This is a genomic window from Nonomuraea sp. NPDC049637, assembly GCF_040675235.1.
Classification (GTDB): domain Bacteria; phylum Actinomycetota; class Actinomycetes; order Streptosporangiales; family Streptosporangiaceae; genus Nonomuraea.
In genome coordinates, this window is record NZ_JBFAOM010000045.1 from 1 (window position 1) to 56713 (window position 56713).

Here is a 56713-nt window from a genome sequence, read left to right on the forward strand (position 1 = left end):
CGCCCTCCTCGGCCAGCGCGTCGTAGGCGGCGAACCAATCGTCGATGTTCTTCAGTTCCTCGGCGCTCGGCTGGTACATGCTGCTCCTCCTCAAGGCGTACAACGTACCGTACAGCATACGGGAAGCGTCGCGCGCCACAGGACGCCGGACTGGGCGACGGCGGGTTCGGGCAGGGCGGGCGCGCTCACGAGCAGCTGCTGGACGTCGATGTGGCGAGCTAGGAACTGCGGCTGCCGGTCGGTCTGCCGCAGGCCGAGCAGGACCGGCGGCTGGAGCGCGACCACGCGAGGCGCGCAACGCCGTCCGGCTGCGGGCGCATGAGAACGTCGTCGCGGTCCACGACGTCGTCCCCGGCGGCCTGCCCTGGATCGTGATGGCGCTGGCCGGCGGCCGGTTCCTGAAGGAGCGCCTCGATACGCGGGGGGCGGCGGCTCACCCGAGTACATGGCCGCCGAACGGCTGCGCGGAACCCTCGGGCTCCCGGCCAGTGACCTGTTCTCCCTCGGCGTGACCCTCTATGAGGCTGTCGAGGGCCTCTCGCCGTTCCGCCGCGGCGCCCACCCGGCGACGCTGACCGCCGTCCTGCCGGCGGAGCCACCTTGCCGCGCGGTAGGGGCGCCCGGTTCCTGACGCCGATCACCGGTACGACCGTCGCGGTCGCCGGGAGCGCTGCCGGGTTCCTCTCCGGGATCGGCGTCGTGGTGCTCGCCTTCGACGGCGTGACCGTCCTGCGCTGCCAGGGCCGACGTCGAGCGGGACGACCGGACTCGGTGATCCCGTTGATCGTGATCACTTCCGTCGCGCGGTTCACGGCGGCCGTCGTAGGGGGCAGCCGGCCCCCGCCCGGCGGTCAGCGGGGGCGGCTGAGGGCGGCCTCGGCCAGATCCGTCCACTGCCCGGCCGAGGAGTGCGGGACGACCACCCAGTCCTTGACCACCCTGCCCTCGCCCGAGGGATCGAACAGGCGCGCCCCGGCCAGCTCCAGCGCGGCCGCGTGCTCAGGGGTGTCCCTGACCAGCCGGAACACCATCGCGCCGTCACGCTGCAGGCTGGCGAACACCTTGCCCGCCTGATCCTTGAGCGCCGGGCGGCCCATCATCCTGGAGATCCGCACCCCCAGGTCGGCCAGCTCGGCGCCGACCTGCAGGAAATCCTCTTCCGCGCTCATCGTCACTCGGCCCCAGACGTCGTGGCGGCGCGGGCCGAGCGGCTCGGGGCCGCCGGGGCACGCGATCGTCTCGGCTCCCGCCCTCCGGCAGAAACGGCGATCAGGCTAGCAGGATCATGCCGAACCGGGAGAACGCACGTCCCCGGGCCGCGTCCGGCGCTCTTCCCCTGACGCAGGGTCAATGCCGAAGCATGGTGGCATGACCGCTACGACCAGTACGAACCGCCCGCCGTCCGGTGACCTGACGGCCCACCACGACGGCCTCGCCATCCCGCTGTCCCGCGGCGGACGGGGCCGCCCGCTGGTGCTGTGCCCCGGGCTGAACGCGACCCAGGCCGACCTCGGCGAGCTGATCGAGCTGCTGCGGCGCGACCACGACGTGGTGACCTTCGACCTGCGCGGCCACGGCCGCACCCCGGCCGCCGACCGGTACTCGTTCGAGGCGTTCCTAGGCGACCTGGACGCCGTGATGGACCGGGTGGGCCGCCTCGGTCTCGGCGAGGCCCCCGTGCTCGTCGGCTACTCGCTGGGGGCCGACCTGGCCGTGCACCACGCCGCCCGTCATCCCGGCAGCGTCGCCGGGCTCGTCCTGATCGACGGGGGGAACCCGGTGCCCGAGCCGTTCCTCACCGAGGACGTCCTGCCGCAGTTCCGCGCGATGTGGGAGGAGCTGGCCGCGCAGCAGCGGAGCCGGCGCGGCACCCCGCGCCAGGTGCTGCTCACCGCCCGGCAGATCCTCGACCTGAACGTCGAGATCGACGTGGTCCGCTCCGGGATCCTGTCCCGATACCCGCTGATCGACCGGCCGATCAGCATGATCATGTCGACCTCGATGGCGGGATCGGGCGGCGGGCCCGCCGAGCGGTTCAACCGGAACTGGCGGGCCGGGATCGACCGGCTCGTCCGGCGACAGCCGCGCATCGCCACGACGTGGCTCGACGCCGACCACGGGCTGGTCTTCACGCACGCCGCCGAGATCGCCCGGATCATCCGGAAGGCGGCTTCTTGACGACCTCTGGAAGGGTGGCCCCATGCTGACCATCGGCGAACTGGCCTCGTACGCGGGGGTGACCGTGCGGGCGGTGCGGCACTACCACGCCAAGGGCCTGCTGCCCGAGCCCGAGCGCGACCGCCACGGCTACCGCAGGTACGACGCCGCCGCAGCGGTCGAGCTGATCAGGATCCGGACCCTCGCCGAGGCCGGGGTGCCGCTCGCGCGGGTGCGGGAGCTGCTGCGGGCCGGCGCGGAGGAGTTCGCCGCCGCGCTCGCCGACGTCGACCGGCGGCTGCGCGAGGAGATCCGGCGGCGGCAGCGCCACCGGGAGCGGATCGCCCGGCTGGCCGCCGGGGACGGCCTGGCGCTGCCGCCGGAGGTGGTCGGCTACCTCGACCGGCTGCGGGCACTCGGCGTGGACGAGCGGATCGTCCAGGCCGAACGCGACGGCTGGATCCTGCTGGCCGCCCACTCGCCCGGACGCGTGCCGGAGTGGATGGCCCGCAAGCGGGCGCAGCTCGACGACCCGGACTTCGTCGGCTTCTTCCGCATCCTGGGCCAGGCCCTCACGCGGTCCGCCGACGACCCCCGGCTGGCGGAGCTGGCCGGTGAGCTGGCCGCCTGCCTGACCCGGCTGACCGGTGAGCGGGCCGCGGGCTACGTCGACGACCTCGATGTGGAGCCGCAGTTCGTCCGGTTGATGGACGCCCTGGCCTTCGACGCCGTCCCGCCCGCCCGCCGGCTGATCGAGCTGCTGCGCCGGCGGGGCTGGAGCGGCTGGAGCAAGCTGGAGCGCGTGGACCCGCCGTCCTGGGCCGGGTCAGCCGTCGAGGAACCGCTCCAGCTCCGCGGTGACGAACCCGGGGTTCTCCTCGACGAGCCAGTGCCCGGCGCGCGGGACGTCCACCGCGCGCACGATCCTGGTCAGGCGCGGTGACACCGTGGCCCGGATCGCGTCGAGCTGCCCCTGGGCGGTCATGAGCAGCGCCGGGACGCGGACCGGCGCCGCCGCCGTCGTGTCGCGCACGTCCTGGTCCAGGGCGCGGTAGAGCTCGAAGCCGCCCGACAGGGCCTGCGGACGGCGGTAGGTCCGGGCGTACTCGGTGATCTCGGCGTCGGTGAACGGGGACCGCTCCGAGGTGCCGCCGAACGCCGGCCCGCCGTAGGAGACCTGGGGGTAGAACAGCGCCAGGTACTCGCGGACGTCGTCGCCCACCACCGCCTCGGGCACCCGGCGCTGGGAGTGGAAGGCGATGTGCCAGCTCAGCGACCGGTACGTGGCCGCGTCGACCGCCGGGCCGGGCAGCGGCAGGTCCAGGTAGCCCAGGCGGGCGGTGTCGGCGGGGAACCGGTTCGCGTACTGGAACGCCACCGCGGCGCCGAAGTCGTGCCCGACGACGGCGGCGTCCCGGACGCCGAGCCGTCCGGCGATCAGCTTGTGCACGTACCCCGCCAGCGTGGCCTTGTCGTAGCCGGTGGGCGAGCCTTCGCTGTCGCCCAGCCCCGGCAGGTCCACGGCGTAGACGGTGTGGTGCCGGGCCAGGTCCGGCATGATCGGCCACCAGCCGTACCAGGTCTGGGGCCAGCCGTGGATCAGCACCACCGGCGTGCCGGTCCCGCCCTTCACGTAGTGCATGCGCACGCCGTCCACGTCGGCGAACTCGTGCCGGAACGTCCTGCCGAAGCGCGGGTCGTCCCGGGTGGCGGTGGTGTGGGAGGCGGGCGGGGGAGCGGCGGCCGGCGTCGAACAGGCCGTGGCGCCGAGCGCGAGCAGGAGGGCGAGCGCGAGGGTCGCCGCCGTGCGCGCGGATCGGGCGAGGCGGCCCGGCGACGGCCGTGGAGCGGTGGTCATGCGGTCCTGTCCTGAGAAGAGGGGTGGGGGCGACGGCCGGTGCCGCCGTCGAGCAGTGCGGGTTCGATCCGATCACCAGCCCGCCGTTCTGGCACGAAAAGTTGCGGTTATGGCAAGATGGCGCGCGTGGACGACGACATGGACGAGGTGCTGAGCGCGGTCGGGCCGCGTCTTCGAGCCCTGCGTCGTCACCGCGGCATCACCCTCGCCGAGCTCGCCACCACGACCGGCGTCTCGGAGAGCACGCTGTCGCGGCTGGAGAGCGGGCAGCGCCGGGCCACGCTGGAGCTGCTGCTGCCGCTGTCCCGCGTCTACGACGTCCCGCTCGACGACCTGGTCGGCGCCCCGCGCACCGGCGACCCCCGGATCCACCTCAAGCCGATCAACCGGTTCGGGATGACGTTCGTGCCGCTGTCCCGGCGGCCGGGCGGGGTCCACGCGTTCAAGATGATCATTCCCGCGCGGCCGGAACCGCTCGAACCGGCCCCGCAGACCCACGACGGCTTCGAATGGCTCTACGTCCTCACAGGGCGCCTGCGGCTCATCCTCGGCGACCGCGACCTGACCCTGCCGGTCGGCGAGGCGGCCGAGTTCGACACGTCCATGCCCCACTGGCTGGGCAGCGCCGACGGCGGCACGGTCGAGCTGCTCATCCTGTTCGACCCCCAGGGCATGCGCACCCACATCCACGCCGACCCCCACCGGCACTCTCACTGAGCATCCGACGGGCCGTTTTTGCGGCCTGACCTTCATTTGTGGAGGTCAAGAGGTGCTGAAGCCCGTTTTCGGGGGAGAAGGGGGTGGCTTCGAGTGCCTAGTGATGGGAGTGGTGACCGTGGAGGGGTCCGGGGGAGCGATCCGGGTCGGTGTGGAGGAGGAGTACCACATCGTCGACGCGACCACACGCCGGGTGACCGCGCGGGCGGGGGCGCTGCTGAGCGCGCTGCCAGAGGAGAGCTTCACGCACGAGCTGCAGCGGTCGATGGTCGAGGCCAACAGCGCGCCGTTCCTGGCCCTGGACGACCTGGCCCGCGACGTGTGCCGCCTGCGGCGCAAGCTGATCGCCGCCGCCGACGAGCTGGGCCTGGGGATCGCGGCGGTCGGCACGCCGCAGCTGGCCGACCTCGACGAGGTGAAGGTCTTCCCCGACCAGCGATACGAGAAGATGCTCAGCGACTTCCAGGTGCTGACCCGCGAGCAGCTCATCTGCGGCACGCACGTGCACGCGGAGGTGCCCGACCCCGACCTGGCGGTCGCGGTGGCGCACCGGCTGACGCCCTGGCTGGCGCCGCTGCTGGCACTCAGCGCCAGCTCGCCGTTCTGGGACGGCGCCGACACCGGCTACGCCAGCTATCGCACGCTGGTGTGGCAGCGGTGGCCGACCACGGGCCCGATCGGCAAGTTCGGCTCGGCGGCCGAGTACCAGGAGATGGTGCAGGGATTGATCAGGTCCGGGGTGATCAGCGACGCGGGGATGCTCTATTTCGACGTCCGGCCCTCGCAACATGTGCCGACGGTGGAGCTGCGCATCTGCGACGCCTGCCCCCGGGTGGAGGACGTCGTGCTGATCGCCGGGCTGTTCCGGGCGCTGGTGGCCAGGGAGGTGGCGGCGGCGCGCCGCGGCCCGGGGCCGGACGTGCAGGTGGAGGCCGCGCGCGCGGCGACCTGGCAGGCGGCCCGGTGGGGGCTGGAGGGCGACCTGGTCGATCCGGTGGAGGGCGTGCCGCGCCCGGCCAAGGAGGTGGTCGAGAACTTGGTGACGGGCCTGCGCCCGCAACTTGAGGCGGCCGGCGACTGGGAGCTGGTGACCAGGCTGACCCGGCAGGTTCTGCGGACGGGCACGTCGGCGGCCCGCCAGCGGGCGGCGTACGCCGAGCGCGGCAGCCTGGCGGACGTGGCCGACCTGGTGCTCAGCGAGACCCGCACGTGCGAGTGGGACCGGCCGACGGGGGACCACGACCTCCCTTCGTACCGGCCGGCGGCCTGATGGCCGGCGGCTGCGGGACGGAGGTGGTGGCATGTGCGGGCTGAGCGGCGAGTTGCGGTTCGACGGCGCGGAGGCCGACATCGGCGCGGTGGGCCGGATGACCGACGCGATGCACGACCGCGGGCCGGACGGCTCCGGCCTGTGGGCGCAGGGGGCCGTCGCGATGGGTCACCGGCGACTCAAGATCATCGACCTGTCGGAGAAGGCGGCCCAGCCGATGGTGGACGCCGGGCTCGGCCTGGCGGTGGTGTTCAACGGCTGCCTGTACAACTATCGCGAGCTGCGCGAGGAGCTGCGCGGCGCGGGCTACCGGTTCTACTCCACCTCCGACACCGAGGTGCTGCTCAAGGCGTACCACCGGTGGGGCGCCGACTGCGTCGGCCACTTCAAGGGCATGTTCGCCTTCGCGATCCACGAGCGGGACAGCGGCCGGCTCGTGCTCGGCCGCGACCGGCTCGGCATCAAGCCGATGTACCTCAGCCACGACGCCCGCCGCCTGCGCTTCGCCTCGACCCTGCCCGCGCTGGTCGCGGGCGGCGGCCTGGACACCGGCATCGACCGGGTGGCGCTGCACCACTACATGACCTTCCACTCGCTCGTGCCCGGCGAGCGCACGATCCTGGCGGGCGTGCGCAAGCTGCCGGCGGCCACCGTCCGGGTCGTCGAGCCGGACGGTACGCACACCGACCACCGCTACTGGGACCCGTCCTACACCCGCTCCGCCCTGCCCGAGCACGCGGGGCTGAGCGAGGAGGACTGGCGCCGGGCCACCCTGGACGCCCTGCGCACGGCGGTGCGCCGCCGGATGGTCGCCGACGTGCCGGTCGGCGTGCTGCTCTCCGGCGGCCTGGACTCCAGCCTCATCGTGGCGCTGCTGGCCGAGGAGGGGCAGAGCGGCCTGACCACGTTCAGCATCGGCTTCGAGCCGGCCGGCGGCGAGAAGGGGGACGAGTTCGCCTACTCCGACCTGGTCGCCGACCGGTTCGGCACCGACCACCACCGCATCAGGATCCCCGACGACCGCCTGCTGGACGGGCTGGAACGGGCCGTGGGCGCCATGAGCGAGCCGATGGCGAGCCACGACTGCGTCGCCTTCTACCTGCTGTCGCAGGAGGTCGCCCGGCACGTCAAGGTCGTGCAGTCGGGCCAGGGCGCCGACGAGGTGTTCGCCGGTTACAGCTGGTTCCCGCCGCTGGCGGGCGTGCCGCGCGAGCAGGCGGCCGAGGTCTACTGCAGGGAGTTCGCCGACCGCCCGCACCAGGAGCTGTCCGGCGTCCTGGCCCCCGGTCACCTGCTGGAGCGGGACGTCAGCGGCGACTTCGTCCGGCAGCACGTGGCGCGGCCGGGAGCCGACACCGCGCTCGACGCCGTGCTGCGCCTGGAGACCACGGCCATGCTGATCGACGACCCGGTCAAACGCGTCGACAACATGACCATGGCCCACGGACTGGAGGCCCGCACGCCGTTCCTCGACCACGACCTGGTCGAGCTGGCCGCCGCCTGCCCCGACGGGCTCAAACTGGCCCACGGCGGCAAGGGCGTGCTCAAGGACGCCGCCCGCCGGCTGCTGCCCGCGCAGATCATCGACCGGCCGAAGGGCTACTTCCCGGTGCCCGCCGTCCGGCACGTCGAAGGGGCCCTGCTCGACCTCGTCCGGGACGCCCTCACCAGCCATGCCGCCCGCGCGCGGGGCCTGTTCCGGCCGGAGTTCGTGCGGCGGCTGCTGGCCGACCCCGAGTCCGACCGGGCGACGACCGGCGTCAACACGCTCTGGCAGATCGGCCTGCTCGAACTGTGGCTCCAGGCCCACCAGATGTGATGCCGGACATCATCGGCGACCTGTCGCACCTGCCGTCGGCCGCCGCACTGCACGCCTGGAGCTGCCGCCGGCCCGCGCTGGCGCCCGACAACAGCGCCGTGGCCTTCGTCAGCGACCAGGACGGCGTGCCCCGGATGTGGGTCCAGCCGCTCGGCGCGGACCTCGACGCGTGGGCGGTCGACACCGGCCACCACCCGGTCGTGGACGTGAGCTGGGGGCCCACGGGGGAGCATCTGGCGGTCCTGGTGGCGCCGGGGGGCGGCGAGCACACGCAGGTGTGGACCGTGCGCCCGCACGGCGGCGAGCTGCGGCCGCTCGCCGTCCCGCCGCACGGGTCGGCCGCGCTCGTTCGCTGGACCGGCCGGGGCGAGTCGGTCCTGGTGGCCGAGACCTCCGCCGCCGGCCTGACGCGGGCCGAGCTGGCCGACGCCGTCACCGGCGCCCGTCAGGTCATCGCCGTGGGGGAGCTGCTGTGGCCGGCCGCGGTCAGCCGCGACCATGCGCGCATGCTGCTCCGGCGCGGGCCGCGCGGCCTGCGCCGGATGTACGCGGCCGACGCCGTCCCGGGCCATCCGCCGGGCGGCGAGCGCGACCTGCTGCCCGGCCTGCCCGGCTCGACCGACCAGGGGGTCCTGTCACCCGACGGCGAGGTCGCCTACCTGGTGTCGGACGCGGGCCGCGACCGGGCCGCGCTGCTGGCGGTGCGGCGCAACGCCTACCCTGTCGTGCTGGCCGAGCGGCCGGACGCCGAGCTGGACCGTTTCGCGCTCAGCGTCGACGGCCGCCGCGGCGTCCTGGTGTGGAACGAGCACGGCCGCTCGGCGCTGGACGTCGTGGAGCTGCCCGCCGCGCACGTCCGGCCGCTGCCGCGGCCGCCCGCCGACGTGGTCACCTCGGTCCGCGTCGCCTGGGACGGCCGCACGGCGGTGCTCGCCGCCGAGAGCCCCGAGGAGCCCTCGCACGTGCTGCTGTGCGACCTGACCTCCGGGACGTACCGGTACGCCGCCGGGGCCGGGCGGCTCCCGGTCGCGACCGGCGCCGAGCTGCTGCGCTTCCCGGCTCGCGACGGGCTGGAGCTGGCCGCCTGGCTCTACCGTCCCGCGCACGTCCACGGGCCCGCGCCGTTCGTGGTGTCGCTGCACGGCGGGCCGGAGGACCAGGAACGCCCCACCTTCAACCCGCTCTACCAGAACCTCCTGGCCGCCGGGATCGGGGTGCTGGCGCCCAACGTGCGCGGTTCGGGCGGGTACGGGCGGGCCTTCCGCCGGGCCGACGACCTGGCGCTGCGCTTCCGCGCGGTCGAGGACGTCGCCGACTGCGCCGCCGCGCTGGTGCGGACGGGCGCGGCGGACCCGTCCAGGCTGGCCTGCATGGGCTGGTCGTACGGCGGCTACCTGACCCTGGCCGCCCTCGTCACCCATCCCCGCCTCTTCCGCGCCGGCGTGAACATGAGCGGCATCGCCGACTTCGAGACCTTCTACGCCCGTACCGAACCGTGGATCGCCGCCGCGGCGGTCTCCGAGTACGGGCACCCGGAGGCGGACCGCGACCTGCTGCACGCCCTGTCCCCGCTGCGCGCCTTCGACCGGCTGGCCGCCCCGCTCCTGGTCGTGCACGGGGCGCAGGACACCAACGTGCCGGTGCACGAGGCCCGGCAGGCGTTCGGGGCGGCCCGCGCCCGCGGCGTGCCCTGCGACCTGCTGCTCTTCGAGGACGAGGGCCACGAGTTCCGCAACCGCGCCAACCGCATCAGCCTCGTCTCCAAGGTCCTGAACTGGCTCGACGAGCACCTGCGGCCCTCCCCGCATTGATCGGGCGGCCGGACGCGTCCATCATGGTGCCCCACCGGCACGGAAGGACCCGCTCGTGACCGACCTCGACTCCCGGCTGCGCGCCTGGCGGCACGACCTGCACCGGCGGCCCGAGCCCGCCTTCGCCGAGCACGCCACGAGCGCCTACCTGGCCGAGGCGCTGGAGGCGGCGGGCCTCGACGTCGTCACCGGCGTCGGCGGCACCGGCGTCGTCGCCTCCCTGACCAGGGGCGGCACCGGCCGGGCCGTCGGGCTGCGGGCCGACATGGACTGCCTGCCGATCGACGAGCCAGGCACGCACGCCCACGTCTCCCGCAACCCCGGCTTCATGCACGCCTGCGGCCACGACGGGCACATGGCGATGCTGCTCGGCGCCGCCGCCGTCCTGGCCGCCGAGGGCGGCTTCGACGGAACCGTCCGGTTCGTCTTCCAGCCCGCCGAGGAGCCGGGCCGCGGCGCGCGGGCCATGCTCGACGACGGCCTGCTCGCCCGCTTCCCCGTCCAGGCCATGTACGGACTGCACAACTGGCCCGGCGCCCCCGCCGGTCACTTCCTGACCCGCGCCGGGAGCATCATGGCCGGCGAGGACAACTTCGAGATCCGCATCCGGGGCCGCGGCGGGCACGCCGCCCGCCCGCACATGGTCGTCGACCCCATCGTGGTGGGCGCGGAGATCGTCCTGGCCCTGCAGACGGTCGTCGCCCGCAATGTCGACCCCGCGCAGCCCGCCGTGGTGTCCTGCACCGACATCAGCACCGACGGCGCGCGCAACGCCATCCCCGGCGAGGTCGTCATCAGAGGCGACACGCGCAGCTTCGACCCCGCCGTCGCCACGCTCCTGGAGGAGCGCGTCCGGCGGCTCTGCGAGGGCATCAGCGCCGCCCACGGCGCCACGTGCGCCGTCACCTACACCCACGAGTTCGCGCCCACCGTCAACGACCCCGCCTGCGTCGCCGCGGCGGTCGAGGCGGCCGTCGCGGTCGCCGGCGAGGACGGCGTCGACCCCGACTGCGCGCCCGTCATGCCGAGCGAGGACTTCGGCGTCCTGGCCGGGGCCGTACCGGCCTGCTTCGCCCTCCTCGGCAACGGCACCGAACCCGGCCGGGGCGGCGACCCGCTGCACAGCCGGGAGTACGACTTCAACGACGCCGTCCTGCGGACGGGGACGGACTTCTACGTGACGCTGGCGCGCCGCGTCCTGGCCGCCGGAGCTCCCGCGGCGGCGCCCGCCCGGTGAGGCCCGGCCCGCGGGCGGGCCGGGCGGCGGGACGTCACGCGGCCGCGGCCAGCTCCTCCAGCGCGCTCAGGGACGGCAGCTCGAACGGCTGCCGCACCGGGACCTGGCCGGCACGCGCGTCCTCGGCCTCGCCCGCCCAGTGCCGCAGCGCCTCCAGCGGGGTGACGCCGTTGGCCTTGGCCCAGCGCAGCCGCCGGGTCCAGGCCACGGCGGCGTCGAAGGCGGCGTCACCGGCCTGCTCGCGCGGCACGTACTGGGCCGCGTCGTCCGTGGCGGCGGCCCACAGATAGCCGATCACGGCGCCGTCCTTGAGCACCGGGACGTAGCGGACGGCGGACGCCGTCGTGCGGGGGTAGGCGTCCGGGGCGTAGACGGTCCGGAACTCGGGCTGGTCCTTCAGCGACACCTCTTCGTCCTTCCCGTCAGCCGTCGGCGCCCGGCGGCAGCACCCAGCCGTAGACGTGCCACCGGCCGTCCTTGTACTGCACGTCCTCGGCGAACCACGATACGCCGGTGCCCAGGAGCAGCTCGTTCTCGCGGTGGTGGCTGATCAGGTCCAGGTAGAAGGCGGGGGTGCCTTCGGGCACGCGCAGGTGCAGCCGTACGTCCCCGGAGAAGACGTTCTTGTCGCCGAGGTTCGTCGAGAAGAAGGCGGGGTCGCGTTGCACGGTTCCCGGCAGCTCGTGGACGGGCACGGTGAACAGATTCTTGGTCAGCCGCAGCGACCGGAACACATCGATCGTCTCGGGGACCGGCCGGCGTTCCATGACCCCCTGCAGCGCCTCGATCTGCTCGATGAGCTGTGCCTTGTTCTTGGCGACCTCCTTGGCCGTCAGGCCCTCGACGGCGGAGTCGCCGTTGCGCAGGAAATCGTTCATCCCGATGTAGCCGCTGCCGGAGTAGTACTCGCCCGCCGCGCGCTCCGTCTCGGACAGCCCGGCCGAGACGTCCGACCAGACGGCCTGACCGAACGTGGGCGAGACCAGACGGGAGCCGAAGGGCGCGTCCAAGGGGACGTGCGGCGCGGCCGCGGTGTAGTACAGCCCCGACTCGGTACGCCGGATCGTCTGCGCCAGCGACGGGTTCGACCCGTCGCCGACCAGCCCCGAGTACGCGGGCGGCGCGCTGCCCTTGCCGTGGGCCAGGGCGGAGGAGGGCAGGTCGCCGGAGTGCGCGCCGAAGTCCACCGGGGGCTTGATCCGGCCGGCCGTGTCCGGCGCGGTGTAGTGGTCCTTCGGCGGGGCGGCGGCCGGGCCGGCGTCCTGGTGGTAGAGGCCCAGGATGTCCGGCAGGGCCTTGGCCAGGGCGGGGTGCAGCTGGCCGTCGTTGGCCATCGAGGTGAGCTCTTTCAGCGTGAACCACTTGGCGCCGCTGGCCTCGAACGCGTCTAGCTTCGGCGCGAACATCGGCCCCTCGGCGGCCAGGTTGGTGTACGTCCAGCCGCCGTCCCCGACGTGCACGGCGTGCTCGCCCTTGAGCTGCAGCTGGTTCAGGTAGTTCTGGTTGACGCCCAGTTCCTCGCTGATCTCCCGGGCCGCGCCGTGCACGGGGCTCTCCAGGCTGTCGAGCGCGCCGCCGGGCAGCTGCCACTTGCCGGCGTTGGAGACGTACTGGCTCTGCTGCATGAGCAGGTAGCGCGGCTCGCCGTGCTGGTCGATGCCCCGGATCAGCACGCCCGCCGCGCCGTACTTGCCCCACTGGCCACCGCTCACGTAACCGTCGCCCGACTTGCCGGGGTTCTCCAGGATCCGGAACGGCCCCTGCGGCTTGGCGGTGCCGGGCAGGACGCCCTCGCCCGCGTGGGAGGCGGCCGGCCCGTCCCCGGCCCGCACGTCGTTGAGGAGGGCGTCGAAGTTGTGCCCGCTCCCGAACGACACGTCCTGCTTGGCGCCCGCGCCGGCCAGCGCGGTGGTGTCGGGGAAGTGCCCGTCCCCGTAGTACGACGACGAGGAGACGTCGTCCAGGGCCGAGGAGGCGTGCGAGGAGTTGTACGAAGAGGACGAGTGCGACGAGGAGTACGACGACGAATGCGAGGACGACGACGAGTAGGACAACGGCGGCGAATCGTAGGCGTAGGACTGGTGCAGGCCGCCGCTCGTCCAGTCGGAAGGAAGCGTGGCGGCCGAGCCGGAGTGCGGGCCGGACTTCGGGCCGGAGCCCCCCGTGGAGCTCGCCGGCGGGCCCGCGTCGGGCTTGACGTGCGCTCCCGGGCTCCAGCTGGCCCAGTGCGCGTCCGCGCCGCCCACCACGCCGGAGGTGAAGCTCTTGATCAGCCTGTCGGGGTCGAGCGGCTGCCCGCTCGCGAGCTGCGTGGTCAGGTCCGTGGCCATGCTGGCCAGGCCCGAACGGCCCATCAGCCCGACCATCGACCGGGCGGGCAGGATCCCGGTGAAGCCCGTCAGGAAGGCGCCCAGGAGGGCGCCCGTGCCGGCCGACGTCATGACCTGGTCCCAGTCGATGTGATCGCGCCGGGACTGCGTGGCCTGCACCCCGAGGTCCATGCCGCCCATCAGGCCGCCGAACAGCCCGATGTTGATCAGCAGCCGCCTGCCGAGCTGGGCGATGGCCAGCCGGGTCAGCTGGATCCGGGAGCCGGCCACGGCCACGGCGGCCGGTCCCCAGGGGCCTGCCGCCGCCGCCAGCAGCCAGATGAGCTGCAGGATCAGGAACCAGACCGAGACCTCGATCATCCGTTTGGTGTACTGCACCTGGACGCCGAGATCGTTGTAGTGGAGCGCGGCCGAGACCAGCTCCTTGATGAGCTCGGCCAGCAGCTGATCGGGCCCCTCTTGGACGTACTTGACGAACTCCCGCAGCGCGTCGCCGTCCCAGTCGTCGCCCAGCCGGCTGTAGACCGCCACGCCCCGCTCCTCCAGGACGTCCCGCGCGGCGGCCGCGCACGCGTCGGCGATCCGGAAACAGCCGTCCTCGTCACCTTCGGGCCAGTCCATGCCGACGGCGTAGCCGATGTAGGGCTTCGCCCAGTCAGGGACGAGAAAACCGTCGAATCCCAAGGAAGCTCACATCCCCGGCAACAACGGGCCGTCGCCCTGGGGAGGCATGCCCTCCGGTGACGCGTCCGCGGGGGGCGGGAGCCAGTCGTCGAGGGACGGATCCGGCAGGCCCTGGTCGCCGGGGGAGGGGTAGCCCGGGTCCTCGCCGCCGGGGTCGCCGTAGCCCTCGGCGTCCTCGTAGTTCCGCGCGTTGCCCCAGAGCCCGTCCTGCACGGCCTCCAGCCCGCTGATGTAGCCGTCGAAGGCGGCGAAGATGCGGTCCTCGATCTTGTACCGGTTCTTCTCCAGCTCCACGCCGTACTGGTCGTCGCCCAGCGGGTTGCCCTCGCGGTACAAGGCGGCGCTCAACACGTCGCGGATGTCCCACAGGGCGTTGACGCTGGAGCCGGCCTGCGCGGAACGCTGCCGAAGACCGCTGAAGACGGCCTGGTATCCCTGGCCGCGGGTGTCACTCATGCCTCTCGCCGTCCGCCGGCGGAAGCCGCACGGGCTGCGGAAGGAACGACTCGATGCCCGCCCCCTCGCCCAGCACCTCCTCCAGAGGCAGCCCCTTCGGCATGAACGGCGTCATCAGCTCCTTCGTCCGGTCGGCCACCTGCGCGGTGGCGGCGCCGATCTGCTCCATGATCGAGCGGGCCAGCTGCGAGGGCGCGAGCTTGCGGTACACCCGGGGGTCCAGCGTGATGTCCTGCACCTGACCGCGCGGCCCCACCGTGACGCTCACCAGGCCGTCGCGGCTCTCCGCGGTCGCCGCCAGCTCCGACAGCTTGCCGTACGCGGTCCGCAGCTCGCGGGCCTGCCGGTTGTACTCCTTGGCCAACGCTTCGACCGTCAGCCCGAACTCGTCGCTCAAACGGCGTACCTCTCGTACCAGGGGCGACTTCTGCCGCAGCTGTAACGTGGACGCCTACCGTACTAAATCTCTTTACGGACGGAAAACGAGCAGTTCAGGCCATCCGAAACCCGTCCGCCGGGCCGGCGAGCCGACCCGGCGGGACCCCGGAGTCACTGATCGCGAGGGGCCGTGTGCGCGAGGACGGCGGCGGCCAGATCCTCGTGCACCTGCGGCGGCAGCGTGTGCCCCAGGCCCTCCATCATCATCAACCGCGCCCCCGGCACCTGCTCGGCGATGAGCGCGCCATGACCCGGCTTGGCCGGCTCGTGCGTGCCCTCGATCACCAGCGTCGGCGCCTTGACCTGGTGCAGCACGCCCACCGGCTCGAAGTCGGGGTTGGCGCCCGCCGCCAGCCGATGGTTGACCGTCGCCGACAGGTCGCGCGCCCGGTCGTAGATGCGCTCCTGCAACCGGCGCGCCGCGTCCTCGTCGAACGGCAGCCCGGTCCCGTGCAGCAGGCGCTGCTCGGCGATCATGCCCTCGATCGCCGCCCGCCGGTCCTGCGGCGGCGGCGAGGCGATCAGGGCCTGGTAGAAGGCCACGAACTCCGGCGTCGGCGCCGGCAGGCTGCCTTCCGGCTGCGGCTGCCCCAGCAGCGCCCGCATGATGACCTGACCCTCGCAACCGCCCAGCGGCGAGGAGCCGATGACCGTCAGCGACCGCACCCGCTCCGGCCGCTCCACCGCGACGTACTGCGCCAGCAGCCCGCCCGCCGAGTGACCGACCAGATGCGCGCTGTCCATGCCGTGCGCGTCCATCACCCGGTAGACGTCGTCCTTGATGTCGTCCCACGTGTACGGGTGGGCCGCGAAGTCGACCGTGTCCGACATGCCGGTGTCACGATGGTCGTACCGGATCACCCGGCGGCCGCCCGCGGTCAGCAGCCCGACGAACTCGTCCGGCCACAGGACGCCCTGCGACATCGAACCCATGATCAGCAGGATCGGCTCGTCGGTGGCGGCGCCGAACTCTTCACTCCAGATGTTCACGTTTTGCATGCCTCACAGCTTGCCCGGCCCCGCTACGGGCGCCTTCTGTAGAACTACTAGCCGCGCCAGATCAGTACGGGAGCCGATGCCCAGCTTCGGATAGATCTTGTACAGGTGGTACTCGACCGTCCGCGGGCTCAGGAAGAGCTGGGCGGCGATCTGCTTGCTCGACAACCCGTCGGCGACCAGGCCCGCGATGCGCAACTCCTGCGGGGTCAGCGCGTCGAGCACGGCCGTGGCCGGCGCCTGCCCGCTCTCGCCCGCCGCCCGCAGCTCCTCCTGCGCGCGCCGCGCCCACGGCCGCGCGCCCGCCCGTTCGAACGTCTCCCACGCCATCCGCAGATGCGCCCGCGCCTCGCCCGGACGTTGCCCGCGGCGCAACCGCTCGCCCAGCAGCAGAGCCGTCCTGGCCGCCTCGAAGGGGTTGGTGTGCAGCCGCAGCGCCTCGTCGAAGGCGTCCTCGCGCGACTCGGCCAGGCCGCGGCAGCGCGCCAGCAACGCGCGTGACTCCGGCGTCGCCGCGTGCCGCGACCCCCGTTCGTACGCCTCCAGCGCCGTCCGCGCGCCGGCCTCGTCGCCCGCTCCGACGGCGGCCTCGACGCGGTCGGGGGTCGTCCGCCAGGCGACCGCCGGATGACCCGTGCCCGGCCCGGCCGCGGCGATGGCCGCGAACCGGTCGCGCGCCGCCGCGTGCCGGCCCAGGCACAGGTCGAGCATCGCCCGCGCGTACGCCGCCACCCCCGCGCGCAGCCCCACCCGATGGGGGACGGCGATGGCCAGCGCCGCGCGGGCCTGCCGCTCGCAGTCCTCCTCCTCGCCGCGCAGCGCCGCCACCACCGCCAGGTTGGCCAGGTGCGCGGCCACCGTGTTCTCGTAACCGGCCTCGCGGGCCAGCTCCAGGCCCTCCTCCGAGAGCGCCTGGCTGCGCGCCAGCCGTCCGGCCAGGCGTTCGGCGGTCGCCACGAACTCCAGCACGACCGGCAACTGCCCCGCCATCCCCGACACCCTGGCCACCTGCCCGGCCCGGTCGCTCAGCTCGGCGGCCAGGTCCGTCTCGCCGAGCTGGCTGGCCGCGGCCGCCGCCCACAGGTGGCCCGCCGGGTCCGCCAGCTCGCCGGCCCGCGCCAGCGCCCGGCGCAGCAGGCCGGGCCCGGCGGGGTCGCCGCCCATGGTCAGGCCGATGCCGGCCACCGTGTCGCGCAGGAAACCCTCCGGGTGCGCGGCGGCCCGGCGGCCGAGCTCGACGATCATCGCGGTGTCGCCGACGTACGCGGCCGCCTCGGAGGCGTCGGCCAGCATGTCCAGGCTGTCGCCCGCCGCCAGGATGCGCACGGCCTCCGCGGCGTTGCCCGAGTTCAGCTCGAACCGGCCCCGGAGCTGGGCGATCTCCATGGTCACGGCGACGTCGCCGCCGGCCCGTTCGCGCGCCTCGGCCAGCAGCGACTCCGCCTGGCCCGGACGGCCGCCGAGCCAGGCCGCGACGGCGGCGTCCTTCAGCCGGACGGCCCGCTCGCGCGGGTCGGGGGTCAGCTCGGCGGCTCTGGCCAGGGCGGTGGCGGCGGCGCCGTACCCGCCGCGGTCGCGGGCCCGCCCGGCGGCGGCCACCAGCGCGGCGGCGACCTCCTCGTCCTGGCCCAGGGCGGCTCCGGCCAGGTGCCAGGCGCGGCGGTCGTCGGCGGTCAGCTCCGCCAGGACGGCGTGCACCCGGCGCACCTCGGCCGCGGTGGCCGCCTCGCGCACCGCCGAACGGATCAGCGGGTGACGGAAGCGCACGCCGGCGCCCGACACCTCCGCCAGCCCGCCCTCCTCCAACTCGCCCAACGCCGCCCGCCCGACCTCGACCTCCGCCTCTGACGTCGCCTCCGTGGAGGCCGATGCCGTCCGCCCCGCTTCAGCCTCCGTGGAGGGCGGGGCCGGGCGGGCGGCCCGGGGGCCGGGGCGGTCCGCGCGTTCGGCGAGCAGCAGGCGGCCGGTGGAGCGCAGGGCCACGTCGAGGTCGCCCTCCACGGCGGCGACCAGGGCGGCCAGCCGGGCGGCGGCGGACAGCGCGGCCACCTGGTCGCCGAACAGCCGGGCGCCGCCGGGCAGCGGGTCGGGCAGCGGTTCGCGTCCGGCGAGCTGGGCGGGCGTCAGACGGGCGGCGATCTCGCGCAGGGCGAGCGGGTTCGCGCCGGTCAGCGTGACGAGCTCCCGCCGCACCTGGACGGGCAGCGCGCCGTGGCGGGACGCCAGCAGCTCGTCCGCGGCGGCCTCGGCCAGGCCGCGCACCTCCACCGTCAGCGGCACGCCCTTGACCGGAGCGTCCCCGCGCACCGCGAGCAGCATCGCGACGCGTTCGGTCGCGAGCCGCCTGGCGGCGAACAGCAGCGCGTCGGCCGAGGCCCGGTCGACCCACTGGAAGTCGTCCACCACGCAGACCAGCCCGTCGGGCGCGGCGGCCTCCACCAGCAGCGAGAGCACCCCGGCGGCCAGCAGGAACCGGTCACCGGCGCCTCCGGCCGCCAGCCCCAGGGCCGCCCGGACGGCGAGGCGCTGCGGCTCGGGCAGCGCGTCGAGCGCGCCGGGCGAGCCGGCCACCGGCCACAGAAGCTGGTGCAGCGCCGCGAACGCCAGGTCGGACTCCGACTCGACACCGGTGAGCCGCAACACCCGCATCGTGCCGCCGCGCGCGGCCGCCGCGTCGAGCAGGGCCGTCTTGCCCGCCCCCGCCTCGCCGCGCAACACCACCGCGCCGCCGGCGCCGTCGCGGGCGCGCGTGATCACCTCGTCGAGAACGCTGATTTCCGCAGATCTGCCGTAGAGCACAAGCCCCTACTGTAGGCGCGCGGCCCGGCCCGCCGAGCCCCCGGCGAGCGTCCCTACGAGGGCAGCCACGCAGGCCACCAGGGCAGGACACAGTCGCCAGGGGTGCCCTGGCCGGCCAGGTCGTACAGGGTCAGCGCGACCGGCCCGGCGACCGTGACGGCGAGGGCGAGCACCGCCGAGAGAAGCTGCGGCCACCGCCGCCCGGCCGCCCACGGCAACCGCGCGAGCAACTGGACGGGCAAGGACAGCAGCGCCGACCCGGCCGACACGGCCGGGAACGCGCAGCCGAAGGCCCAGCGGACGTCCCCGGCCGGCGGCCTGCTCCGATCGGTCACGCCGACATCGAAGCAGACCGGTGTGCGGCCGATGCGCACCCGAGGTGAAGATCCGGTGCAGGGACACGATCACCTCGGCCACACTGGTCCCATGCAATACGTCGGACGGGTGCCCGCGCCGCCGCTCGACCGGTTCATCGACGACATCTACTGCCTGACCGGGGTGCCGCGGCACCGGCTGATGAACGTCCCGCCGATGCCGTCGGGACACCTGTTCGTCAACCTGGGCGACCCCGCCCGCCTGTGGGACTCCGACCCTTCCGTGCCGCCGGCGGTGTTCGCCGACGGCTGGTTCATGGGGATGTGGACCAGGCGCTTCCGCTACGAGTACCCCGAGCGGGTGCGGCTGGTCGGGGTGCACTTCAAGCCGTGGGGGATGTCGCCGTTCGTCGGCGTGCCGGCGGGCGAGCTGCGCGACCGGTGGGTGCCGGCCGACGCCCTCTGGCAACGGTCCCTGGACCGGATCCGCGACCGGGCCGGCGACCTCACCTCGGCCGCCGGGGTCCTGCGGGTGGTGGAGGAGGAACTGCGGGCGCGGTTCGCGGGGACGGCGTCGCGCCACCTCGACCTGGTCCGGCACGCGGGCGGCCGCCTGGCGGCGACGGACGGCGCGGTCCCGGTCGGCGCGCTGGCAGACGCCGCCGGGGTGAGCGGCAACCACCTGGCCGCGCAGTTCAAGTCCCACGTCGGCGTCACCCCGAAGCGGGTGGCCCGGATCTACCGCTTCGCCCGGCTGATCCTGTCGGTGGACGCGCTGCGCCCGGTCGACTGGCCGGCGCTCGCCCACACGGCGGGCTACTTCGACCAGGCCCACTTCAGCAGGGAGTTCAAGGACTTCACCGGCCACACCCCGACCGAGTACCTCGCGCTGCGGCGCCGGTTCCCCGCCGAGCCGGGCTTCCCGCCGGACGGCGGCCCGATGCCCGCCGATTGATTTTCTACAAGCCCGGCAGCCCCGCCGGGCGGCAGGATCGCAGGCGTACTTCTGACGAGGACCGAGGAGACCCCGTGGGCGCAGTGATCATGAACAGCTCGGTGTCGGTGGACGGCTTCATCGCCGACGGCAACGACGACGTCGGCCCCCTGCACGACTGGTACTGGAACGGCGACACCCCGCTCACGCTGGGCGACGACCAGCACGCCGACCAGGACTACGACCACTCCGGCGCCGGCGGCCGCTTCAGGGTGTCCAAGGCGTCGGCGGAGTACGTCCGGCCGGTCTGGGAGTCGGTCGGCGTGATCATCATGGGCCGTACCCTGTTCAACCTGGTGAACGGGTGGGAAGGGCGGCCGCCCGCGGGGGAGCACGTGGTCGTGGTGTCCCACCGGCCGAAGCCCGAGGGCTGGCACCCCGAGGCGTCCTACCATTTCGCCGCCGACGTGACGGCCGCCGTCGCGCGCGCCCAGGAGCTCGCCGGGGACCGGGTCGTCAGCGTGAACGCCGGCGACGTCGGCGGCCAGCTGCTCGCGGCCGGTCTGGTGGACGAGGTGGCGATGGACGTCGTGCCGGTGGTGTTCGGCTCGGGCAAGCCCTACTTCGGCCGCGTCGCAGGGCAGCACCTCCTGGCGGACCCCCACGTGGTCGTCCAGGGCGAGGGGGTGCTGCACCTGCGGTACAAGGTGCGCCGCTAGTCGCGGCCGACGATCCGCGCGAGGTCCCTGCGGAAAGCCGACCCGTCCAGGGACGGGTGGCTCATCCGCCGGTCGGCCAGGATCTGCTCGACGTGGTCGAAGCAGAGGGCGTAACCACGCATGATCGTGTACGCCTCGGTGGAACGTTTCTGCTGCAGGCAGGCCAGGCAGTAGAGGGTCATGTCCCGACGGTAGCCAATGATCGCGGCCATGGGCGCGGCCGATCCGCGGAAGCTAGCCTGACGCCGTGAGCTCCGTTCTGCTGTGGTGCGCGCTCGTCGGCGTCGCCCTCCTGTACGGCGCGGCCGTCCGCGGCACGGCCGGCATCACGATCGCGGTCGCCGCGGCCCTGGTGGCGGCGGCGACGGCCGTCGCGGCGGCCGGCGGATGGCCGCCGCGGGCGCTGGCGGGCGTGGCGCTGGTGGCGGGCGGCGTGGGCGCGGTCGTCTGGGCGTTCGGGCGGGCGCATCGGCGGGGCCGGACGCGGCGGGCGGCCCTGGCCGCGCACCGGGCGGCGCGGTCGCGGGCGGCCGCGGCCGTGGCGGACGCCGTGCGCCTCAGGATGGCGGCCGAGCTGCACGACACCGCCGCCCACCGCCTCACCGGCATCGCGGTGGCCGCGGCGTCCGCGCTGCACGTGGCCGACCCGGCGATGCGGGAGTCCGCCCTGCGCCACGCCGGGGACGCCGCCCGCCTGGCCCGCGCCGAACTGGCGGGCGCGCAGGACGCCGTCCGCGACCTGCCGGCGATCGACGCCCTGGTCGCCGGCCGGCCCGGCGCGGACCCCGCCCGGGTCGGCTACCGCAGGACGGCCGTTACCGCCCCGCCCGAGGTCGCGGCGGCCGCCTACCGGGTGGTCCGGGAGGGCCTCACCAACGCCGCGCGGTACGCGGGCGGAGCCCGGGTGGACGTCGCCGTCCTCGGCGAACCCGGCCGGCTGACCGTCGAGGTGCGCGACACCGGCGGCACGCGGGAGCACGACGACCTGGGCACCGGCCACGGCCTGTCCGGGCTGGCCACGACCGTGGCGGCCGCCGGCGGCACGCTCACGGCGGGCCCGGATGCCGGCGGCTGGACCGTCCGGGCCGCCTTCCCCGCCCCCGCCGGGCCGCCCCCGTTCCGGCGGGCGTGGTGGCGCGGGCGGCGGGCGTGGGACGCGGCGCTGGCCGGGCTCGCCCTCGCGCTGACGGTGGGGGCGAGCCTGCTGCCGGGAGGCACTCCGGCGCCGCGGGAGTTCCTCGTGCTCGGCCCCCTCTTCGTCCTGCACGCCGTGCCCCTGTGGTGGCGGGTGCGGCGGCCCGCGTGGAGCCTGGCCGCGATGTTGTCGATCCATCCGGTGGCGATGGCCGGCCTGACCCCGACCCCCGCGGGCGACCTGTTCCTCTGGGCGTGGTGGGTGGAGCTGGCCCAGCTCTACGCCTTCGGCGCCCACCACCCCAGACGCCGGGGCGTGCTCGCGATCGCGGCCGTCGGCCTGGTGGGCGGCCTGGCGCTGGCCCTCGGACCGGGCATCGCCGGCGACCGGACGGCCGCCTGGGCCGTGCTCGCGACCGCCGTGGCGCTCCTGTCGGCCCCGGCGTGGGCGGCGGGCGTCCTGGTGGCCCGGGCGCGGGCGCGGCGGCGGGCGGCCGCGACGGCCGAACGCGACCTGCTGGCCGCCCGGCTGGCGGACGTGGCGCGCGGCGAACGCGAGCGGATCGTCGAGGGGCTGCGCGGCACGGCGGCCCGGCACGCGGACGCGGTCGTCGCGGCGGCCGGGAAGGGCGACCTGGCGGCGGTGCGCGACGCCGCCCGCGCCGCGATCGACACGCTCCGGCGGCTGCTGGACGAGCTGCGCCGCCCCGCCGGAGCCGACGGCCCGCCGCCGACGCTCGCCGGGCTGGAGGTGCTGGCCGCCCGGCGGCAGTCGGGCGTCCGCCACGTCGGCGCACCGGACGGCCTGACCCCCGAGCTGGAGGTGGGCGTGTTCCGGGCCGTCGAGGAACTGGCCGGGGACCGCATCACCGTGTCCTACCTGCCCGACGGCGTGCTCGTCGAGGGCACGGCGGCCCGGCGCGCCCGCAGCCGGCTGCACACCCTGGCCGACGGCTACGGCGGGACGCTCGACACCGGCGGCCCAGGCGACGTGCGGGTATGGTTGCCCAGATGATCAGGGTGATCGTCGTCGACGACCAGGCGGTGGTCCGGGCCGGGATCGCCGCGGTGCTGGCCGCCGAACCCGACCTCGACGTGGTCGGGCAGGCCGCCGACGGCGAGTCCGCCGTGGCGCTCGCCGCCGAGCTGCGCCCGGACGTGGTGCTCATGGACGTCCGGATGCCCGGCCTCGACGGGCTCGCCGCCACCGCCCGCATCACCGCCGGCCCGCCGGGCACCCGGATCGTCGTGCTGACCACGTTCGGCCTGGAGGAGTACGTGTTCGGCGCGCTGCGCGCCGGCGCGTCCGGGTTCCTGCTCAAGGACGCCGAGCCGGCGCGGGTCGTGGACGCGGTGCGGGTGATCGCGCGCGGCGACGCGCTGCTCGACCCGGTGATCACCCGGCGGCTGCTCGAACGCTTCGCCACGGCCGCCGACCCCGGCCCGCCCGCGCGGCACGACGGGCTCACCGCCCGCGAGCGCGAGGTGCTCGGGCACGTCGCGCGCGGCCTGTCCAACGCCGAGATCGCCGCCGTCCTGGCGCTCAGCCCCGCCACGGTCAAGGATCACGTGGCGGCGATCCTGGCCAAGCTGGGCGTGCGCGACCGGCTGCACGCGACCATCCACGCCTACGAGTCCGGCCTGATCCGTCCCGGGGCCGGCTGACCCCCGCCGCGCGGCGGGGGCGCGGTTCGGTCGCCGGCAGGAGGAGACGCGGCGCGCGCGTTCCTAACGTTGTGGCACATGAAACGTGTGTCAGGCGCGCTCCTGCTGGCGGGCGCCGAGATCGCCGCGGCCGCCGCCGGGGCCCTGGTCTTCCTGCTCGTGGCGGCCGTGACGGCCACCGTGCCGCTGTTCGCCGGGGCGGGGGTGCTCGCCGTCGCCGCCGTCACCTTCCTGCTCGGACGTCCCGCGCTGCGGCTGCTCGGGCTGCCCCGGCTGGTGCCGGCGTACGTGGTGGTGAACACCGTGGCGGTCACCGCCCTCGCCGGGCTGGCGGCCTTCCGGCCCTTCCCCGTCCCGCCGCCGGCCGCGACGCCCGCCGGGGTCGCGTACTGGCAGCTCCCGACGGGCTCCCGGCTCGCCTACGTCAAGCTCGCCGGATCCGGCGCGGCCGCCCGCCCGCCCGTGATCTTCCTGCACGGCGGGCCGGGCACGCCCGGGGAGGGGCTGCCGGAGGGCAGCGAGGAGCTGGCCGCCGCCGGGTTCGACGTCTACGCCTACGACCAGGTCGGCGCCGGCCGCTCGACCCGGCTGGCCGACCCGGCCGGGTACACGGTCGCCCGGCACGTCGCCGACCTGGAGGCCGTCCGCCAGGCCATCGGCGCACCGAAGATCGTCCTGGTCGGCAGGTCGTGGGGCGGCACGCTGTCGGCCGCCTACCTCGCCGCCCACCCCGACCGGGTGGCCAAGGCCGTGCTCACCTCGCCGGGCGCGATCTGGGAGCCCGCCTTCCCCGGCGGCGTCGGCAGCCCGTGGGACGGCCTGCCCGCCCCCCTCCAGGCCAAGGCCGACGCGCTGACGAGCTCCCCGCGCATGCTGGTCCAGGCGCTGCTCCTGGGCGTGAACCCGGCCGCGGCGCGGGCGCTGGTGCCCGACGCCGAGGCCGACGCCCGGATGCGCGCGCTGCTGCTGGTGGCCAAGGACGCCACGGGCTGCGCGGACGCGAGACCCGCCCCCGTGCACGGCAACCTGCCCGGCTTCTACAGCAACCAGGTCACCGCCGAGGACGCCGCCGCCGTGCCCGACCCGCGGCCCAGGCTGCGCGCGGTACGGGTGCCGGTGCTCATCATGCGCGGGCAGTGCGACTACCTGAAGTGGGAGGTCACCTACGACTACCGGCGCACCCTGCCCGACTCGACCCTGGTGTACGTGCCGGGCGCCGGCCACTCGATCGCCAACGGCCGCCCCGGCCTCTACCGCGACCTGATCCGCGCCTTCCTCCTCGACCGCCCGCTGCCCGTCCCCGCCTACACCGGCGCCACCGATCCCGCCCGGTCCTAGACCACCCGCGCGCCCCGGGACCCGCGATCTTAGGATGCGGGTGACTCAGGGATCGTCACGTCCTGGCCGTGGAGCCGTCGGCGCTCATGCGCTCGCAGCGCCCGGCGGGGGCGGCGCCGTGCCTGGCCGGGTCCGCCGGGCGCCTGCCGTTCGACGACCGGTCCTTCGACGCCGCGATGATCGGGGCCCGGCTGGAACCCGTGCCCATCCCGTGGGACTGCGCCGACGGCCTCTTCGAGGCCTTCTGGCGCCGGCCGGAGGCGTACCTGGAGGAGGACGTCCGCCGCGGGATGTCGGTCTGGGCCAGGCTCGGGCCGGACGTCGAGCGGCGCGCGGTGCGCGACCTGCGTGCCGACCTCGCCTCCGGCCGATGGGCCGCGCGCAACGGGGACCTGCTCGATCTCGACGAGGCCGAGCTCGGCCTGCGCCTGCTGATCGCGTAATCCGGACCGGCGGCCGGCCGGCGCGGAATGCATGAGTGGTCTTCATGCGTTGCCGCCGCCGTGGACGATCTCACCCCCGCGGAACTGCGCGTCCTGATCGCCGTCGACGGCGAGGGCAGCGTCACGGCGGCCGGCGTGCGGCTGGGGCTGACCCAGTCGGCCGTCTCCCACGCCCTGCGCGCGGCCGAGCGGAAGATGGGCGCGGTGCTGTTCCAGCGCGGCCGCGCCGGCGCGCGGGCCACGGCGGCGGGACGGGCCGCGGTCGGGCACGCCCGGCACATCCTGCGGCTCATGGAGGTCATGCGGGCCGACACGCACACCGCCGCCCGCGGCGAGGCCACCGGGACCATCCGGCTGGCCGCCTTCCGCAGCGCCGCCTTCCACCTGCTGCCGCGCGTGCTGGTCCGGTTCGGCCGGCGGCACCCCAAGGTCACCGTGGACGTGCGCGTCGTGCCGGACCTGGGCAGGGGCATCGCCGGCGAGGTGGCCGACGGCCGGGCCGACGTGGGCGTCCTCACCCTGCCGACGTACGTGGACGGCCTGGTCTGCAAGGAGCTGTACGAGGAGCCGTACGTGCTGGCCCATCCGCTGGGACATCCGGACCCGCGGTCGCTCCCCATGATCGACTGGCACGAGAACTGCTCGGGCGAGACCCGGCGCTGGCTGGCCGCGCAGGAGTGGATCCCGCCCGGCGACATCACGGTCGAGGACGACGGCGTCGTCATGTCGATGGTCGGGCACGGGCTCGGCGCGGCGATCGTGCCCCGCCTGTCCACGGTGGACGCCCCGGCCAGGGTCGCCACGGCCGGACTCGGCGAGGGCGCCCCCCGCCGCCGGGTGGGCTACGTCACCACCCGCGAACTGGCCGGTTCCGCGCTGATCCGCGACCTGCTCGGCGAGCTGCGCACCCTCCGGACGCCCGCGGCCCCGGCCCCCCATCCATGAGCCGCTGCTGACGACCGTTTGGCGGTGCGCTGCCCTGGCCCGGGTACGGTCCCTGGCATGGAAGAGGTGCCGCCGCCGGACGACATCGTGCACCGGCTGCTCGGCGCGGCCAACGCGCACGACGTGGAGGCGGTGTCGCGGTGTTACGCGCCGGACGCGGTCGTGGTGAGCCCCGAGATGGAGGCGGCCGGTCGGGAGGAGATCGCCTCCTATTTCACCCAGATCTGGGAGGGCTTTCCCGACCTGCACTTCACGCTGTGGGAGCCCGTCGCGCTGGGCGACACGGTCGCCACCGAGCTGACGGCGACCGGGACGCACTCCGGCCCCTACCTGACGGTCGGGGGCGAGGTGCTGGCCGCGACCGGCCGCCAGATCACCGTGCGGGCCTGCTGGTTCTGGGACCTGCGCGACGGCCTCGTCTCCAGCCAGCGCCTCTACTACGACCAACTGGAGATCTACGCGCAGATCGGCATGTGCCTGCCCCTGTCCTTCGAGCCCCCCGTGGAGGACGCCGGGTGACTCGCCGGACAACGGCGCAGGCCCTCACGGCCTGATCCGGCTGTGAGGGCCTGAGCACGTCCGGGCGGGCGTCAGCCGGAGCGGTGACCGCCCACCTGGCGGGCCTGCTCGCGGGCCTGGTCGGCGGTGGCCGCGGCCGCCTCCGACGCGCTGTCCCTGACCTGCTGGACGGCCTGCCCGGCCAGCTCCTTGGCGTCCTGGCCGAGCTGCTGCGCCGACTCGCGGCCGGCCTCCACGACCGGCTCCAGCACGTCGCCGACCTGCTCGCGGAGCTGGCCGACGGCCTGCTCCTCCGCCTCGGTGGCGGGGATGAGCGTGGCGGCCAGCAGACCGGCGCCGAAGGCGATCAGGCCGGCCGCCAGGGGGTTCCCCTGGGTGCCCCGCCTGGCCTGCTCCGGCGCGGCCCGGACGGTCTCGGCCGCGACGTGGGCGCCGTGCCGTACGGTGTCGGCCGCCTGGTGGGCGCCCTCCCGCACCGCCTGGCCGGCCTGGTGCGCCCCCTCGCCCACCGAGCCGGCGGTGGCGGCGACGCCGTGCCGCGCCCGGTCGGCGGCATGGGACACGCCATGGGAGGGGGTTCCCATCACGCGTTCCCGCAACGATCGAGCGGCCTCCCGTACCCGTTCGGTACGGCGGCGCGCGATCCGCGCCGGGCTCGTCCGGTCGGCCAGCCGGTCCACGTCGGCCGCGAGTTCGGCCCTCGTGACGGCGATCTCGTGTCTCACTTCCTCAGGTCGCGTGCCCATTGCGCGTCCTCCTTGAGCGTCTCGATGGTCTGCTCGGGTCTGGGGTTGATCGCGCGCAGCCGGTTGCGCCCGTTGACGTACAGCACTCCGCCGATGACCGCCCAGACGACCGCGAGAACGAGCGCGGCCCAGCCCAGGCCCATCACCTCGCCCAGGCCGAACATGACGGCCAGGGTCACCAGCAGCGCGATCATGTACCCGGCGAAGCCGGCGCCGCCGAGCATCCCGGCCGCCTTGCCCGCCTTGGTCGCCTCCTGGCGGAGCTCGATCTTGGCCAGCTCCACCTCCTGGCGGAACAGTTTGGAGATGTCCTCGCCGATCTCGCCGACCAGCTGGCCGAGCGTCGGTTCCTCGGGTTGCGCGGTCATGGCAGGTCACTCCCGGCGCCGTAGGCGGGCGCCGCGGGGGCGGCCGGCGGGGCCGGCGGGGCCGGCGGCGTGGTGAGCGGCGGCACCGGGCGGGTGTCGTCCTGCCCGAGCGGGTCGCCGAGCGGCCGGTGCAGCGGCTGCGGCGGCGCCGTGCCGGGTTGCGCGACGCTCGGCAGGGTGGGGTCGGCGGGCGGCGACGGGGTCGCCGGCTGGGACGCCGTCGCCGAGCTGTCGCCGGAGGCCTTGATGATGCGGCCCACCAGGAAGCCCGCGGCCACGGCGCCGGCCAGGAACGCGGCCGGGCGGCGGCGGGCGAAGCTCTGCACCTCGCTGACCACCCCGGCCAGGCCGTGCCTGTCGAGGTAGTCGGCCGCGCGCCGGCCCTGGTCGGCGGCCTGGCGTACGACGCTGGTCACCGGCGAGTCGGGCTTGGCCTGCTCGTGCATGGCCGACAGGTCCTCCGACCACTCGCGCAGGCTCTGCGCGGCCCGCCGGCTCTGCTGCTCGGACTGGGCGCGCACCCGGTCGCGCAGCTCGTGGACGGCGTTCCTGGCCTGGGCCCTGGCCTCGCCGGCCACCTGGACGCCGGCCTCCCTGGCGGTCCCGGCGACCTCCTGCGCGGCGGCCTTGCCTTGATGGAGCGTTCCCTCCTGGCCGGTCCCCGTCGGGTATTCACTCATGGGTGCCCTCCTCGTGGGATTGATGCCGCCTGCGGCTACCCGGACGGCCCCCGCCAAACCAAGAACACCCCAACGCAGGGCAAAGAACGTGAAAAGGGGATCGGTGTCCCGCGCTGCTCCAGAAGGGCTCCGATCCTGGTCGCGCGGGGTCGCGAACCGCCCTGAAGTGCGACGATTCGCGTTATACGGCTGAGCATGGGTAGGGAGGCGCCAGACCTGGTCAATCCGTTGTGGCCCTTCCTAAGGAACCAAGCATGAACGAGTCACACCCGCTCAAGTCCGCCGTGGACAAGGTCGTCGGCGCCGTCACCGATCACGACGCGGTGAAGCCGGCCGAGATCCCCGGCGTGCCCAACAGTTTGCCGCCCCAGCTCGAGGAGCCGACCGAACCACGGGAACCGCTGCCGCCCAAGCCGGACCAGACCGGGCCCGAGACCGTCTCGCCCACCGGGCAGCCCACCGGCGCCTCGCAGGACCAGATGGCGCAGGGCGGCGAGTACCTGACCACCGCCCAGGGGGTGCGGCTGCGCGACACCGACCACTCGCTGAAGGCCGGCCCGCGCGGCCCGGTGCTGCTGCAGGACCACCACCTGCGCGAGAAGGTCATGCACTTCGACCACGAGCGCATCCCCGAGCGGGTGGTGCACGCCCGCGGCGCCGCCGCCCACGGCGTGTTCCAGGCGTACGGCACCGCCTCGAACATCACCAAGGCGGCCTTCCTCGCCGAGGGCGCGAAGACCCAGGTCTTCGTCCGCTTCTCCACCGTGCTGGGCTCGCGCGGCTCGGCCGACACCGTCCGCGACACCCGCGGCTTCGCCACCAAGTTCTACACCGCCGAGGGCGTGTTCGACCTGGTCGGCAACAACATCCCGGTCTTCTTCATCCAGGACGGCATCAAGTTCCCCGACGTCATCCACGCCGGCAAGCCGCATCCCGACCGGGAGATCCCGCAGGCGCAGAGCGCGCACGACACGTTCTGGGACTTCGTCTCCCTGCACACCGAGGCCACCTTCCACACGATGTGGAACATGTCCGACCGCGGCATCCCGCGCTCGTTCCGCATGATGGAAGGCTTCGGCGTGCACACCTTCCGCCTGGTCAACGCCGCGGGGGAGACGACGCTGGCCAAGTGGCACTGGAAGCCCAAGCTCGGCGTGCACTCCCTGACCTGGGAGGAGGCCCAGATCGCCGGCGGCGTCGACCCCGACTTCCACCGGCGCGACCTCGCCGACGCCATCGAGGCCGGCGCGCACCCGCAGTGGGAGCTGGGCATCCAGGTCTTCCCGGACACGCCCGAGCAGATGTTCGAGGGCATCGACCTGCTGGACCCGACGAAGATCGTGCCCGAGGAGCTGGCCCCCGTGCACCCGGTCGGCCTGATGACGCTCAACGCCAACCCGTCGAACTTCTTCGCCGAGACCGAGCAGGTCGCCTTCCACGTCGGGCACCTCGTGCCGGGCATCGACATCACCGACGACCCGCTGCTGGCGGCGCGGCTGTTCTCCTACCTCGACACGCAGATCACCCGGCTGGGCGGCCCGAACTTCGCGCAGATCCCCATCAACCGGCCGCACGCGCCGGTCAACGACATGCTGCGCGACGGCTTCCACCAGACGGCCGTCCACCGCGGGGTGGCCCCGTACCGGCCGAACTCCCTGGACGGCGGCTGCCCCTTCCAGGCCGGGGCCGAGCAGGGCGCCTACGTCGAGGTGCCGCGCGAGGTCGCCGGACGCAAGGTGCGCGAGGCGCCGGCGACCTTCTCCGACCACTACAGCCAGCCGCGGCTGTTCTGGCTGAGCCTGTCCCCGGTCGAGCGCGAGCACCTCATCAGCGCCTACACCTTCGAGCTGGGCAAGTGTTACGAGCAGGCGGTCAAGGAACGCCAGCTGCGGGTGCTGGCCAACATCGACCCGGTCCTGTGCCGGGAGGTCGCCGACGGCCTCGGGCTGCCCGCGCCCGAGCCCACCGTGCCGCTCGCCGACCCGGCGCCGAGCCCGGCGCTGTCGCAGGTCGGCCGGGAGTGGCCGCTGGACGGCCGGATCATCGGCATCGTCGCGGACGAGACCAGCGACCTCGGCGTCGTCGGCGCCGTCCGCCAGGCCGTGCTCGACGGCGGGATGACACCGCTCGTCATCGCGCCCAAGGGCGGCATGCTGGGCGGCACGCTGGCCGTCCAGCGCACCTTCGCCACGGCCCGCTCCGTCGAGTTCGACGCGGTGCTGCTGGCCGGGGCGCCGGCCCCGGGCGACGACGCGTACGGCGCCCGCGACGCCAAGGCCGGCGACGGCGGCACCCCCGTCGACCCGCGCGTGCTGCTCCTGGTCGGCGAGGCGTACCGGCACGCCAAGGCGGTGGGCGGCTGGGGCACGGCCGCGCAGGCGCTGCAGGCCGCGGGGATCCCCGCGCAGGCGCCGGGCGTCGTCACCGGCCAGGACGGCGAGGGCGTGCTGCGCGACGTGCTGGCCCTGCTGCCCCTGCACCGAGTCTGGGACCGCTTCCGCGTGCACCCCGACGTGGCCTGAGCCAGCAGAACCGCCCGGCCGGCCCGCGGGAAATCCGGGTGCGGGCGGCGGGCGGGGTGGTGTGTGATCGGGGGATGGCGATCGAGACGGGCAGGCCGGGGATCGACGGGCTGGGCGACGTGGTGCGGCTGCTGGGGGAGTGGCAGCGCGACGGAGAGCCCGTGCAACTGCATCCGGGTGACGTGGGATGGTTCTGGCGGTTCGGCGCTCGGCGCACGGCGGCGGCCATCCTGACCTGGAGCCGCGCCGGGCAGGTCGTCGCCGCCGGGCTGCTGGACGGCGACGACCTGCTGCGGCTGGCGTTCGCGCCGGGGGCGGCGCAGGACGAGGAGCTGGCCCGCCGGGTGGCCGGCGACGTGTCGGAGCCCGGACGCGGGGTGCTGCCCGAGGGGCGCGTGCACGTCGAGTCGCCGCCGGGCGCGCTGGTCCGGGACCTGTTGCTCAAGGACGGCTGGGTGGCCGACGACCCGTGGACGGTGCTCGGGCGCGACCTCGGCGCGCCTGTCCCGGATCCCGGCGTGCACGTCGAGGCGGTCGGGCCGGAGCAGGCGCACGAGTGGGCCGCCGTCGTCCGGGCGTCGTTCGACGGCTCGACCTTCACCGAGGAGCGCTGGCACGCCATGGCGGCGGGCGGCCCGTACGCCGGCGCGCGGTGCCTGCTCGCCCGCGACGACCGGGGCGCGGCGGTGGCGGCCGTGGCGGTGTGGTCGGCCGGTGCGGGCAGGCCGGGGCTGATCGAGCCGATGGGGGTGCACCGGGACCACCGGGGCCGCGGGCACGGCCGGGCGATCACGGTCGCCGCGGCGCGCGCGCTGCGGGAGGCCGGCTCGTCCAGCGTGCTCGTGTGCTGCCCGAGCTCCAACACCGGCGGCGTCGCCACCTACCGTGCGGCCGGTCTCGAACGGCTGACGGAGCGGCACGACGTGTCCCGCCACCCCTCCTGAGGCGTCCCGAGCGGCGGTCAGGCGGTGTGCAGGGTGCGGAAGCGCGCCGGGTTCGCCGGGTCGCGGTCGGCCACCTGGATCGGGGGCCAGGCCCACTGCCAGACGCCGACGCCCGGCGCGCGGGAGAACCGGATCGTCCCCCGGGTGCCTTCGACCGCGACGTGCGGCCACGACCCGGCGACGGCCGCCCGGTCCACGCCGTGCGACCGCAGCGCCTCGGCCACCACGGTGACCGTGTCGTAGCCCTCGAAGGCGACGAACGACGGTGTCGCGGCCAGCCGCTCGCGCAGGGCCGCCGCCACCCGGACGCCGAGGGGGCTCAGGCTCTCGGGCAGGTAGCGCAGGAACGGGATCCCGGCGCCGTCGTCGCCCAGCGACTCGGCCCATCCCGGGAACTCCGGCTGCCCGGCCGGCGCGCCGATCAGCGTCCCGGCCAGCCGCCGGTCGCGGCGCACGGCCCGGACGACCGGCACCGCCGGCTCCGGATGGCCGGCCAGGAGAAGCAGCGCCGTCGCGCCGTCGCGGGCGAGTTCGTCGCACACGGCCGCGGGGGTGAGCGCGGTCAGGTCGAGCTCGGTGACCGTGCCGCCGCGGGCGGCGAGGTGGTCGCGCAGGACGCCGAGCCCCGCCGCCCAGTAGAGGCTCGGCTGCGTCGCCGTCGCGACGCGCTCGTGGCCCGCGCCGAGGAGGAAGTCCGCGAAGATCCGCCAGCCGCGCGACTGCGCGGGGGCCAGGCGCGCGACCCACGTCGCGGGCTCTTCGGTGAGCGCGTCGAGGACCGCCGAGGAGCAGAGGAACGGCAGGCCGACGGCTTCGGCGCGGGCGGCGGCGGCGCGGGCGACCACGCTGTGGTACTCGCCGGCCAGCGCGGCCACCCCGAGCCGGGCCAGCTCGTCCACGGCCGCCGCCGCCTTCCGCGGGTCGGCCGCGGTGTCGCGGACCACCAGCTCCAGCGGCCGTCCGCCGATGCCGCCGGCGTCGTTGACGTCCCGGACGGCCAGCTCCAGCCCGGCCAGCAGGTGGCGGCCCGCCTCGACCCAGCCGGGCGGGGTGAGCGGGACCAGCGCGCCGATCCGGACGGACGGCCCGCTCGTCCCCGGCTGCGACGATGGCGTGCTCATGCGCATGATCTCCCTGGAAGGTGACGATCCGGTGGCCCAGTATGCCGGGATCGCGGTGTCGCGACGGCGCCGGGGCCGGGGTGCGGGCCGTCCCCGGCCGGAGTGCGGCGATCTTGAACCGCCCCGCCGCGCGTGGCGTCGTCCTTCCACGGTCACTCTCCGTTATTTTGCGAGATGGATGAGGGGGATCCGTAGTGACTGATTCGCGTGGGACCGTGTCCCGCAGGTTGTTCGTCAGCGGCATGTTCGCCGCCCTGGGCGCCGTTCCGGCGGCCGCCGCCGGCGCGTCCGCCGGGCCGTCGGCGGGAAGGGCCGCCGGGACGGCCGCCGGGACGGCCGGCGGGAGAGTGCTGCGGGCCGCGCCCGCCACCGTGTCCCTCGGCGGACGGACGGTGTCCACCTGGGCCTACGACGGCCTGCTGCCCGGCCCTACCATCCGGGCCACGGCCGGCGGCACGGTACGGGTCAGGCTCGTCAACGACCTGCCCGCGCCGACCACCGTGCACTGGCACGGCATCAGGATCGCCGCCGACATGGACGGCGCGCCCGGCCTCTCGCAGCGCCCGACCCGGCCCGGCGGGACGTTCGACTACGTGTTCACCGTCCCCGACCCGGGCACCTACTTCTACCACTCCCACGTGGGCATGCAGAGCGACCGCGGCCTGTACGGCCCGCTGATCGTGGAGGACCCGTACGAGCCGCTCGGGTACGACCAGGAGTTCACGGTCGTCCTCGACGACTGGCAGGACGGCGTCAACGGCACGCCCGACGACACGCTGCGCGCCCTGAACACCACCCCGCACGACGACACGCTGAGCAGCCACGTCCTCGGCGGCACGTCCGGACACGCGCGCTACCCGTACTACCTGGTCAACGGCCGCACCGCCGACGATCCCACCACCTTCATGAGCCGTCCCCGCGTGCGCGCCAGGTTCCGGGTGATCAACGCGGCCGCCGACACCGCCTTCCGGGTGGCGCTCGGCGGCCACCGCCTGACCATCACCCACACCGACGGTTTCCCGTGCAAGCCGGTCACCGTGGACACGGTCGTGGTCGGCATGGGGGAGCGCTACGACTTCGTCGCCACGCTCGACGCGGGGGCGTTCCCGCTGATGGCGATGGCGGAGGGCAAGGCCGGGCGGGCGTTCGCGGTGGTGCGCACCACGCCCGGCGCGCGCACGCCGTCACCGGACGGCGCCGTGCCGGAGCTCCAGCGGCGGCAGCTCGTCTACCAGGACCTCCAGGCGCGCCGCCGCGACCAGCTGCGCCCGCCGTCCAGGACCGTCACCGTCACGCTCGGCTGGCGTCAGGGCGCCTCCGGCAGCGAGTGGCCGATGAACGGGCACCTCGGCGACGACCCGCTGCGCCTGCGGGTCGACCGGGGCGAGACGATCCGGATCGTCATGCACAACGACACGCACATGTGGCACCCGATGCACCTGCACGGCCACACCTTCCAGGTCCGGACGACCGAGCGCGGCGGGCCGCGGAAGGACACCGTGAACGTCATGCCGTACAAGCGGATCAGCATCGACGTGCACGCCGACAACCCCGGCGAGTGGATGTTCCACTGCCACAACCTCTACCACCAGGAGCAGGGCATGATGGGACTGCTCGGCTACGGCAAGGCCCCGAAGCGCCGGCACGTCATGAGACACTGACCGGCCTCCGCGCGGTCGTGTGCAGGTAACCGGCGGCGGCGGCCAGCAGCGAGGTCCCCCAGAGCAGGAAGACCGGGTAGGTCCCGGCGAAGCCCCAGCTCCCGTCCAGGACCTCGACCCCGCCGCCGGGCGCGCACCTGCGGGTGACGCCGAAGGCGAGGCAGCCCGTCATCATCGCGCCGTACTGGCCGACCAGCATGCCCACGGCTGCCGCCGGGACCGCCGCGAGCGCGCGCGGCACCCGCCGTCCCCCCGCCAGGGGCACCCAGCGCGGGACGAGCTGTCCCCATCGGGCGATCAGCCCCAGCGTGAGCAGGCCCCCGGCCACCGGCCCGGCGACGAGCAGCACCCAGAACACCGCCGAGCCGCCCAGCTCGGCCAGGCCCGCGCGGGAGCCGGCCGCCACGCCCAGCGGCAGGCCCAGCCCCCACAGCAGGTGCGGGACCGAGAAGCCGAGCACCGGCACGACGGCCGCCGTCCAGGTCGCCGCCCTGGCCCAGCGGGCGGGCCGAACCGTCCCGTCGGCCCGCCGCCGGGGCGGCCGCGCGGCGGTACGCGTCCCGAAGCGGACGGCCGCCAGCGCCAGCAGCACCCCCGCCGCGGCGAGCAGCGCCTGCCGGGCCAGCGCGGGGTCGTCGAGCCTGCCGAACACCAGCCGCATGACCAGGTTCCCGGGCGCCACCAGCACGAGGACGGCCGCCGCCGCCCAGCCTGCGGCCAGCAGCGCGGGCCGTGTGAGTGATCTCATGGCCGCCCACGGTAGGCCGCGCGGCCCGCCCGGGATCTCCCTCCCGCGAGGGAACCGCCTCCCCTGCGCGGGGCAGCGCCCGGCGGATCAGCCGGCGCCCTCCGGCCGGCTGCCGGACGCGCGCAGGCGCTCGCTGTTCTCCTGGAGCTCGTCGATCAACCGGGACGCCTCGGCCTTGCTCAGCCCGCCGGGCACCTCCCTGCCCACCTCCCTGGCCAGGGTGTGCAGGTAGGACTCCTGCGGGCCGGTCATGGGCTCGTCACCGGTCGTCCACTCGTCGGGGTCCTTCTCCACCGGTCCGTGACTCATGCTGACTCTCCTCGAACTCACGTTCTCCTGGGTCAGCACGCTGTGCCCGCAGGAGCGCGCCGCAAACGCGAGGCGACGGCCCCTACGGCCGCGTCGCGGGCCGGTCCGGCGTGCGGGCGGGGGAGAAGGGGCCGCTCAGCGCCGCCCACTGCAACAGCATGATCGTTTTGGCGTCGGCGATCTCACCCTGCCCGACCAGGTCGAGGGCCTGGTCGAAGCCGAGCTCCACGACCTCGATGTCCTCGCCCTCCGCCGCGACCCCGCCGCCCGCCGAGGTGCGGGTCGCGGCGCTGTACGGCGCGGCGTAGAAGTGCAGGCGTTCGGTCACCGACCCCGGGCTCATGTAGACGGAGAAGACCGGCTCGACCTCGCCGATGGCGTGGCCGGTCTCCTCGGCGGCCTCGCGCCGGATCGCCTCCTCCGGCGCGTCGTCGTCCAGCAGCCCGGCCGCGGTCTCCAGGAGCATCCCGTCGGGGTGCCCGTTGACGTAGGCGGGATAGCGGAACTGCCGGGTCAGCAGGACGGTGCGGCGGTCGGGGTCGTACAGCAGCACGGTGGCGCCGTTGCCGCGGTCGTAGGTCTCCCGCTGCTGGGTGCTCCAGTGGCCGTCGGCGTGCTGGTAGTCGAAGGTGGTGGTGCGCAGCACGTACCAGTTGCAGGCCAGCAGCCGCACGTCGCGCACCCGCACCCGGGGGTTGCCGGTCAGGTCGCGTCCCGCCTGGTCCAGGCCGGTACGGCCGCGCCCGTCGGGCACGTCGACGCCCGCGGTCACGACGACCGTCCACGCCCGGCGGACGCGCCCGCCGTGGGGATCTCCGCCGTCCTGCCCGCGCGGACAGGAGCGGGCTGTCGTGCCGATCGTGCCGTCATGTCGCCCTTTCGCCATGGGTGTGCCGGATCCCGATCACCGAGTATGGCAGGGAAGTTTCCGTACGTGAGCAGTGCCGCCACTGCCCGGCGATCCCACTCCCCGACGACAGCCGCGAACCGCGCACCGAACTCGTGACGTGACGGACGCCGGCACCGCCCCGGCGGCCGCTCTCTACAATGGCCGGGTGAATCTGGATCGGGCCGTGTGCGGCACGTGCTGAGCGCGGCGGGGCTGGGCGCGGAGGAGGAGGCCGCCTACCGGCTGCTGGTCAGGACCACCGAGGTGGAGTCCGACGCCCTGGCCGAGGAACTGGGCGTGGCGGCCGAGGTGGCGCGGCAGGCGCTCGGCTCGTTGCTGGCCAAGGGCCTGGCGCGAGCCGTCCCGGGCGAGCCCGGCCGGTTCACGGCGGTCGCCCCCGACGTCGCGCTCGCGGCCCGGCTGCACCGGCGGCAGGCCGAGGTCGACCGGGCCCGGCACGCCATGGAACAGCTCACCGGGGAGTACCTGGCGCACGCCAGGCGGCGCGAGGCCGCGCAGCTCATCGAGGTGATCACCAGCCGGGCGGCGCTGCGCGAGCAGCTCCGGCTGCTGCAGGACGGCGCCCGGCACGAGGTGCTCAGCCTGTGCCGGGCCGGGCACGTGGCGATGAGCTCGCAGGAGAACGACGAGGAGCTCGCGGCGCTGCGGCGCGGCGTCGGCTACCGCGTCATCTACGAAGGGGCGTTGCTGGAGGAACCCGGCATGCTGGTCAACCTCGCCGACGGCATCACGCTGGGGGAACAGGCCCGCGCGCTGCCCGTCCTGCCGGTGCGGATGCTCATCGCGGACGGCGAGCTCGGGGTGCTCCCGCTCATCCAGCACACCGACGGCCTGACCCAGCTCACCGCCGCGCTGATCCGGCCCAGCAGCCTGCTCGACGCCCTCAAGGCCCTGTTCGAGAGCTTGTGGGAGCGGGCCACCCCGGTCAGCCTCACCAACCCGGGCAGCCCGCTCGACGCCGACCACCTCTACCTGCTGTCGCTGCTGGTCGCCGGCGTCCCGGACAAGTCGATCGCCACCCAGCTCAAGATCTCCCAGCGGACGGTGCAGCGCAGGATCGCCTACCTGATGGAGCGGGCGGGTGCGCAGACCCGGATGCAACTGGCCTGGCACGCCGCCCGCGAGAACTGGCTCTGACCGATCAGTAGGCCCTGATCACCGTCTGCTGGACCGTGTTGCCGGCCGAGTCGGTGGCGGTCACCCGCAGCGACGGGTGCGGGCGCAGCACGATCGCGTCGTAGCGGCCGCCGCCGAGCGCGATCACCGGCTGCCGCCGCCACGTCGCGCCGTCGTCGTAGGACAGCTCCAGCTTGAGGTCCTTGGCGCGCGCCCCGGTCACGCCCTCCTGATGCCGTACGGCGAAGCCCACCAGACCCGGGCGCTCCGGGCGCACGTCATAGTCGACCTGCAGCAGCGGCAGCACCCGGTCGCCCGGCTTGGAGCGGAACGTCCAGGCCGTCTCGGTCGCGACGGCCGTCGTCCACTCCTGCGAGGTGCGGCTGGTGGACAGCTCCAGCCGGTAGGCGGCCTCCTGCGGCGCTGCGGGGAACGCGCCCCAGGCGGCGTCGCGCTCGGCCACCAGCGTGCCGTCGCGGAAGAACCGGGCCGAGGAGGTGTCGTTGTCGACGCCCGCGCGGGAGACGTGCCCGGAGGAGTCCACGAACTCGGGGACGCGGATCTCCATCGTGTCGCCCTCCCGGGTGGACGGCTTGAGCCAGCCGGGGATCGCCGGGCGGACCACCGGGGCGTGCCAGCTCTCGCTGATCCGCGCGCCGGGCTGGTAGGTGCGCGGCTGCTCGGTCATGCCGTCGAGCAGGCGGCCCATCTCGTCCCAGACGTACTGGTGGTTGACGAGGTGCTGCCAGTAGGAGCCGTCGGCGCTGATGTACTCGGTGCGGCGCAGCGGCGTCCTGACGATCCGCTGGGTCTCCATCTGCTGGCCCAGCGCGTACGACTGCCAGGGACGCCAGCCGAAGCGCTGCTCCTTGGCCCAGCCGAAGCCGCCGTTGTCGGCATACGTCGTGGTGACCCGGGCGGTGTTGCCGTCGTTCACCTCGTGCACGATCTTGTCCGGCACCCGGCCGCCGGAGACCTGCATGACGTCGTAGAGGTAGGGCGAGTCCATCTGCCCGGTGACCTCCAGCTTGGCGTTGCCCTTCCGCATCCGCTCCAGCATCCGCTGCCCGTCGTCGCCGGCGATCACCAGCGCCGGGATCGGCAGGTCGGCCCCGACCGGCTTCCAGTCGTGGCCGAACGCGTCGTCGGGGGACAGCACCAGGATCACGGCGACCGCGCCCGCCTTGATCGCGGCCCCGGACGGGTCGGACCAGTCGATGTCCTCGCTGCGGATGACCGCGGCCTTGCCCTTGGACCCGGCGACCCCGTCGGACAGCCGCCACATGTGCCGCCCGTCCACGCCCGGCGACCTGCCCAGGAAGCCCATCGGATACGGCTCGCCCGAGCCGGGCACGCGGGCGGTGAGCTTCGGCGCGACGAGCTGCCAGCGCGAGGCGAACTCGAACGAGCCGTCCCGCACGGGCTGGGTCGGCGAGACGTTGAGCCCCTCGATGACGTCGAAGTTCATGACGCCCTGGGAGATCTTGCGCGAGCCGAACGCGCGATGGGTGAAGTAGGTGTAGATGCCCACCTGCTCGGCGGGCTCCCTGGTTCTGATGGTCACCGGGGTGGTCTTGCGGAGGTCGAGCACCACGTCCAGGTCGCGGTCGACCTTGAGCTCGGGGATGACGACCATGCCGTCCCGCGGGTGGGTGCGGCCCCAGCCGCCGCCCAGGTTGAGCGACTGCGTCATGTAGGTGCCCTCCGACACCTCCACGGTCAGCCCTTCCTGGGGCAGCCAGGTGAACAGGTCGTCCTGCTGCGACGCGCCGAACATCGACAGCGTGTCGGCGCCGGTCGGCCTGCCCGCGGCGTCGACGGCGGTGAAGCGGACCTTGTGCTGCGGTCCCTTCCAGGTCAGCGCCAGCGTGGTGTGCACCTGCTCCGTGCCCGCCGTGGCGGTGACCAGCCCGCCGTACCGGCCGAAGGAGAGCTCGGCCAGGTCCACCGTGACCTTGACGTCGGCGGTGCCGCCCGCCGGGACCGTCACGGATCTGGCGCTGAGCTCGGCCTTGTCGAGGGTGGCGGCCAGCTCCAGCGTGACGGGGGCGGCCGTGCCGTTGGCGTAGGTGATGGTGCCCTCGGCCGTGGCGGGGCCCTGGTCCTGCTGGTGCTTGCCGAGGTCGACCACGCCGGTCGCGGTCACGCCCTGGCGCACCGCGCGGGCCACGTCCAGGCGGCCGGCGCCGGCGTCGTCGATCTGCTGGCCGGGGACGGGCTTGGCCGAGCCGATCAGCGCGTCCTTGATCTGCCTGGCCGTCCAGGCGGGGTGGCGCTGCTTGACGATCGCGGCGGCCCCGGCGACGTGCGGCGTGGCCATCGAGGTGCCGGACGCGGCCGTGTAACGCTCGTCCACCGGCTCGCCCATGCTGGTGCCCGCCGCGCGGGCCGCGACGATGGCCACGCCGGGGGCGGTCAGGTCGGGCTTGGGCGCGTCGTCCAGGCGCGGGCCGCGGCTGGAGAACTCCGCGAGCGCGTCCTTGCCGTCCACCGCGCCGACGGTCAGCGCCGAGGTGGCCGCGCCGGGCGTGCCGATGGAGTAGGCCGCGCCGTCGTTGCCCGCGGCGACCACGAACAGGGCGCCGGTGCGCTCGGTGAGGGTGTTCACGGCCTCACTGAGCGGGTCGGTGCCGTCGGTCGGGCTGCCGCCGAGGCTCATGCTGATCACCGACGCGCCTTCGGCGGCGGCCCACTCCATGCCCTCGATGACGCCGGACAGGGTGCCCGAGCCGTCGTCGCCGAGCACCTTGCCGACCATCAGCTCGGCGCCGGGGGCGACGCCCTTCCGGCCGTCGCCGCCGGCGATGGTGGCGGCCACGTGGGTGCCGTGCCCGTTGCCGTCCCGGACGCTCGGCTCGCCGGTGAACACCTTGCTCTGCTTGACGCGTCCGGCCAGGTCGGGGTGGGTGACGTCGACGCCGGTGTCCAGCACGGCGACCTTGACGCCCTTGCCGTCGAACCCGGCCTGCCACGCCTCCGGCGCGCCCACCTGCGGCACGCTGTGGTCGAGGGTGGCCTTGACCTTGGCGTCCAGCCAGATCTTCGACACGCCCTGCGACAGCGTGGCCCGCTGCCCGTCGAGCGACTTCCACAACCCGCCGATCGTGCGTTTGTCGGCGGCGACCACCCGGCCGTTGACGCTCTCCAGTTCGGGGGCGGACGCGCTCTTCGGCGCGGCGCCGTCGTAGAGGAACAGCAGCGGCAGCTTGTCCGACCTGGCGTCGTCGTACCCCTGGGCGATCAGCCGGGTGACCGAGAACAGGGCCGGGTCCAGCCGCTTGGCCGCCAGGAGGGGCACGACGTCCTTGGGCAGGACGCGCAGCTCGCCGTTCTCCTCGGTGGTGCTGAACGCCATCCGCTCGCGGCCCGGCCCCGGCTTCACCTCCACCGCCTGCCTGCCCGGCTCGGCCTGCCTGACGGTCACCACGTCCCCGGTGATCAGCGTGACGCGGTGGACGCTCCCGCCGCCGGGCTCGGCCGCGGCCGAGGCCGCCGCTAAGGGGGAGCTCAACAGGGCGGCCGTGGTGACTCCTGCCACCGTCACATGGGCGGACCAGTGCATGGGGGTGAAACCTCTCGTAGCAACAACCAGTGCACACGAGAGTGGGTGATCGGACGCGCGGAGCGCCAGGTGTCACCCGTGCCGTTTGTCTGCCATGTCGTGATTGCGACACGGTGCCGACGTTCACCCACGACGCCCGGATCCGGCGAGGTCAGCCGCGCGGGCGGTGGACGACCTTCTCCGTCGAGCGGCCGGGATAGACCACGATCAGGTGCTCCTCCAGCGGCGCGTCGGGGTCGTCCTCGTCCCAGGGCACCGTGCGGGCGTGCACGCGCAGCCGGTAGCGGCCGGGACCGGCGACGGCCAGGCTGGGCAGCGGCCCGGCCGCCCCGCTGTCGCCGCCCTCGGGGTAGGCCGGCACCACCAGGCGGCCGCTGCGGCTGGCGACGCCCACCTCGACCACCCGGTCCCAGCCGGCGAGCCGCAGCGGCGGGGCGCGGTCGAACGCCTTGACCGTCAGGCACATCGGCGCGTTCTCCTCGGCGGTCACGATGGCGGCGCCGCTGCCCGCGGCGTCGATGAACCCGTCCTCGACGGCGTCGAAGATGTCGGCGGCCTCCTCGCTGCTGTCGAAGATGTCACCGGGGTCGCCCGCGCTGTCGTCGCGGTCGTCGAAGACGGCGTAGCCGCCGCCCTCGAACAACATGTACGCAGCCGTGCCCTGCCGCCTGGCCCGCACCCGGGGCCACGGGTCAGTGCACCGGGCGTTCGCCTCGGCCTTCCACCTGGCCTCCTGAAGGTCGTGCTCGGCCTGGCGGCGGTCGGCGTCGGCGGTCTGCCGGGCGACGATGCCGGGGCACAGGTACTCCAGGGCCGCGGCCAGCTCGATGGCGTCCCCCACGCCGCCGGCCCGCCCGTGCAGCGCGAGCCGTTCCTGGTCGCCGGGCAGCGCGCACAGCTGTCCGCCGTAGGCCAGGACGCGCTGGTCGGGCAGCCGTCCGGGGAACATCGTGCCCGCGGCGAAGGTGTCGCTCCTGGCCAGGCAGAGGAACGACCGCCGCCGCTCCTCCGGGCCGAGGCCGGTCGCGGGCCGGAGCCGGTCGCGGCAGCCCTCGTCCGCGGCCGTGTAGGTGAGCCGGGCGTCCCGCTCAGCGCCGACGACCGCCATCGGCAGCACGAGCAGGACCGCGGCGGCGGCGAGCAGCCGCGGCGCCTGCCCGGCTCCGGCCACGGGGGCATCCTGGCGGGGCACGGCGAGCTCGTGCGCGGTGCGCGCCGCCCACACGACGAGCAGCCCGTCGAGTGCCTGCACGACGAGCGACAGACCGTCGAACGTCAGCCGCCCGGCCTGGAGGAGCGAGTACGCCTGCGGCACCAGCAGGGCCGTCCAGCCGACGGCGAGCGTGACGGCGCCGAACCGGCCGTCGCGTCCCTGGCCGGCAATGATCATCGCCTTGCACGCCAGCGTCGCCAGCACCAGCGGGACCGACAGCGACAGCAGCGGGATCTCGGTGAACGGCCGCAACGCCGCACCCAGCACCCCGGCCAGGCCGAGCCCGAGCGCGATCATCCGGAACCGGGCCGTGACCCCGGTGAGCACCCGCACCAGCAGCAGCATGGTGGCGGCCCACACGGCCCAGCGCGCGACGTACTCCGCGAGGCCGGACAGGCGGTCGAGGAGGTCCCAGAGCAGCAGGTCGCCGGCCACGTCCGCGTAGAGCAGGCGCCGCAGCCACACCACGTCACGCGGCAACGCCCCGGCGCCCGCCCGGACGGGCCCGCGCAGGATCTGCCACAGCGCCCACGCGTTGAGCACGCAGATCGCCGCGGGCAGGAGCCGCGCCTCGCCATCCCCCGGCCGGACGCCGGCCGTCGCGACGGCGACGAACCACCGCCCACCGTCGTACCAGGCGGTGACCGCGGCGCCGGTCATGTAGAGCGCGACGGCGACGGCGGCCGGACGCCCGTAGCGGTGGCGGGCGACGGCCCGGAGGAAGGCGGCGATGCGCATGATCATATTCGGCCGGCACGCCTTCCGGGCACTCCGCGCCGGGCCGCCGGCGCGGTTAGCATGGAACGGGATCGGGGATCATGGCGACACTCGGCGACGAAGCGAGATCTCTGCATGTCAACGCCCCCGCGCAAGCTTCGCAACACCCTGAGCTGGTACGCCTTCGGCCTCTCCTGTGCGGTGACCCTGCTCGCCGCGGTGCTCATGGTCTTCTTCGACCCGGCCCTCACCAGGGCGGCGGTGCTCTCCTCGATCGGCCTCAACCTGATCGCGTCCGTCGCCTTCGCCGTCGTGTTCTCCGTCCTGAGCTCCCAGGTGCAGCAGCGCAGCATGGAGGAGAACATCGCCCAGCACCTGGACGACCTGGCCACGGGGCTGCGCACCGAGGTGGCCTCGATGCACAAGGGCTTCATGCCGACGGCCGTCTACCCGTCCTTCGACCCGGTGGACGGCACGTACGGGGACGCCTTCAACAAGGACGTGACCACGAGCCTGGAGGCCACCGGCTTCTACGCCTTCTGCGGCCCGAGCGCCCGCTACGTGTCGGCCCGGCTGGCCAGGTCCCGCCACTTCCCCCACCAGGTCCGGGTCGCGATGCTCAACCCCGGCGACCGGCTGGCCATCTCGCGCCGCGCCACCGACCGGACCACCTGGGCCAGGCTGGCGGGCAAGGACAACTCCACCCTGTCGGAGGAGCTGCGCGAGGAGCTCATCATGAGCACGGTCGCGCTGTTCGACTACCGGCACATCTGCCCGGTGGACCTGGCCTACATCGAGGACACCGCGACCTACCGGTTCGAGATCTTCGACGACGCCGTCTACCTCTCCTGGTACCACGGCCCGCAGTCGATCTCGAAGGAGATGCCGGAGTCCCTCAGGTTCGCCGCCGAGTCCTTCCTCTACCAGCTGCTCCGCCTCGACCTCATGCGCCGCTTCGAGATCGTCGAGAGCCGGGTGCGGTTCGAGGCCGGCCAGGACGACACCTTCCTCATCGCCCACCTGACGGCGGTGCTCGGCTCCTCGGTGTCGGCCGCCGACCTGGAGCGCTGGCGCGGGCGGTACCGGGAGTACACCGCGGACTTCGCCGCCTACCTCGACACGGTCTACGCCGAGCTCAGGATCTGACGAGGCTCACAGGGCCCCGGCACGGGCCGCCGCCAGCGCCGCCGCGGCGGCCCGGTCGGCGGCGGCCTCGTCGAGGGCCTCCCCGGTGTTGAGCAGGGCGTAGTAAAGGGGCGCGGACACGGCGGCGATCACCCGGCGCGGGTCGGTGCCGGGCGGCAGCTCGCCGCGCGCGACGGCGTCGGTGACGCAGCCGGCCCACTCCTCGATGCGGACGGCGTAGAACCGCTGCAGCGCCCGGGCGGCCTCCCCGTCGCAGAGCGAGGCGGCGATCAGCGCCTTGAACAGGCGTCCCTGGCGGGGGTCGGTGAGGGTCTTCACGACCAGGCGCGCGTTGTCGCGCAGGTCCGCCCGCACGTCGCCGTTGCGGGCGCGGGGCAGCGAGGTCTCCGCCATGTCCTTGAGGAGGTCGGCGGCGAGCGCGCCGGGCGTGCCCCAGCGGCGGTAGACGGTGGTCTTGCCGACCTCCGCGAGGCGGGCGATGTCGGCGAGGTCGAGCCCGGCGAAGCCCTTCTCGACCAGGGTGTCGCCGGCCGCCCGCAGGACGGCCTCGCGGACGCGGGCGGTACGCCCCCCAGGACGGACGGCACCCGGCGGTGGGACGGCGGCCATGCGGACTCCTCCTCGTTCGAACCCTTATCGGAACCAGAGTTCTCTTAGCGTCGGTTCCGGTGCTACTGTTCTCGCATCTTAACGGAACTAAAGAACCGTTTGTGGCGGCATGCCGACCGGCACGCCCGAGGGAAAGCCCTGCCATGACCACCACCACACCCCTGCCCGCGTCCACCGCCCAGGCTCCGCCGCGGCGTCTGACCGGCCGCCTGCGCCTCGTCCTCGCGGTGCTCCTGGTCGCCCAGTTCATGCTGGCCGTCGACTTCTCGATCCTGAACATCGCCGAGTCCCGGCCCGCCGAGCGTCCCCGGCTCGACTTGCCCGTCGCGCTCACCGTGACCCTAGGGCTGCTCGGCGTCGTCTATGGCCTGACGCAGGCCGGCGAGCACGGCTGGACCCACCCCCTCGCCCTGACCGGGCTGCTGGCCGGGGCCGTCCTGCTCGGCCTGTTCCACCTGGTCGAACGCCGCGCCGCCGCGCCGCTCGTGCCGCTGCACGTCCTGCGCAAGCCGACCGTGGCCTGGGGCAACCTGCTCGGCCTGCTGGCCTTCGTCACCGAGACGTCCCTGGTGTACCTGCTCATCCTCTACCTGCAGAAGACCCTCGGCTTCACCGCCCTGGCCGCCGGGCTGTCGTTCGGCGTGCTCGGACTCGGCGCCGTGGCCGGCGGCCTGCTCGCCCCGAAGGCGATCGCCCGCACCTCGACCGTGACCGTGCTGGTCGGCGGCGGGCTGCTGCAGGCGGTCAGCATCCCAGCAGATCGGCATCACCATGGGCACCCCGATCATGTCCGCGATCGTCACCGCCGCGACGGCCGGGGCCGTGACCGGCGCGGCCGTCCTGCACGGCGTCACCGTCGCGATCGCGGTCAACGCGGCGCTCGTCCTGGTCGGCGTCCTGGTCGCGGCGATCTTCCTGCGCGGCCGGCGCGACCGCGCGCACGCCTGACCCGCCGTCCCCGTCCTCGCGGAGCACATCATGGACCTTCAGCCCAGCGACACGGTGATCGCCGAGACCGGCGGACGACGGGAGCCGTCGTGGTCACCTCTCGTCCTGCCCGGCTCGCCTCCCGTGCCGGTCCGCGTCCATCGGCCGCAGGACCTGCCGCCCGCCGGGCTGCTGGTCTGGGCGCACGGCGGCACGGCGTCCCGGTGCGGCTGCTCCGCCCGCCGGGCGCCGTCCACGGCGACGTGCTGCGTCCCGACCGTCCCCTTCTCCGGCTGCTCGCGCGGGCTCTGCGCGGGCCGGGCCCGTCCGACCATCGAGAGGACCACCGATGAACCTTCCCCCTGCCCCCCTTGAGGCGCTCGTCCGCCACTTCGCCGACCTGCGCGACGGCACCCACGCCGGGCACGTCACCCGCCAGGGCAAGCAGGACGCCTTCCGCCGGGCCGCCGAACTCCTCGACGCGCCCGCCCGGCAGGTGCTGGCCGAGTTCGACCGGCACCTCCTGCTGGGCGCCGGCGCCGTCGAGGCCACCGGCCCCCGGGCCGACGCCGCGGGCGGCAGCTTCGCCTCCTGGACGTTGTCGTGGCCGGCGCAACGGGCGGTCGGCCTCACGCCGATCACCCTGACCGCCCACTACGGCGCCGGCTTCCACCATCCGCACCTGCGGGGCGCCACCGTCGGGGAGTGGCCGCTCAACGTCGCGGACGCGGCGCAGGCGGCGGAGCTCGTCCCCGTCCTGCGCGCCATCGCCGCCGCCGACCTGCACAACCTCGTCTTCCAGCGGGACTGGCGCATCGTGCCCGCCGTCCGTCCCTGAGGGAACCCGCCCCCCACCGCTACGGGCGCGCCGGCCCGCCGGCCTCCCGCACGGCGTCCATGAAGGCGCGGTACGGCATGCCCCCCGCGCCGCTCCACATCTTCTGGGCCAGGACGGCGAAGGTGGGCTCGACCAGGTCGCGCACGTCGTCCTCGGTGTAGGGCGCCGCGGTGATGTCGTTCCACACCGCCGACATGGCGCCCAGCAGCCGCGGATCGCCGGGGGCCACGCTCTGGCCGTCGGGGAAGACATGCGGCGCCCAGTGGTCGTACAGGTACTCGCCGTCCAGGCCGTCGGGGTGGTAGTAGGTGGCGGCCGGGACGATGTAGAGCAGGGAGTCGCTGGTGTTGACGAAGGAGTAGCCGTCCCGCCCGGCCTCGTGCGGGCCGTACCAGACGGTGGCCCAGCAGTTGATCACCACGTCCCGGTCGTAGCCCTCGGGGACGCCGCCCGCCATCCTGGTCAGGCTGCCCCACGCGCGCGGACGTTTGCCCAGCGCCCGCAGGTGGGCCGCCATCGCGTTGAAGAACTCCCGGTAGCGCGGCTCGTCGGCCAGGTACTCGTCGGCGCCGAAGTGCGCGTGCGGGCCGCGGAACCAGGGGACGAACTCGGTGAACACGTCCTTGACGAACTGCGTGGCCTCCGGCTTCGACAGGTCCAGGTGGTCGTCGCCCAGCCCGATCGAGGGACGGAACCGGACGAACGCCAGCGAGTGGGCGGGCGCGTCGATCTCGGGGACAAGGGTGACGCCCTCGGCCGCCGCCGCCTCCTCGAAGGAGTCCCAGTCCGCCCGGTCGTAGGCGCCGTCGGCCGAGGCCAGCCCGGCCAGCGCGGGATCCTCCGGCACCAGCCGGAAGCCCGCCTGCACCTGCGACCAGGTGCCGTCAGGGGCCAGGAAGCCGTTGTCGTTGAGGTGGAGCTGCAGCTCGTTGAGCTTGAACCAGCCCATGACGGCCAGCTGCTCGCGGATGAAGCGCGGCGTGAAGAAGCGGCGGCCCACGTCCAGCATGAAGCCGCGCACCGGGTAGTCGGGCCAGTCGGCGGCGGCGCCCACCGGCAGGCCGGCGGTGGTGCGCAGGATCTGCAGCAGGCTGCGCGTGCCGTAGAACAGGCCGGTGGGCGTGGGCGCGGAGATCCGCACCTGCTCGCCGGTGACGGCGAGCAGGTAGCCCTCCTCGGCGAAGCGGGCGCCGCCCGCCTCGCACGTCAGCGCCGGGTCGAGGGTCAGGACGACGTCGCCGGCGCCCGCCGGCCCGCCGGCCGCGGCCAGGGTCAGGCCGGTGACCTGCCCGATCTCCCGGGCCAGCCGGTCGCGCAGGGCGGTCTCGTCGCTCACGACCCTGGCCAGCGCGGCCCGGGGGAGCACGCCGGCGCCGCCGTCCCACTGCTGCAGCCGGGGGACGACGACCGGGCACGGGTTACCCAAGGCCGGCCTCCTCCCGGATCTCCACGACCGGCGCCCGGCAGCCGTCCAGTTCGAGGACGACGAGCTCGTTGCCGCCCGCGCGCAGCAGCGGCCAGGGCAGGTAGAGGGTGCGCTGGGGGCCCCGGTCCCAGTAGCGGCCCAGGCAGAACCCGTTGACCCAGACGTACCCCTTGGTCCAGCCGGGCAGGGCGAGGTAGGCGTCGCGCGGCTCGGCCACGGTGAGCGTGCCGCGGTGGAAGACGGGCCCGGTCGTCGCGCCGGTACGGCCCCACGGCAGCCCGGACACGTCGTCCAGCGGGATGGGCACGGCCTCCCAGTCGTGCACGTACTGCCGCTCGTGCCGCACGCCGCCGACGATGCCCTTGCGGTCGCCCAGCCGGGGGCCGTAGTTGACCCGGCCCATCGACTCGACCAGCAGCTCCACCACCGCCGACGGGCCGGGCACCGCGACGGGCACGCCGGTCAGCCGGTCCCGTTCGAGCACCGCCACCGGCTCGCCGTCCACGAACAGGTGGGCCCGGTCGGCCAGGCCGTCGACGTGCAGCTCGTACGGACCCCGCGGCCCGTGCACGGTGGCCCGGTACAGCACCAGGCCGTGGGCCAGCCCGAGCTCCTCGAACGTCGGCGGGCGCGCCGAGCGGCCCGCGACCGGCGGGAGCGCGTCGAACAGCCGCAACGACTGCGTCAGCTCGACGGCGCCGGGCGGCAGCGTCGGCGGCAGCGGCGCCGGCTCGGGCACCTGGCCCTCCCGGTGGGCGGCCAGCACCTTCCTGAACGCCCAGAACTTCTCTGTCGGCGCGCCCCGCTCGTCGATCGGGGCGTCGTAGTCGTAGGAGGTGACGGTCGGCTGGTATGCGCCGTCCTGCAGGTCGCCGCCCAGGTTGGCGCCGGCCCAGGTGCCGAAGTTGGTGCCGCCGTGGGCCATGTAGAGGTTGACCGACGCGCCCGCGGCCAGCATGCGTTCCAGGATGCCGGCCACCTCGGCGGCGTCCCGGGTGGTGTGGGTGTCGCCCCAGTGGTCGAACCAGCCGTTCCAGAACTCCATGCACGCCGGCGGGTCCTCGGGCCGGAAGCGGGCCAGCTCGGCGAAGGAGCCTTCGGGGTCGGAGCCGAAGTTCACCGTCGCCCGCACGCCCGGCAGGGCGCCGCCGGAGAGCATGTGGTCGATCGCGCCGTCGGAGGTGAACAGCGGGACGTCCAGGCCGCGCTCGCGCAGCCCGTCGGCCAGCCAGGCCAGGTAGCGCCGGTCGGAGCCGTAGGAGCCGTACTCGTTCTCCACCTGGACCATGATCACGTTGCCGCCGCGGGTGACCTGCCGGGCGGCGACGATCGGGATCGCCTCGTCGAAGAAGCGCCCGACGTGGCCGAGGAAGGTCTCGTCGTGGCAGCGCAGCCGGGCGTCCCGGTCGGCGAGCAGCCACCAGGGCAGGCCGCCGTTGTCCCATTCCGCGCAGATGTAGGGCCCCGGCCGCACGATCGCCCGCAGCCCCTCCTCGGCCGCCAGGTCCAGGAAGCGGCCCAGGTCGGCCCGGCCGGTGAAGTCGAAGCGGCCGGGCCGCGGCTCGTGCAGGTTCCAGGCCACGTACGTCTCGACGGTGTCCAGGCCCATGGCCCGCAGCATGGCCAGGCGCTGCCGCCACTGCTCGGGAAGGACCCGGAAGTAGTGCATCGCTCCCGACAGCACCTGAGTCATGCCTTCAATTCTCCTGATCTGGTCAGCGGGTGACGATCTCGTAGAGGGCGAGGTTGCCCCATTCGAGGTTCGCCTTGTGGACGATCAGCCGGATCTTCTGGGTGGACACCGGCGCGGGCAGCCGCATCGTGCTGGTCTCGACGGTGGCGCTGCTGGACGGCCAGTCGATGAGGTGATGGTCGACCCGGGTGACCCAGGAGTCGCCGTCCCAGGTCTGGAGCGAGACGTCCGTGATGCCCTGGCCCTTGGCCCAGGCGGTGTGCAGGGTGACCTCGGAGACGGCCCGCGGCGTGCGGTAGTCGACGGTGATGTCGCCGGGGAAGGTCACCCCGGTCGAGGCCGAGGCCCACGGCGTGCCGGGGTCGCCGTCGATCAGGTTCTCCAGCGCCGACGCCGACACGAACGACGAGGTGGCCACCGGCACGCCGCCGGGCGGCAGGTACGGCTCGGTGGCGGCGGGCACGCTCAGCCGCACCTCGCCGATCCGGAAGCGGCCCTCGCCCGTGACGACCAGCCGCACCCGGCGCGTGGTGACCTCCGCGGGCAGCGTCACCGCCTGCTTCGCGCCGCTCGCCCTGGTCTGCCAGGTACGGCCGTCCGCGGAGGTCTGGACGTCGAACACGATGTCCGGCGAGCCGCTGACCTCGACCCGGCTGAACGTGCGGGGCACGGCGTAGGTCAGGTCGACGTTGCCGGGGAAACGCGGCTTGGGCCCGCTCTGCCAGAAGGTGGCCGGGTCGCGGTCGGCCAGCCGCTCCAGGTGGCCCTGGGGCGTGAACGTGCTGCGCACGTCGGGGAGCGGGACGGCCCGCTGGTACGCCCCGAGGTCGGGCGCCGCGTCCGGGACGGGCGTGCCGGCCAGGTCGGAGACGGCGGGCACGCTCACGCCCGCGTCGGACACCGGCGAGCCGCCGAGCGGGCGGTAACCGGCCAGGCCGCCGGAGCCGGGGGAGGCCAGCCGGGGGTCGGCCACGATCGCCTTGTGGTCGGGCCCCGTCGGCGGCTGCGGCGTGCCCCAGTACAGGTTGTGGTCGTAGATCGCGCCGTTCTTGCCGTCGAACCCGGCGCCGGCCGCGTTGAGGAACACGTTGTCGCGCACCGTGACGCCCGCCGCGTCGTTGTAGATCCGCACGACCTTGCCCAGCGGATACCGGCCGGCCCCGGCCAGCGGCGGCTTGACCTCGACCACCCGGCCGTCGGCGTAGACGGTGTTGTGGTGGATGTCGGTGCCGTGGGTGGCCGTGGACAGCCCGAACACCTCGTAGCCGTCGCTCTCGCTGACGTTGTAGCGCACCACGGTGTCGCGGGTGGGCGCGCCGGCGAAGGACACCGCGATGAAGAACCCGCCGTCGTTGTGGTGGCTGTAGTTGTACTGCACGATGCTGCGGTTGTTGTCGGCGTCGGAGTCGAAGCCGTGCCCGTCGGAGCCCGGCCCGTTGAACCCGGTGCCGCTGACCTCGTTGCGCTGGACGACGAGGTCGTCGTTGCCCTGCCACCAGATGCCGACGTTGCCGCCGGTCGGCTTGGTGCGGCCGGTCACCGCCCGCTCGACCTTGTTGCCCTCGACCAGCGCGCCCTTGGTGTGCATCGGGGTGATGCCGCCGCCGGTCACGTCATGGACGCGGTTGCCGCGGATGACGACGCCCGTGCTCGGCGTCCAGGTGACCACCTCGCTGTCGGGGATGCCGGTCTCGACCGGGTAGAGGCTGGTCATGCCGTTGCGCCGGGACCAGGTGGACCACATGATGATCCCGTAGGAGCCGATCTTCGAGATCTCGTTGTTCTCGACCACCAGCCGGTCGAACCAGGTCGGCGTGCGGTTGCCCCGGATCGAGATCAGCAGCCCGGCGGTGGCGACGCTGTGGCCGCCGGCACCGTCCACGTCGTGGATGTCCAGGTTGCGCAGGGTGACGTTCGCCAGCCTGCCGGAGTCCTTGGCGTACAGGTTGACGCCGGTGCGGTAGACGGCCCGGCCGTCGCCGTTGGTCACCTGGAGGCCGTCCACGACGAAGTCGTGCACGTCGGCGATCGTGACGGCGGCGCCGTCGAGCCCGCCGCCCTCGATCAGCGGCTTGGCGCCCTGGCCGTAGGAGCCGACCGTCGCCGGGGCGCCGGGCCTGCCCGCGCCCTTCAGGGTGAGCCGGCCGGTCCAGCGCTGCCCGGCCCGGAACAGCAGCCGGTCGCCGGGGCCGAGGCTCAGCCCGCTCGCCTTGTCCAGGCTCCGCCAGGCGGTGGCCGGGCTCGACCCGTCGGCGGCGTCGTCGCCGGCCGAGGCGTCGACGTAGTAGGTGGTGCCGGTCGCGGCCTGCGCGGGGGTGGCGGCCAGGAGTCCGGCGAACAGCGTTAAAGCGGTGACGATGACGCGCAAGAGCGGGCGTCCTTTCCAGGTCATTTGCCGATACCGGCCGTCATGCCTTCGACGACCCGCCGGCCGAGCCAGATGTAGAGGATGACCATCGGATAGATGAGGATCACGATCCCGGCGAACAGGCCGCCCCAGTCGGAGCTGTACTGCATGGTCGAGTACAGGTTGAGCAGGGCCGCCGGCAGCGTGCGCTCCTCGGGCAGCGGGGTGATGAGCAGGACCAGCAGGGTGGAGTTCCACAGGCCGATCACGTTGAGCACGAGCACGGTGGTCAGGCCCGGCCGGGCCAGCGGCGCGATCACGCGGACGAACGCCGTCAGCGGCCCGGCGCCGTCGAGCTCGGCGGCCTCCTCGACCTCCCTGGGCAGCGACCGGAAGTAGCCGGTCAGGACGAACACCGCGAACGGCAGCGACAGGACGACCTCGAACACCAGCAGCGTGATGCGGTTGTCCCACCAGCCGGTGACCCAGTCCTCCATGAACGTGTAGACCGACAGCTTGGCCACCACGATCGGGATCGCCATGGTCTGCAGCGGGATGCTCAGCCCGACGGCGAAGAACCCGGTGATCGGCCCGGCGATCCGCCGCGACGACCGCGACAGCGCGTAGGCGGCGGGCGCCGCGATCGCGACGATGAGGAACGAGCCGAGCGCGGTCAGCACGACGCTGTTGAGCGCGGCGATCGAGAACTGGCCGGCCTGCCAGGCCGAGTCGTAGTTCTCCCAGGCGGGGGAGTCGGGCAGCGCGAACGGGTGCAGCCACACCTCGCCGGAGGACTTCAGCGACTGCAGGCCGACCCAGGCGACCAGGGCCAGGTTGAAGGCCACCCACGCCCACAGGGCGACGGCGGTCAGCCGGGGCACCAGCAGGTCGCCCAGCAGCCGGGCCAGCGGACGCCTCACCGGGACGGTCGTCATGACAGCTCCACGCTCTCTCGGCGGGTGATGCGGCGCACCAGGACGATCAGCACGATGGTGATCAGGGTCACCACCACCCCCATCGCGGCGCCGGACCCCAGTTCGGGCACGCCGCCCCCGGTGATCACCGTGTACTGCTGCACGGCCACGGTCCTGGCCTGCAGCGGCGGGGCGCCGGGCGTGCCGCCGGTGGTGAAGGCGATCACGATCTCGAACACCTTGAGGCTGTTGACCACCCACAACACGGCGGCGACCGCGAACACGTCCCAGGTGAGCGGCAGCGTGATGTGGCGGAACTGCTCCCACTTGGTCGCGCCGCCGAGCACCGCGTCCTCGTACAGGTGGGGCGGGATGCCGTCCACGGCCGACATCATCAGCGCGATGTAGAAGCCGGTGGAGGACCAGACCAGCCCGCCGATGACGCACCGGAAGACCAGGTCGGGGCCGAGCCAGGGGAGCCCGTCGATGCCCGCCCAGCCCAGCACCTGGTTGACGACGCCGCCGGGGTTGAGCAGGAACCCGACCGCGGCGCCGACCGCGATCGCCGAGATGATCATCGGCAGGAAGACGACGGACCGGATGAAGGCCCGTCCCTTCAGGTGGCGCAGCGCCATCATCGACAGGAACGTGATCCCGAAGACCAGCGCGCCGCCCGCCACCGCCAGGAGGAACGTGTTGGCGAACGACTGCAGGAACGCGTCGTTGCGCAGCAGCGCCAGGTAGTTGCGCAGGCCGCGCCACTCCATCTCGGCGCCGGGACCGGCCCAGCGGTACAGGCTGACCCACACGCCGTAGAAGGAGGGCAGCACGAACAGCAGCGTGTAGAGCGCGAGCGCGGGCAGCAGGAAGGGCCAGAAGGCCCGTTCCCGCGCCGGCCGCAGGATCTTGCCGCGGTACGGATCCCGCGACGGGAGCGCCGTCTCCGCAACGAGGGAGCCGTATGCCATGTCAGCCCTTGTTCGCGAGGTAGTCGGCGGTCTTCTTCTTGCCCTGCGCGACGAACTCGGCGGCGTCGATCTTGCCCGCCAGGAGCTGGTCGTCCAGGGGCAGCAGGAGGTCGACCCAGTAGGCCTTGTCGGCGGCCAGGGTGTCGTAGGTCTTGTGCACGGCGGGCGCCTCGGCGATCGCCTTCTGCACGTCGGCGAGGAAGTCGGGGGCGGGGATGTCGGGCCGGGAGGGGATGTTGAGCGCCTCGGTGGAGATGCGGCTCAGGTGCTTGCTCTGCAGCGCGAAGGCCAGGAACTCCTTGGCCGTCTCGACGTTCTTCCCCTTGACGTTGACGCCCCAGCCGAGCGCGCCGACCTCGACGGAGTTCTTGCCGCCGACGGGGAGCTGGAAGGAGCGGATCTTGGCGCCGGCCGGGGTCTTCGTCTTGACCTCGCTGGCCAGCCAGGTGCCGTTGATGTTCAGGGCGGAGTTGCCCTGCGCCCAGTCGTCCTGCGCGGCCGGGTACTTCGTGGCCATGTGGTCCTTCTGGAAGTAGCCGCCCTTGGTGAGCTGCTCGACCTGCTTGGCGGCGGCCAGCACCTCGGGCTTGTCCCAGGCGGCGGCGTCCTTCGACAGCGCCAGCAGGCTGCCGGCGCCGTTGGCGCGGACCAGGGCCGAGTAGAACCAGTAGACGTTGTAGAACGGGATCGTGCCGTCCTGGCCGATGCCGGTCCGGCCGGCGGCCTTCTCCTTGTCGAGGAACGCGATCAGGTCCGCCCAGCTGCGCGGCGGGTTCTCGGCCAGCTCGGGGCGCTTGGCGGCGTCGTACCAGACGGCGGTGGAGATCACGGTGTGCGGGAGGAAGCCCAGCCCCTTGTCGTCGGAGGCGGCCTGCCGGACCGACTCCGGCAGCACGTCGCCGACGGTCTTGCCCTCGCCGGGCACCTGCTTGGTGAGCAGGTCGTCCAGCGGGGCGTTCAGGTTCTGGGCCCGCCAGCCGGGCAGGTTGTCGGTCGCGACGTCGAACAGGTCGGGGCCCTGGCCGGCGGCCATCTCGGTGGGCAGGTTCTCGGTGCCCTTGCGGCCGACGAACTTCGCGTCCACCTTGACGTTGTTCTGCTTGGCGAAGTCGTCCAGAATCGCCTTGAAGATCTTGGCCTGCGGCTCCTGCTCGCCCCAGGAGGAGCGGTAGACCAGGGACTTCTGCCCGGTCTGCCCGGCCGGGCCGCCGCTGTTCTTGTTGCCGCACGCGGTCACACCGAACGCGAGCGCGCCGACCGCCACCAGCGCGGCCGTCCGGGAGAGGACGTTGGTCATGGTTGTCACCTTTCAAGGGGGGAGGGCTCGGCGAGAGTGATCACCGTGCCGGACAGGCGGGCGCGCTCGGCCGCCCAGACCACGCGGTGCGTGGCCAAACTCTCGTGACCGCTGGAACGGATCATCGCCGGGTCGCCGCAGGCCACGGCGTCGAGGAAGGCGTCCATCAGGCCGTCGTCGCCGCCTCCGTGGCCGCCGGCCATCGAGGCCCCGGCGCCGGTCCGGGTGTCGATCTCGGTGATCCGGTCGGTGAGGAAGTCGTGCAGGCGCAGGCGCACGCCGTCGCCCTCGATGGAGCCGTGCGTGCCGAAGATCCGGGTCTTGCGGTGCTCCAGGGCGGCGAAGGCGGTGACGGTGAACGAGGCGGTGGCGCCGTCGGCGAACTCCAGGTTCACCACCTGGCTGTCGACCACGTCGTTGTCGCAGGCGAACACGCACCTGCCGTACGGGCCCTCGCGCAGCGCGGTCAGCACGCCCTGCTCCGTGTGGTCGGCGGTGACCGCCGACAGCGGCCACCATTCCTTGTCCGGGTCGCCGAGGCAGCCCAGGTAGAGCTGCTTGGCCGAGTACGGGCAGGCGGCCTCCACCGGGCAGTCGAGGCAGTTGGCCGTGGCGCCGGCCGGGGCCTGCTCCTGGCGGAAATAGACGAGATCGCCGAAGGAGGAGACCCGGTGCGGCAGACTGCCCTTGATGTAGGCCATCCAGTCGAGGTCGTGGCAGGCCTTGGCCAGCAGCAGCGGAGCCGACTCCGCCTCGTTGCGCCAGTTCCCGCGGACGAAGGAGTGCGCCTGGTGCCACCAGCCGACCTGCTCCAGGTGCTGGATGTTCATGATCTGGCCGACGGCGCCCCGGTCGACGAGCGACTTCAGGGCCCGCGTGTAGTCGGTGTACCGCATGACGTGGCAGACGGCCAGGATGACCCCGTTGCGCTCGGCGGCCTCGGTGATGCGCGCGGCCTCCTCCTCGGTCGGGGCCATCGGCTTCTCCAGCAGGATGTGGTAGCCGAGGTCGGCCGCGGCGACCGCGGGCTCGGCGTGCATCCGGTCCTGGGTGCCGATGATCATGGCGTCGGCCAGCCGGCCCGCCGCGACGAGGTCGGCCCAGTCGGCGAAGACGTTGCCGGGTGCGATGCCGTGCTCGGCGGCGAAGGCGGCGCGGCGTCGCGGATCAGGCTCGGCGACGGCCACGATCCTCGCGCGGCCGGTCGTCAGGGCCCGGCGGGCGTACAGCGTGCTCCGCAGCCCCGCGCCCGCGACGGCGAGCGTGACGACGGGTTCCGACATCGATGTCCTTCCGGTTTGCCACTTAGTAATTAAAGCTGTTTTTATTAGTCCCTGTTTGTATTGGT

49 protein-coding genes are annotated in these 56713 nt (G+C 74.0%); 22 read left to right on the plus strand and 27 right to left on the minus strand.

Features of this window, described 5'->3' with window-relative positions; all coding sequences use genetic code 11:
* Window positions 1-851: 851 nt before the first annotated feature.
* Entirely contained in the window at window positions 852-1169 is a 318-nt protein-coding gene (locus AB0J71_RS39900) for a hypothetical protein (RefSeq protein WP_352330818.1), read from the minus strand.
* A gap of 199 nt (window positions 1170-1368) precedes the next feature.
* Between AB0J71_RS39900 and AB0J71_RS39905 the strand changes: the two genes are divergently transcribed.
* A complete protein-coding gene (locus tag AB0J71_RS39905; protein ID WP_364419281.1) occupies window positions 1369-2178 on the plus strand; it encodes an alpha/beta fold hydrolase in 810 nt (269 codons plus the stop codon).
* A gap of 22 nt (window positions 2179-2200) precedes the next feature.
* The gene (locus AB0J71_RS39910; protein ID WP_352330814.1) at window positions 2201-3100 is read left to right on the plus strand and encodes a MerR family transcriptional regulator; all 900 of its coding nucleotides are present in this window, start codon (window positions 2201-2203) and stop codon (window positions 3098-3100) included.
* Here AB0J71_RS39910 and AB0J71_RS39915 read toward each other — a convergent pair.
* Window positions 2984-4015, minus strand: a complete 1032-nt coding sequence (locus AB0J71_RS39915; RefSeq protein ID WP_364419283.1) for an alpha/beta hydrolase — start codon at window positions 4013-4015, stop codon at window positions 2984-2986. The two genes, AB0J71_RS39910 and AB0J71_RS39915, sit on opposite strands and share 117 nt — an antisense overlap.
* A 126-nt stretch (window positions 4016-4141) precedes the next feature.
* Between AB0J71_RS39915 and AB0J71_RS39920 the strand changes: the two genes are divergently transcribed.
* From AB0J71_RS39920 to AB0J71_RS39940, 5 genes are all read left to right on the plus strand, one after another.
* Entirely contained in the window at window positions 4142-4732 is a 591-nt protein-coding gene (locus AB0J71_RS39920; RefSeq protein WP_364419285.1) for an XRE family transcriptional regulator, read from the plus strand.
* A gap of 103 nt (window positions 4733-4835) precedes the next feature.
* Window positions 4836-6002: a glutamate--cysteine ligase gene (locus AB0J71_RS39925; RefSeq protein ID WP_364419287.1), complete on the plus strand. Its 1167-nt coding sequence runs from the start codon at window positions 4836-4838 to the stop codon at window positions 6000-6002.
* Between the two features lie 31 nt (window positions 6003-6033).
* Window positions 6034-7821, plus strand: a complete 1788-nt coding sequence (locus AB0J71_RS39930) for an N-acetylglutaminylglutamine amidotransferase (protein ID WP_364419289.1) — start codon at window positions 6034-6036, stop codon at window positions 7819-7821.
* A complete protein-coding gene (locus tag AB0J71_RS39935) occupies window positions 7821-9632 on the plus strand; it encodes a S9 family peptidase (RefSeq protein WP_364419291.1) in 1812 nt (603 codons plus the stop codon). The genes AB0J71_RS39930 and AB0J71_RS39935 overlap by 1 nt, the downstream gene beginning before the upstream one ends.
* Window positions 9633-9687: 55 nt before the next feature.
* Entirely contained in the window at window positions 9688-10869 is a 1182-nt protein-coding gene (locus AB0J71_RS39940) for an amidohydrolase (protein WP_364419293.1), read from the plus strand.
* Between the two features lie 34 nt (window positions 10870-10903).
* Here AB0J71_RS39940 and AB0J71_RS39945 read toward each other — a convergent pair whose 3' ends face one another.
* The 7 genes from AB0J71_RS39945 to AB0J71_RS39975 all read right to left on the minus strand — a co-directional run bounded on the left by AB0J71_RS39945 (window position 10904) and on the right by AB0J71_RS39975 (window position 18907).
* A complete protein-coding gene (locus tag AB0J71_RS39945; RefSeq protein WP_364419295.1) occupies window positions 10904-11275 on the minus strand; it encodes a hypothetical protein in 372 nt (123 codons plus the stop codon).
* A 16-nt stretch (window positions 11276-11291) separates the two neighbouring features.
* Window positions 11292-13820, minus strand: coding sequence for an ADP-ribosyltransferase (locus tag AB0J71_RS39950; RefSeq protein WP_364419297.1), 2529 nt, complete (start codon window positions 13818-13820; stop codon window positions 11292-11294).
* A 69-nt stretch (window positions 13821-13889) separates the two neighbouring features.
* Entirely contained in the window at window positions 13890-14339 is a 450-nt protein-coding gene (locus AB0J71_RS39955; RefSeq protein WP_364419300.1) for a hypothetical protein, read from the minus strand.
* The gene (locus AB0J71_RS39960; protein ID WP_364419302.1) at window positions 14332-14736 is read right to left on the minus strand and encodes a YbaB/EbfC family nucleoid-associated protein; all 405 of its coding nucleotides are present in this window, start codon (window positions 14734-14736) and stop codon (window positions 14332-14334) included. Before AB0J71_RS39960 ends, AB0J71_RS39955 begins: the two co-directional genes overlap by 8 nt.
* A 152-nt stretch (window positions 14737-14888) precedes the next feature.
* Window positions 14889-15776 carry an alpha/beta fold hydrolase gene (locus tag AB0J71_RS39965; protein ID WP_364419304.1) on the minus strand — a complete coding sequence of 296 codons (888 nt, stop codon included), beginning with the start codon at window positions 15774-15776 and terminating at the stop codon, window positions 14889-14891.
* 3 nt (window positions 15777-15779) lie between these two features.
* The gene (locus AB0J71_RS39970; protein WP_364419306.1) at window positions 15780-18572 is read right to left on the minus strand and encodes a LuxR C-terminal-related transcriptional regulator; all 2793 of its coding nucleotides are present in this window, start codon (window positions 18570-18572) and stop codon (window positions 15780-15782) included.
* A gap of 53 nt (window positions 18573-18625) precedes the next feature.
* Complete coding sequence (locus AB0J71_RS39975) at window positions 18626-18907, minus strand: hypothetical protein (RefSeq protein WP_364419308.1); 282 nt, start codon at window positions 18905-18907, stop codon at window positions 18626-18628.
* A gap of 91 nt (window positions 18908-18998) precedes the next feature.
* Here AB0J71_RS39975 and AB0J71_RS39980 point away from each other — a divergent pair, with 91 nt between their 5' ends.
* Window positions 18999-19841 (plus strand): helix-turn-helix domain-containing protein, encoded by an 843-nt coding sequence (locus tag AB0J71_RS39980; RefSeq protein ID WP_364393077.1) that lies wholly within the window; start codon window positions 18999-19001, stop codon window positions 19839-19841.
* A gap of 74 nt (window positions 19842-19915) precedes the next feature.
* Window positions 19916-20539, plus strand: a complete 624-nt coding sequence (locus tag AB0J71_RS39985) for a dihydrofolate reductase family protein (RefSeq protein ID WP_364419310.1) — start codon at window positions 19916-19918, stop codon at window positions 20537-20539.
* Here the strand turns inward: AB0J71_RS39985 and AB0J71_RS39990 are convergent.
* Complete coding sequence (locus tag AB0J71_RS39990; RefSeq protein ID WP_352331543.1) at window positions 20536-20721, minus strand: hypothetical protein; 186 nt, start codon at window positions 20719-20721, stop codon at window positions 20536-20538. The two genes, AB0J71_RS39985 and AB0J71_RS39990, sit on opposite strands and share 4 nt — an antisense overlap.
* Window positions 20722-20786: 65 nt before the next feature.
* Between AB0J71_RS39990 and AB0J71_RS39995 the strand changes: the two genes are divergently transcribed.
* The 6 genes from AB0J71_RS39995 (at window position 20787) to AB0J71_RS40020 (ending at window position 26583) form a co-directional block, all read left to right on the plus strand.
* Complete coding sequence (locus AB0J71_RS39995) at window positions 20787-22688, plus strand: histidine kinase (protein WP_364419312.1); 1902 nt, start codon at window positions 20787-20789, stop codon at window positions 22686-22688.
* The gene (locus tag AB0J71_RS40000; RefSeq protein ID WP_364419314.1) at window positions 22685-23338 is read left to right on the plus strand and encodes a response regulator transcription factor; all 654 of its coding nucleotides are present in this window, start codon (window positions 22685-22687) and stop codon (window positions 23336-23338) included. The genes AB0J71_RS39995 and AB0J71_RS40000 overlap by 4 nt, the downstream gene beginning before the upstream one ends.
* A 78-nt stretch (window positions 23339-23416) precedes the next feature.
* On the plus strand, window positions 23417-24676 hold the full coding sequence (locus AB0J71_RS40005) for an alpha/beta hydrolase (RefSeq protein WP_364419316.1): 1260 nt from the start codon (window positions 23417-23419) through the stop codon (window positions 24674-24676).
* Between the two features lie 86 nt (window positions 24677-24762).
* Window positions 24763-25119: a hypothetical protein gene (locus tag AB0J71_RS40010; RefSeq protein ID WP_352328806.1), complete on the plus strand. Its 357-nt coding sequence runs from the start codon at window positions 24763-24765 to the stop codon at window positions 25117-25119.
* Window positions 25120-25179: 60 nt separating this feature from the next.
* The gene (locus AB0J71_RS40015; RefSeq protein ID WP_352328804.1) at window positions 25180-26064 is read left to right on the plus strand and encodes a LysR family transcriptional regulator; all 885 of its coding nucleotides are present in this window, start codon (window positions 25180-25182) and stop codon (window positions 26062-26064) included.
* A 57-nt stretch (window positions 26065-26121) separates the two neighbouring features.
* Window positions 26122-26583, plus strand: a complete 462-nt coding sequence (locus AB0J71_RS40020) for a nuclear transport factor 2 family protein (protein ID WP_352328803.1) — start codon at window positions 26122-26124, stop codon at window positions 26581-26583.
* 71 nt (window positions 26584-26654) lie between these two features.
* Here AB0J71_RS40020 and AB0J71_RS40025 read toward each other — a convergent pair whose 3' ends face one another.
* From AB0J71_RS40025 to AB0J71_RS40035, 3 genes are read right to left on the minus strand one after another with little or no spacing between them, the layout of a single operon-like run.
* Window positions 26655-27329, minus strand: a complete 675-nt coding sequence (locus AB0J71_RS40025; RefSeq protein ID WP_364419318.1) for a DUF3618 domain-containing protein — start codon at window positions 27327-27329, stop codon at window positions 26655-26657.
* Window positions 27305-27697 carry a phage holin family protein gene (locus AB0J71_RS40030; RefSeq protein ID WP_352328800.1) on the minus strand — a complete coding sequence of 131 codons (393 nt, stop codon included), beginning with the start codon at window positions 27695-27697 and terminating at the stop codon, window positions 27305-27307. The genes AB0J71_RS40025 and AB0J71_RS40030 overlap by 25 nt, the downstream gene beginning before the upstream one ends.
* Window positions 27694-28377: a hypothetical protein gene (locus AB0J71_RS40035; RefSeq protein WP_364419320.1), complete on the minus strand. Its 684-nt coding sequence runs from the start codon at window positions 28375-28377 to the stop codon at window positions 27694-27696. Before AB0J71_RS40035 ends, AB0J71_RS40030 begins: the two co-directional genes overlap by 4 nt.
* Window positions 28378-28631: 254 nt before the next feature.
* Here AB0J71_RS40035 and AB0J71_RS40040 point away from each other — a divergent pair, with 254 nt between their 5' ends.
* Window positions 28632-30899 (plus strand): catalase, encoded by a 2268-nt coding sequence (locus tag AB0J71_RS40040; RefSeq protein WP_352328797.1) that lies wholly within the window; start codon window positions 28632-28634, stop codon window positions 30897-30899.
* Window positions 30900-30973: 74 nt separating this feature from the next.
* The gene (locus AB0J71_RS40045) at window positions 30974-31843 is read left to right on the plus strand and encodes a GNAT family N-acetyltransferase (protein ID WP_364419322.1); all 870 of its coding nucleotides are present in this window, start codon (window positions 30974-30976) and stop codon (window positions 31841-31843) included.
* Window positions 31844-31860: 17 nt separating this feature from the next.
* Here the strand turns inward: AB0J71_RS40045 and AB0J71_RS40050 are convergent, their stop codons facing one another.
* The gene (locus tag AB0J71_RS40050; RefSeq protein ID WP_364419324.1) at window positions 31861-32964 is read right to left on the minus strand and encodes an ABC transporter substrate-binding protein; all 1104 of its coding nucleotides are present in this window, start codon (window positions 32962-32964) and stop codon (window positions 31861-31863) included.
* Between the two features lie 215 nt (window positions 32965-33179).
* Between AB0J71_RS40050 and AB0J71_RS40055 the strand changes: the two genes are divergently transcribed.
* Window positions 33180-34625: a multicopper oxidase family protein gene (locus tag AB0J71_RS40055; RefSeq protein WP_364419326.1), complete on the plus strand. Its 1446-nt coding sequence runs from the start codon at window positions 33180-33182 to the stop codon at window positions 34623-34625.
* Here the strand turns inward: AB0J71_RS40055 and AB0J71_RS40060 are convergent.
* The 3 genes from AB0J71_RS40060 to AB0J71_RS40070 form a co-directional block, all read right to left on the minus strand.
* A complete protein-coding gene (locus AB0J71_RS40060) occupies window positions 34612-35373 on the minus strand; it encodes a hypothetical protein (protein WP_364419328.1) in 762 nt (253 codons plus the stop codon). The genes AB0J71_RS40055 and AB0J71_RS40060 overlap by 14 nt on opposite strands.
* 87 nt (window positions 35374-35460) lie before the next feature.
* Window positions 35461-35682: a DUF3072 domain-containing protein gene (locus AB0J71_RS40065; protein ID WP_352328211.1), complete on the minus strand. Its 222-nt coding sequence runs from the start codon at window positions 35680-35682 to the stop codon at window positions 35461-35463.
* A gap of 82 nt (window positions 35683-35764) precedes the next feature.
* Window positions 35765-36568 carry an NUDIX domain-containing protein gene (locus AB0J71_RS40070; protein ID WP_364419330.1) on the minus strand — a complete coding sequence of 268 codons (804 nt, stop codon included), beginning with the start codon at window positions 36566-36568 and terminating at the stop codon, window positions 35765-35767.
* A 189-nt stretch (window positions 36569-36757) separates the two neighbouring features.
* Here AB0J71_RS40070 and AB0J71_RS40075 point away from each other — a divergent pair, with 189 nt between their 5' ends.
* Window positions 36758-37729, plus strand: coding sequence for a helix-turn-helix domain-containing protein (locus AB0J71_RS40075; protein WP_352328209.1), 972 nt, complete (start codon window positions 36758-36760; stop codon window positions 37727-37729).
* Window positions 37730-37733: 4 nt separating this feature from the next.
* Here the strand turns inward: AB0J71_RS40075 and AB0J71_RS40080 are convergent, their stop codons facing one another.
* Together AB0J71_RS40080 and AB0J71_RS40085 are read right to left on the minus strand one after the other, a co-directional pair.
* Window positions 37734-41219: a S8 family serine peptidase gene (locus tag AB0J71_RS40080; protein ID WP_364419332.1), complete on the minus strand. Its 3486-nt coding sequence runs from the start codon at window positions 41217-41219 to the stop codon at window positions 37734-37736.
* Window positions 41220-41421: 202 nt separating this feature from the next.
* Window positions 41422-43221, minus strand: a complete 1800-nt coding sequence (locus AB0J71_RS40085) for a hypothetical protein (RefSeq protein WP_364419334.1) — start codon at window positions 43219-43221, stop codon at window positions 41422-41424.
* Between the two features lie 114 nt (window positions 43222-43335).
* Between AB0J71_RS40085 and AB0J71_RS40090 the strand changes: the two genes are divergently transcribed.
* Window positions 43336-44346, plus strand: coding sequence for a hypothetical protein (locus tag AB0J71_RS40090; RefSeq protein WP_352330376.1), 1011 nt, complete (start codon window positions 43336-43338; stop codon window positions 44344-44346).
* Between the two features lie 6 nt (window positions 44347-44352).
* Here AB0J71_RS40090 and AB0J71_RS40095 read toward each other — a convergent pair whose 3' ends face one another.
* On the minus strand, window positions 44353-44955 hold the full coding sequence (locus AB0J71_RS40095; RefSeq protein WP_364419336.1) for a TetR/AcrR family transcriptional regulator C-terminal ligand-binding domain-containing protein: 603 nt from the start codon (window positions 44953-44955) through the stop codon (window positions 44353-44355).
* A gap of 143 nt (window positions 44956-45098) precedes the next feature.
* Here AB0J71_RS40095 and AB0J71_RS40100 point away from each other — a divergent pair, with 143 nt between their 5' ends.
* Entirely contained in the window at window positions 45099-46235 is a 1137-nt protein-coding gene (locus tag AB0J71_RS40100) for a hypothetical protein (RefSeq protein WP_364419338.1), read from the plus strand.
* Entirely contained in the window at window positions 46232-46720 is a 489-nt protein-coding gene (locus tag AB0J71_RS40105) for a hypothetical protein (protein ID WP_364419340.1), read from the plus strand. Before AB0J71_RS40100 ends, AB0J71_RS40105 begins: the two co-directional genes overlap by 4 nt.
* Before the next feature lie 19 nt (window positions 46721-46739).
* Here AB0J71_RS40105 and AB0J71_RS40110 read toward each other — a convergent pair whose 3' ends face one another.
* From AB0J71_RS40110 to AB0J71_RS40140, 7 genes are read right to left on the minus strand one after another with little or no spacing between them, the layout of a single operon-like run.
* Complete coding sequence (locus AB0J71_RS40110; RefSeq protein ID WP_364419342.1) at window positions 46740-48146, minus strand: glycoside hydrolase family 20 protein; 1407 nt, start codon at window positions 48144-48146, stop codon at window positions 46740-46742.
* Window positions 48139-49839: a beta-galactosidase family protein gene (locus AB0J71_RS40115; protein WP_364419344.1), complete on the minus strand. Its 1701-nt coding sequence runs from the start codon at window positions 49837-49839 to the stop codon at window positions 48139-48141. The genes AB0J71_RS40110 and AB0J71_RS40115 overlap by 8 nt, the downstream gene beginning before the upstream one ends.
* Window positions 49840-49861: 22 nt before the next feature.
* Window positions 49862-52207, minus strand: a complete 2346-nt coding sequence (locus AB0J71_RS40120; protein WP_364419346.1) for a discoidin domain-containing protein — start codon at window positions 52205-52207, stop codon at window positions 49862-49864.
* A 20-nt stretch (window positions 52208-52227) separates the two neighbouring features.
* A complete protein-coding gene (locus AB0J71_RS40125) occupies window positions 52228-53121 on the minus strand; it encodes a carbohydrate ABC transporter permease (protein WP_364419348.1) in 894 nt (297 codons plus the stop codon).
* Entirely contained in the window at window positions 53118-54068 is a 951-nt protein-coding gene (locus tag AB0J71_RS40130) for a sugar ABC transporter permease (protein WP_352328248.1), read from the minus strand. The genes AB0J71_RS40125 and AB0J71_RS40130 overlap by 4 nt, the downstream gene beginning before the upstream one ends.
* Window position 54069: 1 nt before the next feature.
* Window positions 54070-55365 (minus strand): extracellular solute-binding protein, encoded by a 1296-nt coding sequence (locus AB0J71_RS40135; protein WP_364419350.1) that lies wholly within the window; start codon window positions 55363-55365, stop codon window positions 54070-54072.
* A 5-nt stretch (window positions 55366-55370) separates the two neighbouring features.
* The gene (locus AB0J71_RS40140; RefSeq protein WP_364419352.1) at window positions 55371-56648 is read right to left on the minus strand and encodes a Gfo/Idh/MocA family oxidoreductase; all 1278 of its coding nucleotides are present in this window, start codon (window positions 56646-56648) and stop codon (window positions 55371-55373) included.
* Window positions 56649-56713 lie beyond the last annotated feature (65 nt).

Bases quoted from the DNA above. Each gene is read 5' to 3' on its own strand.
- AB0J71_RS40100 (WP_364419338.1), top strand. From the start codon at position 45,099: ATGACCACCACCACACCCCTGCCCGCGTCCACCGCCCAGGCTCCGCCG.
- AB0J71_RS39925 (WP_364419287.1), top strand. From the start codon at position 4,836: ATGGGAGTGGTGACCGTGGAGGGGTCCGGGGGAGCGATCCGGGTCGGT.
- AB0J71_RS40085 (WP_364419334.1), bottom strand. From the start codon at position 43,221: ATGCGCATCGCCGCCTTCCTCCGGGCCGTCGCCCGCCACCGCTACGGG.
- AB0J71_RS40070 (WP_364419330.1), bottom strand. From the start codon at position 36,568: ATGGCGAAAGGGCGACATGACGGCACGATCGGCACGACAGCCCGCTCC.
- AB0J71_RS39905 (WP_364419281.1), top strand. From the start codon at position 1,369: ATGACCGCTACGACCAGTACGAACCGCCCGCCGTCCGGTGACCTGACG.
- AB0J71_RS39955 (WP_364419300.1), bottom strand. From the start codon at position 14,339: ATGAGTGACACCCGCGGCCAGGGATACCAGGCCGTCTTCAGCGGTCTT.
- AB0J71_RS40020 (WP_352328803.1), top strand. From the start codon at position 26,122: ATGGAAGAGGTGCCGCCGCCGGACGACATCGTGCACCGGCTGCTCGGC.
- AB0J71_RS39915 (WP_364419283.1), bottom strand. From the start codon at position 4,015: ATGACCACCGCTCCACGGCCGTCGCCGGGCCGCCTCGCCCGATCCGCG.
- AB0J71_RS40050 (WP_364419324.1), bottom strand. From the start codon at position 32,964: ATGAGCACGCCATCGTCGCAGCCGGGGACGAGCGGGCCGTCCGTCCGG.
- AB0J71_RS40140 (WP_364419352.1), bottom strand. From the start codon at position 56,648: ATGTCGGAACCCGTCGTCACGCTCGCCGTCGCGGGCGCGGGGCTGCGG.
- AB0J71_RS39935 (WP_364419291.1), top strand. From the start codon at position 7,821: ATGCCGGACATCATCGGCGACCTGTCGCACCTGCCGTCGGCCGCCGCA.
- AB0J71_RS39910 (WP_352330814.1), top strand. From the start codon at position 2,201: ATGCTGACCATCGGCGAACTGGCCTCGTACGCGGGGGTGACCGTGCGG.
- AB0J71_RS39980 (WP_364393077.1), top strand. From the start codon at position 18,999: ATGCAATACGTCGGACGGGTGCCCGCGCCGCCGCTCGACCGGTTCATC.
- AB0J71_RS40130 (WP_352328248.1), bottom strand. From the start codon at position 54,068: ATGGCATACGGCTCCCTCGTTGCGGAGACGGCGCTCCCGTCGCGGGAT.
- AB0J71_RS40105 (WP_364419340.1), top strand. From the start codon at position 46,232: ATGAACCTTCCCCCTGCCCCCCTTGAGGCGCTCGTCCGCCACTTCGCC.
- AB0J71_RS40135 (WP_364419350.1), bottom strand. From the start codon at position 55,365: ATGACCAACGTCCTCTCCCGGACGGCCGCGCTGGTGGCGGTCGGCGCG.
- AB0J71_RS40095 (WP_364419336.1), bottom strand. From the start codon at position 44,955: ATGGCCGCCGTCCCACCGCCGGGTGCCGTCCGTCCTGGGGGGCGTACC.
- AB0J71_RS40000 (WP_364419314.1), top strand. From the start codon at position 22,685: ATGATCAGGGTGATCGTCGTCGACGACCAGGCGGTGGTCCGGGCCGGG.
- AB0J71_RS40040 (WP_352328797.1), top strand. From the start codon at position 28,632: ATGAACGAGTCACACCCGCTCAAGTCCGCCGTGGACAAGGTCGTCGGC.
- AB0J71_RS39950 (WP_364419297.1), bottom strand. From the start codon at position 13,820: ATGGACTGGCCCGAAGGTGACGAGGACGGCTGTTTCCGGATCGCCGAC.
- AB0J71_RS39930 (WP_364419289.1), top strand. From the start codon at position 6,034: ATGTGCGGGCTGAGCGGCGAGTTGCGGTTCGACGGCGCGGAGGCCGAC.
- AB0J71_RS40060 (WP_364419328.1), bottom strand. From the start codon at position 35,373: ATGAGATCACTCACACGGCCCGCGCTGCTGGCCGCAGGCTGGGCGGCG.
- AB0J71_RS40115 (WP_364419344.1), bottom strand. From the start codon at position 49,839: ATGACTCAGGTGCTGTCGGGAGCGATGCACTACTTCCGGGTCCTTCCC.
- AB0J71_RS39965 (WP_364419304.1), bottom strand. From the start codon at position 15,776: ATGCAAAACGTGAACATCTGGAGTGAAGAGTTCGGCGCCGCCACCGAC.
- AB0J71_RS39990 (WP_352331543.1), bottom strand. From the start codon at position 20,721: ATGACCCTCTACTGCCTGGCCTGCCTGCAGCAGAAACGTTCCACCGAG.
- AB0J71_RS40035 (WP_364419320.1), bottom strand. From the start codon at position 28,377: ATGAGTGAATACCCGACGGGGACCGGCCAGGAGGGAACGCTCCATCAA.
- AB0J71_RS40090 (WP_352330376.1), top strand. From the start codon at position 43,336: ATGTCAACGCCCCCGCGCAAGCTTCGCAACACCCTGAGCTGGTACGCC.
- AB0J71_RS40030 (WP_352328800.1), bottom strand. From the start codon at position 27,697: ATGACCGCGCAACCCGAGGAACCGACGCTCGGCCAGCTGGTCGGCGAG.
- AB0J71_RS40005 (WP_364419316.1), top strand. From the start codon at position 23,417: ATGAAACGTGTGTCAGGCGCGCTCCTGCTGGCGGGCGCCGAGATCGCC.
- AB0J71_RS40010 (WP_352328806.1), top strand. From the start codon at position 24,763: ATGCGCTCGCAGCGCCCGGCGGGGGCGGCGCCGTGCCTGGCCGGGTCC.
- AB0J71_RS40025 (WP_364419318.1), bottom strand. From the start codon at position 27,329: ATGGGCACGCGACCTGAGGAAGTGAGACACGAGATCGCCGTCACGAGG.
- AB0J71_RS40045 (WP_364419322.1), top strand. From the start codon at position 30,974: ATGGCGATCGAGACGGGCAGGCCGGGGATCGACGGGCTGGGCGACGTG.
- AB0J71_RS40125 (WP_364419348.1), bottom strand. From the start codon at position 53,121: ATGACGACCGTCCCGGTGAGGCGTCCGCTGGCCCGGCTGCTGGGCGAC.
- AB0J71_RS39900 (WP_352330818.1), bottom strand. From the start codon at position 1,169: ATGAGCGCGGAAGAGGATTTCCTGCAGGTCGGCGCCGAGCTGGCCGAC.
- AB0J71_RS40065 (WP_352328211.1), bottom strand. From the start codon at position 35,682: ATGAGTCACGGACCGGTGGAGAAGGACCCCGACGAGTGGACGACCGGT.